The organism is Vibrio sp. R12-SW3-ISO1 (assembly GCF_059834005.1).
In genome coordinates, this window is the sequence record NZ_JCBDGK010000049.1 from 1 (window position 1) to 55,349 (window position 55,349).

The window sequence follows — 55,349 nt, forward strand, 5'->3', positions numbered from 1 at the left end:
ATACAGGGTGTCAAACCCGAAGAGAATTAAAACGCTCTTAAAATAGCTTCTTGAGATCCGAAGACATCAATCTGGTAATGGTTTGTTCAGGGGTTGAGTTTAAAATTAATTATTGTTAGTTTGATGGGATGAAACATACCACAACACCTTCATTATTTTTCTTTTGGTGGCGCTCTAACTAGAGCGGCACGGGATTGTCACATTCTTAAGCTGCTGGAAGGTAGCTAGGACTGTGTTCTCATTATCTCCAGTAGCGATCTATTTGCATACTAGGAGATACAATCATGAACACTAATCAACCCTCTGATAAATCAGAAATCATTTTAACAGGTGACAGAGCTACAGGCCCATTGCATCTTGGCCACTATATCGGATCTTTGAAGCAGCGTGTCTCTTTGCAACATGTTCACGACCAGACTATTCTTGTCGCTGACATGCAGGGTCTAACAGATAACGCTCACAATCCATCTAAGGTATCTTCCAATATACTTAATGTCGTCGCAGATTATCTTGCGGTAGGCATCGACCCGAGTAAAACAACAATTTGTCTCCAGTCGCAATTACCCGCATTAGCTGAGCTAACGATGTATTACAGTAATCTTGTGACAATCGCGCGGTTGGAACGAAATCCTACGGTGAAAAGTGAGATTAAAAATAAAGGCTTCGAACGTTCAATCCCTGCTGGCTTTTTGACATATCCAATTTCTCAGGCCGCTGACATCACTGCTTTCAACGCGACTCTCGTTCCTGTTGGGGATGATCAATTGCCAATGCTTGAACAAACGAATGAGATTGTAAGGAAAATAAATACCCTAGCAGGAAAAACAGTCCTCAATGAATGCCGCCCACTACTAAGTAATGCATCACGTCTACCTAGCACAGATGGAAAGAACAAAATGTCAAAATCAATGGGAAATGCTATCAACCTTGGTTTTTCCCAGAAGGAGATCAGTGCTGCCGTAAAATCAATGTATACCGATCCAAATCACTTGAAGATTGAGGATGCTGGTTGTGTTGAAGGAAATGTTGTTTTTACATATCTTGATGCATTTCACCCAGATTCAGACTACATCACTCAATTGAAGGAGCACTACCAACGTGGAGGTCTTGGTGATGGAACGACAAAAAAAATCCTTGAAGAATGTCTGCAAGAGCTACTTCGACCTATTCGAGCGAAAAGAGCAGAACTATTAGATGATAAGGCACAGTTAATCGGCATTTTGACTAAAGGAAGCCAAGTATCTAAAGAGAAAACTGAACGAGTACTTTTTGATATCAAAGATATCTTTGGACTGAATATCCTTTGAACTGAACATCCAGTGCTTCGGGAGACTCAACTCAAATTAACGCGTGATGTTCCCGAAGTGATGGAATTTTGGTGCTCATTGGATATTAAAAAGGAGCGACTAATCGCTCCCTTAATGATGAGAAAAGCTTACAAGAATGCGCGGTAAGGTAATTCTGGCTCGTTCTTGAAAATGTCTGCAAAACCACGAAAGTGCTGATAATGCATGCGGCCTTTATCTGTTGGGTATGTGTATTTACCACCCACTTGCCAGAAGAAAGGAGCAAAACCGTATTGAAGACGCTCTTTCTTCATATTCCATAGCATTTCGATTTCACGTGGATCGTTCTGGAAGTTAGCCCAAATGTCATGGTGGAATGGAACAACTACTTCGCAGTTCAGAGATTCAGCAGCACGAAGGATATCTGAAGAGGTCATTTTATCCGTTACGCCACGTGGGTTCTCACCGTAAGAAAGTAATGCAACGTCGATCTTATGGTCGTTGCCGTGTTTAGCGTAGTAGTTTGAGTAGTGTGAATCACCTGAGTGGTAAACAGAACCCCCTGTTGTTTCTACTAAATAGTTCACCGCGCGATCATCCATACCGTCTAGAATGTCTTTGTCTAGAGAAGACGTACCTTCAGGAAGTGTTACGAGTGCTGTTCGATCGAACGCATCTAGAACCTTGATGTTTACGTCTTTAATTCTTATCTCGTCACCAACTCTAGCGACAACACAACGCTCTTCTGGTACCCCCCATTTTATCCATAAATCTACACACGCTTTAGGACCAATGAATTTTACATGATCACCACAGTTTTGTAGAACCGCCGCTGCAACGTTGATATCGATATGGTCGCCATGGTCGTGAGATGCCATTACCGCATCGATTTCCTTAATCGCAAATGGGTCTAAAGGGAAGATAGCAGTACGTAGGTTTGGTTGAAGTGCTTCAACACCACCCATACGCATCATTTGGTGCTGGTTTTTCATTTTTTGAACAGCTTGTGTTTTCTTGCCAGTTCCGCACCAGAAGTCCATTGATAGATTTGCGCCTTCTTCTGATTTTAACCAGATACCTGTACAACCAAGCCACCACATAGAGAACGTGCCTGGTTCAACAATGGTTTTTTCAATCTCTTCATTTAGCCATGTGCCCCACTCAGGGAATGTATTTAGTATCCAAGACTCGCGAGTGATTTCGTTTACATTGCTCATAATAATACCTTTTATTTCGATAAATTGATTAATTTGGATGTAGAGAGCCGAGCACCTTAATTTTTACTAAGGCACTGAGCTGAAATTTATTATTATTTGAGGGTGGATTAACTCACTAGATTTACACTAAGATAACTTGTGTCCCTTGATCTTCAATCTTTTTAACCACGTCTGGGTTGGCATCTTTACCGGTGATTACTATGTCTATTTGTTTAGTGTCACAAAACAACATTCCGGTTCTTTGGCCAACCTTAGAGCTGTCTACCACAACGACTAACTTGTCGACTTGTTCTAACATCTGTTGCTCGGCAACCGCGGTTAGCATGTCGGCTTTATAGAGACCCGCATCAGTTAACCCTTTACCAGACGTAAACATCCAGTTCCCGGCATAGCCACCCAATGAGTTTGGTGCTGGGTTTAAAAAGATGTTTTGTGCCTTGTTGTATTGGCCACCAATGATGATCACGTCGTCATGATCTTCGTTGATCAGGTAACTGGCGAGTGGGAAGTAGTTGGTCACGATCTGAACATCATCCCCACACAGTTGCTGACCCAATAGGAAAGCGGTTGAACCACAGTTTATGACTACGGTGTCACCCGCCTGACAAAGCTCGGCTGCGGCATGCGCTATTTGGGCTTTCTCTTCATAAAACTCAGTACTGTTGATATTGAGCGGTGACCATTTTCTCTTTTGGTTTTCTATTCTTTCGGCGCCATTTCGTACCTTTCGAAGTCTGCCTAGCTCATCTAATTTTGCGATATCACGTCTAGCCGTAGCCGGTGAAACACTAAAATTATCAATAATATGAGAGACGTTAATCGTCTGCATTTCTTCTAGTAACGACAGGATACCGTTGTGTCTTTGCACTTCGTTCATGTTTATCACTCTATTTGTCGCTGTGACAACTTTATGATTAGTTTTGATTTATTTTGATTCTAATAATCACCTTTGTGATTGTCAAACATTCAGGTTAAGAAAATAAGGCCTTACTCACGTTGTTTTTTAAGTTGTTGTTTTAATTAATTTTTATTGTCTTTGCGTGATCCGACGCTCAATTGGGCACATTGTAAGGATAGATAATTGATATAAATCAAAGCAATCACAAGTGAGCATTGAATGATTACTTTTGATTGTTAAAGTCTATCTCGTGAGCAGTGAAAGACATCACTGAACCCTACAAATCATTAAAACTACAAATCATATTAGAGGTAAAGATATGGAGTTCTTATACGAAATCTTCTATATTTTTTACAGTCAGGTTATGACCAAAGCACCTTTGCTGCTTGGTATCGTAACTTGTCTCGGTTACATCCTTCTCAAACGTGACGCAACAACCGTTATCGCCGGTTCAATTAAAACCATTGTTGGTTTTATGATTGTTCAAGTGGGTGCGGGAACACTGGTAGCAGGTTTTAAACCGGTTATCGAAAAAATGAGTGAAATTCATGGACTAACAGGCTCGGTAATCGACCCTTACACCTCCATGATGGCCACTATGGAAACCATGGGTGACAATTACTCTTGGGTTGGGTATGCAGTCCTTATGGCGCTGGGTATTAATATTCTATTAGTTGCCTTCCGCAGGATCACAGGTATCCGCACCATTATGCTTACGGGACACATCATGTTCCAACAAGCTGGCTTGATTGCTGTTTTCTACTTCGTGCTTGGCGCGAGTATGTGGGAAACCATCATCTACTCTGCAATTTTGATGTCACTATACTGGGGCATCTCTTCCAACATCATGTTCAAGCCTACACAAGAAGTGACAGGCGGAGCTGGCTTCTCTATTGGTCACCAACAGCAATTTGCATCTTGGGTTGCAACTAAAGTAGCTCCTAAGCTAGGTGACAAAAACGACAGCGTTGACCACATCAACCTGCCAAAATGGCTACATATCTTCCACGACAGTATTGCTGCAACCACTCTTGTGATGACAGCTTTCTTCGGATTGATTCTTCTCTCATTTGGAATCGATAACCTTCAAGAAATGGCAGGCAAAACGCATTGGGTCATATACATCTTTGAGACTGGCCTGAAATTCGCAGTTGCAATTCAAGTTATCGTAACCGGTGTACGCATGTTCGTAGCCGAGCTATCTGAAGCGTTCAACGGTATTTCTCAACGCCTAATCCCGAATGCGGTTCTTGCGATTGACTGTGCGGCTATCTACGCATACTCACCAAACGCAATGGTGTTCGGTTTCCTTTGGGGTGCTGTGGGTCAATTTACCGCGGTATTGGCAATGCTGGCTTTCGATGCGCCAATCATGATTATCCCTGGCTTTATTCCAATGTTCTTCTCTAACGCAACGATTGGTGTGTTCGCTAACCACTTCGGTGGCTGGAAAGCGGTAATGAAGATCTGTTTCGTGATGGGCATTATCGAGGTGGTTGGTTCAGCTTGGGCGATTCACATCTTCGCACAATCAGGTACTGAGTTTAACGGCTGGATGGGTATGGCTGACTGGGCTCTTGTATTCCCACCAATCATGCAAGGTGTCTCAAGCTCTAGCATGTTCTTCTTTGTTGTTGTCGCTCTTTCTGGTGTGTACATGTACTTCGCATCGAAAGCACTACGTGCTGAAGAAGACGGCGAAGCGCAACAAGCACAAACCATGACAGCAGTAACACCAGAAGGTGTAGAAGTTGAGGTTGAAGCGCCTAGTTCTCAAGCGCCAGTAAAATCTCAAGCGTTGGCTGAAGCTGCACAAGCTAGCAGTGCCACTGGACAGAAACCAGTACGAGTTCTCGTGTGCTGTGGCTCTGGTCAAGGTTCTTCAATGATGTGTTCTAAGAAGATCAAAGAGTTCTTAGATAAGAAAGGGGTTCCAGCAACCACATTCAACAGTGCAATCACAGACTACAAATCACACTTAGGTTCATTCGACATCATCGTGACTTCAGTTGCGTTGGCAGAAAAGATTATCAACTTACCAGAAGGTAAACAGCAGCTAGCAGTGAAGAACATGATCATGGTGAAAACCTTTGGTGATGAATTAATGTCACTTATCGAAAACAACTTCCACAAATAATTGAAATAGCCCAGCGGCAAAGCGGCTGGGCTAATAAAAATACTAATAACAAATCACTAAGTGAGCAAAACATGAATTTGAAAGAATCTCTGATTACCAACAGCTCAATCCAACTTAATGCCAAAGCAACCGACTGGCAGTCGGCTATCAAAATCGGTACTGATGCACTAGTTAAAGCAGGTGTTGCTGAAGAGCGTTACTACGATGCGATCATCAAAGCAATTTCTGCTGAAGGCCCATATATCTGTATTCACGACGCATTTGCTCTACCACACTGCCGCCCTGAAGATGGTGTAATCAAAACAGGCTTTGCGCTAACGGTACTAGAAACCCCAATTCTTTTTGACGACGTTGATGAGCCTGTCGATGTGCTGATCACTTTGGCAGGTAAAGATTCAGAAGAACACATCGAAGGCACGATGCAGGTCGCGAACCTGATCGAATTTGATGAAGATTTCTCAAAACTGCGTGCATGTAAAACACCGCAAGATGTGGCGAACCTGATTGATATGGCTCTCGCACAAGCTGAAGCGGCTTAAGGAGTCGATATGTCCAAATATAGCCAATTGAAACAACGTGTTTTAGAAGCGAATTTACAGCTTCCTAAGTACGGCTTAGTGACATTTACTTGGGGCAATGTTTCTGAGTTTGACCGTGAAAATGGCGTGATAGCGATTAAACCATCGGGTGTCGAATACAGTGATATGACGGCTGAAGACATGGTGGTAGTGGACTTAGAAGGCAACGTTATTGAAGGCAAGCTGAATCCTTCAAGTGATACAGCTACCCACCTGGAGCTCTACAAAGCGTTCCCAGAAATCAGCGGCATTGTGCATACCCACTCTCGCAGTGCAACTATTTGGGCGCAGGCGGGCATTGATATTCCTGCTCTTGGCACAACGCACGCTGACTACTTCTATGGTGATATCCCGTGTACTCGCAAGCTCTCAAGCACCGAAATCGCCGATCAGTATGAGAAGAATACTGGCTTGGTGATCATCGAAGAGTTTATTCAGCGTCGTGTAGACCCGATGGCAGTTCCGAGTGTAATTGTGGCGGGACACGCTCCTTTCTCTTGGGGTAAAGATGCCAAAGATGCCGTACATAACGCGGTGGTGCTAGAGGAAGTGTCGGCCATGGCATTGGCTACACGTTCGCTGAACAGCGGCATCAAGATTCAGCCGGAGCTATCAGACAAACATTACCTACGTAAGCACGGTGAAAACGCTTACTACGGGCAGCAATAAGCGTGATGCGAGGATAGGCGATGTATCAAGTATTGGCGTTAGACCTTGATGGAACCGTGTTGACCGATAATCACACCATCCATCCTGAAGTGAAAAAAGCGATCCAAGAGACCAAGCAACATTGCCATGTAATGATCGTGACGGGCAGGCATCACACTGCAGCAAGACCTTATTACTATGAGTTAGGACTAGATACTCCAATTATCTGCTGCAACGGAACCTACGTGTATGACTACCAAACCGAGACCGTTTTAACTCATAACGCAATAGAGCACGAGAACGCTCAGACGTTCATCGACCTAGCGCAGGCACACAAACTGAAGATGGTGATGTACATCACCGATGCGATGACTTACTCCAACTACAACCCATTCGCCTACATGTTGGCGTTGGAAGAGTGGGCAGAGCAAGCGCCAGAGCACCACAAGCCAAATATCTATCGCGTGGATTCATTCTCCGAAACGGCGAAGAACACTGAGTATGTGTGGAAGTTTGTGGTGGAAGGGGAGCAAGAGTCGGTCGATCACTTAATGCAAACGCCTTGGGTCAAAGATCATTTTAACGGCGAACGTTCGTGGTCGAACCGAATCGACTTTGCTGCTAAGGGCAATAGCAAAGGCCTACGCCTTGCTGAATACGTGAAGGAACTGGGTTTTCTGCCCTCCCAAGTGATTGCCATTGGCGACAATCACAATGACATATCAATGCTTCAGTACGCAGGCTTAGGTGTAGCGATGTTTAATGCTGACGACACCGTCAAATCGAACGCTCAAGCCGTATGCAAAACAGACAACAATCAAGATGGCCTTGCCCATCTAATACGTGAACAAATTAAAGGATAAAACCATGACTAAACCAATGATTCAAATCGCCCTAGACCAAACGAACCTACCTGCTGCTATTGAAGTTGCGAACAACGTAGAGAGCTACGTAGATGTGATTGAAGTGGGGACTATCCTTGCGTTCGCTGAAGGAATGAAGGCGGTTTCGACACTGCGTAAAAACCATCCTGACCACATTTTAGTGTGTGATATGAAAACAACAGATGGCGGCGCGATTCTGGCTCGTATGGCATTTGAAGCCGGTGCTGACTGGATTACGGTTTCGGCAGCTGCGCACATTGCAACCATTGATGCGTGTAAGAAAGTCGCTGATGAGTTCAATGGCGAAATTCAAATCGAGATCTACGGTAACTGGACTATGGACGACGCCAAAGCTTGGGTTGACCTTGGTATTACACAAGCGATTTATCACCGATCTCGTGATGCTGAGTTGGCGGGTGTGGGCTGGACAGAATCAGACTTAGTGAAGATGCGTGATCTGTCTGAGCTGGGTATCGAGCTGTCTATCACAGGCGGCATCGTGCCAGAAGATTTGTACCTATTTGAAGGCATTAAAGCGAAAACCTTTATTGCTGGCCGCGCGTTGGCGGGTGAAAAAGGGCAAGAAACCGCTGAAGCACTAAAAGAACAAATCAACCGCTACTGGAACTAGGAGGCGTTATGTACCAAAACTTAATGCGCCATCGTGTTGGGCTATATGAAAAAGCCCTTCCGAATGACTTAAGTTGGGAAGAGAAACTAAAAACTACTAAAGAGTTAGGCTTTGATTTCCTTGAAATCTCGGTTGATGAATCCGATGAAAGACGCAGCCGTTTAGATTGGAGCGATGAAGAGATCTATGGGCTTCGCCGAATGTGTGAAGAGTATCAAGTGCCGTTGCAGTCGATGTGTTTGAGTGCACACCGTAAGTTTCCATTCGGCTCAGCCGATCCGAAAGTGCGAGAGCAAGCTGTTATCCATATGGAGAAGGCAATTACGTTGGCGTACAAGTTGGGAGTTCGTACTATTCAGCTCGCAGGCTATGACGTGTACTACGAACCTGCAGACAAAGCGACACACCTGCGTTTTATCGAAGGTATGAAGCTCTCGGCACAACTGGCGGAGCGCGCTGGGGTGATGTTAGCAGTTGAAATCATGGATACGGATTACCTGAACTCGTTAAGCAAATTTGAAGTGTTGAGCCGCGAGGTTGACTCGCCTTATTTCACCGCTTATCCAGATGTAGGCAATATATCGGGTTGGAATTATGACATAGTGACAGAGCTTAAGTTGAGTAAGCCACGTATTACCCAGATTCACCTTAAAGACACATATCGCGTCACTCCTGAATACAAAGGGCAGTTCCGTGATTTAGTGATTGGTGAGGGAGAAGTCGATTTCAATGCGGTTTTCAGAACATTGAAAGAAACGGAGTGCGTCGTGCCACTTGTGATCGAAATGTGGGCGCAAGACGAGAATTGGAAACAGAACATCTTGCAAGCTCAGGTTCGCTTAAACGAAGTTTGTCGTCAAACGGGTGCGATGCCCCTGTTTAGAAATGAATTGCTTGGAAGCTAATCGAGTAGATTGAAATTGCGCAAAACAACAGAACAGCAGCTCAGTTAGCTTAACCGATTAGCGAATTAAACATCGCTAATGTCAGAAAGTTTATGCTCCTTTCTGGCGATAAAAACGTGCAGCATATTGCCCCCAATATGTTGCACGCTCCACTTTATCTGCGGTTAAGAACTAGATGTCCGTTGTTTAAATAGCAACAGTGATGTGATCGCGTCCTACTTTTGCCAACTCCATCAGGACATCTGTATGGTATTTCTTCTTCACGGTAACGTGAGTACCAATCTCACTGGCAATCGTTACGATTTTTAGTGCGTCTGTGGGATGTAGAGAAGAGTCTTTTGCAATTTCGATGTTTATGCCTAGTTTAACGAGTTCAATAACGTCGGTTGAATGCATGATAGATTTCCAAATTTGACTTTTGGGGGACTATAACACTTTCGATTATTCCAACTCTACGATGTTCCTCCAAAAACTCGTATTTATGTTCTGGTTGGCTCCAACCGGACACTTTCTTTAGGTAGGCTGAGACATCTTTCTTCATATGCTCTCTGGTTGGCTGATGTACTTTAAATAACCAGTCGTGCTTTAAGCTTCCGAAGAACCGCTCGACCACGGCATTATCCCAACAAGCACCGACATCTCCCATGCTTGCCCGTATGCCATAACCCTGTAGCTGTTTGCGATACTGAGGCAGCAAAGTCAATTAAGACAGAATCTGATCTTGATGACTTCCGTAAAATGTTAACCAAGGTGACCGTTGAAACGGCATTAAACGCTGAACTCGATGAGCACCTTGGATATCAAAAACACCAATCCAGAACCAGTCCAACTCCCGCAATGGTTACTCGGGTAAGTCCATTATCACCGATGATGGAGAGGTCGATATCGACGTCCCTCGCGACCTCTCGACGAAATTTACCCTATCGTCTATCTCGATTGCATCGTGGTTAAGGTGCGTCAAGACAAGCAAGTCATCAACAAAGCGGTCTATCTTGCGTTAGGCGTCAACATGGAAGGCCAAAAAGAGCTGCTCGGCATGTGGCTCTCTGAAACGGAAGGTGCCAAATTCTGGCTTAATGCGCTGACAGAGCTTCAAAATCGTGGGGTAAAAGACATCCTTATCGCTTGCGTTGACGGACTAAAAGGTTTTCCTGACGCCATCAACACTGCGTTCCCAGAGACGCAAATACAGCTCTGTATCTTCCACATGGTGCGAAACTCGGTCAAATACGTCCCTTGGAAAGACTACAAAGCGGTGACGGCTGACCTGAAGAAAATCTACCAATCAGCCACAGAAGATGAGGCACTGCTCGCTTTAGAGCAGTTCTCTGAACGATGGGATAGTAAGTGTCCTCAAATCAGTCGCTCTTGGACGGCGCATTGGGACAACCTCAACACCCTGTTTAACTACCCAGAGGATATTCGCCGAGCCATTTACACGACTAACGCCATTGAATCCCTCAACAGCGTTATTAGAAAAGCGATCAAGAAGCGCAAGCTCTTCCCAACGGATGAATCAGCTAGAAAGGTGATCTACCTGGCTACCCGAGATGCTTCCAAGAAGTGGCCGATGCCGATTAGAAACTGGCGACAAGCTCTAAACCGCTTTATGATTATGTTCGAAGACCGACTCACTGAATACATGTAACCGCCGACAGTTACACAGAATTATTTACAGGGTCTAGCTCAATTCTGCCCCTAAATCTGTTTAGAACACAGTAAACCTTCATAAGAATAATTTAGTCAACAAGCTGTTGACTAACTTCCACTGCCCAATATCGTTTGAGACAATGTAGACTGAAACCTTTTTAAAGGTGTTAAATAGGAAGTTTGCTTCATGCGTAAATCAGATAAGAAGGTCGAGAATCTAATTAGAGACGTGTTGACCGAAGTTTGTGAAGATACGTTAAAAGGCTACGATGGTTTTCTTTGGGGGACTCATACGGTCAAATTCCCTTCTTTTCCACAAAGCTTAGAAATAGTCTGCGTATTCGAAACGAATCAAGATAGAGAAAAATTTTTAGTGGGAGAAGGTCGCCAGCATGTCTCAACAGCTATCCAAAAGGCGTTTAATAAGGTAGGGGTGCAACTAAAGAACGTAGGTAAGCAAATCAGTTACGATACACAGCAAAAGCGTTAGTGCAGCCATCAATGAGTGTGAATTAGGGTTGTAGTGTGAACATTCAGAACGAGCACGGTATTGAAGAGGGAAGACCAGGTAGCCTGTTGATCCTTCATGCTAAAAACGGTTTTGATGCGGTTCGTCGTCAAGTTCCAGTTCGCTATTCTATTCGAAACGGTAAAGTGATCGCAGAAACTCAACCCGCAACCACGCACATTTACCTTAACGAAAAAGAACAAGTGACTTTCAAACGCTAGTCAAAGGACATTAAATACAAGAAGGGTCTGAAAAATCAGACCCTTCTGCTCATAGTGATTCGCTTAAACTCCGCAGTGCTTTTCGCACATCGAAATGCATTTAATCAGCACACAAATAGCTGTCGCGAAAAATCAGGCTGAGCTGGAGTTGCATCTCAGGCTATATAGCTAGCATTAAGAATCATATCTGCTGCTTTTTCAGCAACCATCATGACCGGAGCATTCGTATTTCCAGACGTGATATTCGGGAAAATGGAAGCATCAACGACACGTAAACCATCAATTCCATGGACTTTTAGTTGATGAGATACGACCGAGTCTTCTTCCTTTGGCCCCATAATACACGTTCCACACAAGTGATAAATTGATCCACCGTTTTGCTCAAAGTACTCTAGCATCGTCTTCTCGTCATACACCGTCGCTGCAGGTTTGACTTCTTTCTCTGTCAACTCTGTGAGCGCTTTTGAAGCCATGATCTCACGAATTAATCTGCTACCCTGCACAACTTCCAGCCTATCGTGCTCGGTGTCCAAATAATTTGGCTTAATCAACGCATCATCCGAAACGTTCGCTGAGCGAAGTGCAATTTCACCTCGACTCGTAGGACGGCAGGCATTAAATGCCACAAGAAAGCCCGAATAAGGATCCGGCACTAATTTAGCGTTTGGATCTTTTGGAATCTCGTACGACAGCGGATTAAAGTAAAGCTGAATATTAGGCTCAGTATGTGTTATATCGCCTTTGAAAAAACCACCAGCTTGATTGACGCTAAGAGCCAGAGGACCACGGCGATTCACAAGGTATTGCAGTCCTGCCTTCGCTTGTCCCCACCAATTCGCTAAATCATCATTAAGGGTCTTTTGGTTGGCCCTATAGTAGTAACTCACACACAAATGATCTTGCAAATTTTTTCCAACCGCTGGAAGGTGTTTACGAACTGGAATATCGAGTTTCGTAAGCTGCTCCTGATCGCCAACCCCAGACAACATCAATAACTTTGGCGAATCCACAGCTCCTGCGGATAGAATTACTTCTTTGTTCGCAAGATATTGTTTTTTCGTTCCTTTAACATCAACAACTACGCCTGTAGCTCGTAGGTTTTCGTCAATCAGCACTTGCTCTGTCTTAGCAAAGTGTACAATCGTTAAGTTACTGCGCTTTTTAGCCGGTTCAAGATAAGCGAAGCTGCTTGAGGAACGCATCCCCTTAGCAATATTGGCTTCATAGACCCCTGCACCTTCAAACTGTGCTCCATTGAAATCCTCATTGAGAGGGTATCCAAGCTCTTCACACCCTTTGAGAAAATAGTTACAAATCTTGTGAGCATCGTGCTTCATTTGAGTGATACCGATGCGTCCTTTTGAACTATGAAACTCAGTATCACCCAGCGGGTGAGCTTCAAGCTTTTTGAAATAAGGCAGTACATCATCATAGCTCCAACCAGGATTGCCGCGGGCAGCCCAATCGTCGTAATCTTTACGTTGGCCACGAACATATATCATCGCATTAATCGAGCCAGACCCACCCTGTACTTTCCCCCTCGGAGCATAAATACTACGACCCGCCATATTTGGTTCTGCCTCGCTGTAGTACATATAATTGTACTCAGGGTGATAATAGGTTTTTGCAAAACCAACCGGCAACTTAAACCAAGGGCTGGAGTCTTTTCCTCCTGTTTCTAGCAGTAACACCGAAAACTGACCGGATTCAGAGAGGCGATCGGCTAATATACAACCCGCCGATCCCGCTCCTACAATAACGTAATCATACTGCATAGCTTTTACTCCGGTTTCTTTTTCCAAGACTGGCTCGACTCTGCCTTAACATCATAGGGTTTTGAATCCATAGATAAGTGCAGCGTTCTGCTAGTGTACGGAGAGGCCATCTTGACGACATCCATGTTAAGTTCCACACCCAATCCTGGCTTTTCAGAAGGAATGATGTAGCCATCCTCCCATTGGATTGGACTTTGTAGAACTTCAGCATGAAATCCCCCCCAAGTCATAATGCTCTCTTGAATAAGAAAGTTAGGTGTCGCTGTCGCTAACTGAATACTTGCAGCAGCACCAACTGGGCCATTGTAGAGATGTGGAGCAATCTGGGCGTAGTGCACTTCTGCCATTGCTGCAATTTTTTTCGCTTCTAAAATCCCACCAACTCTTCCTAAATTCATTTGCAAAATTGACGCTGAGTTATTGCGTAGAACTTCGTGGAACTCATATTTGGTCGTCAGACGTTCACCAGTGGCAACCGGAATGGTTGTTTTCTGTGCTACACGCGCCATCGCTTCATGCTGGCCAGGTGGAACCGGCTCTTCAAACCAAAGGGGGTCAAACGGCTCTAGCCTTTTAGCCAGTCGAACTGCCGATGACACACACATTTGTCCATGTGTTCCGAATAATAGATCACATTGGTTACCAACAGCTTCACGAATTCGCTGACAAAATGTTGCCGACTTATCTAATGCTTCTAGTGTCAGTTGATGTCCAGAATAGGCTGAGTATGGTCCAGCCGGGTCGAACTTTAGCGCGGTAAAACCCAATTCCATATTTTCAATCGCGCACTCAACTGCGAGTTCAACGTTATCGTAATCGTAATCACCTTGGCGATTTTTAGGATAGAGATACGTGTATGAACGCAATTTATCATTCACTTTCCCGCCAATAAGTTCATAAACAGGCTTACCTGCGGCTTTACCAACGATATCCCAGCAAGCCATCTCCAGGCCACTCACGACGCCCATCATGGTAAGGTCAGGTCGTTGCGTAAAACCACTCGAATAAGCCTCTCTGAAGAATCGTTCTACATGATGAGGATCATGCCCTTTTAAATAACGGTCAAACACGTCCTGTATTGCAACTTTCATAACCTCTGGATGAAACGATGCCGCGTAAACCTCTCCTATACCTTGAATTCCGCACTCTGTTTGCAGTTCAACAAAAATCCAATACATGCCACCGACATGAGGAGGTGGGGTCGCAACAATATGAGTCGTTAAGTGTGAAACTTTCATGGCTTATGCTCCTTGCTTAGCGTCAAGCATTTTTTTCAATTTCAAACAGCCGAACGTACCGAATAATCCAGTAACGGCTATATAACCAAAGTAAAAGTGATAAACAGTTAACCCTTCGTATCGCTCTGAAAGGTATCCGTTTAACATAGGTAAGAAAATATCGGGGGTGTAGGCAATCAGTGAAATGACACCAACAGCCAGACCGGTAACCTGCAACGGAATATCGCAACCATCAAGCAGTGCCCAGTACAATCCTCTAATTGCATAAGTCAACACGCCAATGAGGAGTACCAATGCTAAGATGAAATAAATCGAATTAAATTGTGGTAAGGCAATCATCATTAGTAGGCCAATAGATGCGCACAACAGAGAGATCGCTAGAATATTTTCATTGCGGAAGCGATCGCCAAGAAAACCAGCACCAATACCACCGATTGGTCGCATCCATAACTTTGCAACGGTAATGAATCCTGCCGTTACGGCCGAAACTTCATAGCTTTGTTGCATGTAAGCCGAAAATGAATACGTTGCCCAGAAAAGTTGGTAACCACAAAAGATAACGCCAGCTACCAGCCACATTTCAGGAATAGAGACCAGAAGCTTCAGGTTAGAAAACAGACTTCCCTGTACTTTTTCCTTTTTCTCATCAGCATCACCGCTTTTTCTAAAGAATAGAAAAATCACAACGGCTAACGCCAGACAAGTATAGGAATACATGTAAATAACTTTCTTCAACGCAACTGACGTAGATTCGCCCGCGGATTCAACAGAGTACGCGAAGATACTGATTGCTATTGTCGCCAGTACCGCCTCAACTAAACCCCGTCCGCCATCTAGTATGCCAAAGAAGCGGCCTTGCTCATTTTTGCTCGCAAGTATTTTGACACCTTTGATTAATGACGCCCAAAAGGTCAATCCAGCAGCTAACCCCCAACCTAAAAAGATATACGGCAACAGTTCTTTAGACGGAATGGAGGCAAACCATAGCCCCAGTCCACCAGTAGCTGCCATAGAAAAAGTAATCAATAATCGGGGGGTAAAGCGGTCAGCCAACCAACCACTTGGCAGATAACACACCATATACATGACGCCAAGCATCGAATAATAACTACCCAATTCGCTGATAGTAATATTAAATGTTTCTAGAATTGAGACTTCAAAGTTCTGCCTCAGATACAAAAGAGGATAAATAGCACCGCCAGCCAGTAACAGTAAAATAAACTGAAAATAACGACTTAGATTCTGTTTAACAGGGGTAGGTGTACGTACAACCTGTTCCATAGTTGCGTTTGGCATGATTCCGTCCTTTTGTCAGACGGGCGTGCTTGGGTAAATATTATTAGTAGTGCACGCCCTTCGTAGGGTAACAGTGGATTATTTAGTATTTAGCAACAACTAAACGTGTTTGGGTGTAGTCCAGCATTCCGTGTTTACCATCGTCACCGCCTAGGCCTGATCGTTTCCAGCCTTGGTGATAGCCCTGATAGGGATCCGAAGGTATCCGGTTGATGTAGAACTCTCCTGCTTCAATATTGTTTGCAACTTTCATTGCATCACGGTAGTTCTCTGTGTACATCAAAGAGGCTAATCCGAATTGATGATCATTCGCCAGTTCAATGACCTCATCGATATTTTGATAAGTCAAAATTGGCAAAACTGGACCAAAGACTTCCTCTTGCACAATTTCCATATCTTGTCGGCAGTTGACTAACATCGTAGGTGGATAAAAGTAACCGGCTCGCTCAGGAATATACCCGCCCAACAATAGTTCGGCGCCATCATCAATCGCCCGTTCCACCATCTGGTGAATATTGAGACGTGCATTGTCGTTGACAAGAGGTCCCATGTTGCTGGATTTCTCCGCTCTCGAACCGTATTGCACCTTTTCCATTTCTTGCTTTAGTAGCTGCGTAAACACCGCTTCGATTGACTCATGTACATAAACACGTTCTACTGAAGTACATAGTTGCCCGCAATTTGCTGTTTTAGAAGCGACGATTTCGCGAGCTGCTTTTTCTAAATCAGCATCAGGTGCGATGATGGCAGGTGTCTTCCCACCCAGTTCTAAAGAAGACTTGGCAATATTGACTTGCGAGTATTCAAGCACTTTTCGTCCTGCTCCGACGCTTCCCGTCAATGTAATCATGCCGACTTTCGGATGGGTACACATGGTTTCTGCAGTAGCATGATCCATAGTCATGATATTCACTACACCAGGGGGCAGTTCTGCTTCAACCATGGCTCGTGCAATCGCGAATGCAGAACACGGAGTATTATTGCTAGGACGGACAACAACGGTGTTACCTGTAATTAATGCAGGCGCGATCTTCCTGAGTAAGGTATAAACCGGATAATTAAAGGGAATTAGGCAAGCTACGACACCGATAGGTTCACGGTGTAAAAATAGGTTTTCTTCCGGCGTATCACTAGGAATGATTTCTCCCTCGATACGTCGAGCCCACTCTGAGTGATAACGTGTAATGTCGGCAGCATAAAGTGTTTCGTTTATCGAATCTTCTAAGCTTTTACCAGATTCAAGCGCCAGTATTTCGCCTATTTTCGGGGCATGCTCTACCAGTTTGTCTGCCAGTTTTTTTAAATGTACCCCACGCTCGATACTAGTAAGTTTACGCCACTCTTTTTGGGCAGAATTAGCAATAGCTACCGCTTCGAGTACTTCGTCTGATGTTGCAGCAGCAACCTGGGCGATTTGCTGCTCATTATCAGGATTATATACAGCGATTGGTTCGCTGGATTTAACATCTACAAACTCATTGTTAACAAAATTATGCTCAACACGCATGACACATCTCCTCGTTGTTTACAGAGACTTTATAGAGTTACTGACAATTCGGTCAAATGAGAATACGATAAAAAAGTTAGTTTTCCATATATGGAAAAGTAAGTGTGATTACAATTAAATTAACAAGTGAGTAACAATTATGATCGTGACCAAATCCAAAGCCCCAGCTGTTGACGGTGCAATGCAAATACTTCAGCTCTTAGCTCAATCTACTTCGTCACTGTCCTTATCTGAGATATCTGAAGAGAGCAATTTACCTTACTCGACAACACACCGCCTGATAGACGCCTTGCTTGCTCACAATATGATTAGTATCGATCCAAGTGAAAAGAAAAAATACTGTATGGGGGCTAAGATATTTCAGTTAGCCTCGACCGTTTTCAGCCGCCAAGATTCAATTTCAATTTTTCACCCTATCGCCGAAATATTAAAAAATGAAACTTATAACTCCGTTTACTTGAACATCGAAGTGGGTAACAGAACGGTCGTTATTGCTAAAACAGAATCTTCAATGGCCAAAGCGTCCAACGTGTTCATCGGCAGCACTTTTCCAACCTATCAGTCCGCCGCTGGCAAGGCCATTTTGTCAACACGTAGTAAAACAGTGCAGGAAACTTATCTTGAACACATCATTCCCAAGGGATTGGATAAAACCGTCCGGTTAGAATCCGTTTTAGCAGAAATTCAACAAGCAAAAAGACTGGGATATGCGATAGAGCACGCGCAAGGAGAGAATCAGATGAGTTCAATTGCCGCGCCGGTGTTGAATATGTATAACCACGCGTTAGCAGCAATAAGTGTTGGTGTTAATCGCGTCGAATTTACGCCGCAAAAAGTGCGCGAAGTAGCAGCACATCTCATTCAAGCGACGCGACAGCTATCTTCACGACTATCGTGATTTGCTTAAACTGACTGCGCAGAATCCTACATCTTTATGCCTCAAAAAGGTGAACGACACGTTCAAGTGCTTTCTCTTCAGCGCCCTAAAAACTATGTTTTGGCAGCTTCTGAGTTGTATGCGCAAGCCGAATATCGAGATGCTTTAATGTCATCTCGTCGAGCTTTGGAACACCTTTGTGAAAAGGCATGGTTACACTATGCGAAGCATTGTGACAATACAGATAAACCAATCAGTGTCCATGCTCCTTGGGACTTAAGAGCTTTAGCTGATAACTTGCGCTCTAAATTAAACAAGTCCAAAGCAGCTATACCAAATAAAGCAGATATTGTTGTTGCATTAGATTCTTTACTTGGAGTTGGCGGTCAAGATCCGCACTGAGTATACTTGAACAAGGGTACGCATGAGGAAACAGATCGAGTCGAGTTTGAGCATGGAACAGCCGGAACAATTGTTTCATCACTTGATGCTCTTGATAAAGCACTAGAAGTATAGAAATGTGAAAATGGGATCAGGTTTTGTTTTTGCCCGATCTGGTCTTATCCGAGTGTTCGTTATCTCTGAAAAATCCAAACTGAGAATTGTCCAAGGACGTGCTGACGCATATCTCGAAAAACACGTCTTTGCCCCATTATCAGTTTCGACGACCAAACTCACATTTTCTGTTAATCGTGACTTCCCCAAATTTTTCTCATGCGGCACTTTGATCTACTTGGCTAGCCAGAAGTTTGCTATAGGTCACAAAATATCAGTCGTATTTCATGCTTACTTAAATTCAGAATTCGCTACCCTAGCAGCATGAATACAAAGACCTTGCTTCTAGCCAAAATCCATCGAGCAAAATTGGATTGTGACAAATGTTTAACCAATCTTCTTGATATGATGAGTCAAGCAGTCATGCGAACCGATCCCGACGAAATAGGTTGGCATTTAATGAACGACCTCACGGATGATGACATACTTTTAATCATTGTACTGAGCGATGTTGATTTATCGACCAATTTCAGTGAACTTATATTGAGTGAGGCTGTGAATTACATTATGGCAATTAGTCAAAGGGTGACTCACTAACGGCTAAGGGCCTCTTGACACTTTTTATTGAGCAAGGAGATAAGTTTGACAATTCATGCAATAAGAATACTTACTACCTTACTATTTGTATCTCCTGCCGTGTTGAGTTCTGAAGTCGTAAAACTAAGCAGTAGCGGTATATGTCACGATGAAAATTCTTCGAGTTATGATCGTACTCGGAACTACACACCATTCAATTCTATAGAAGCCTGTCTTGAAAGTGGTGGCCGTCTGCCTAAAGGTTATTCCATCAAAACTGAACCAGATTCCTCATCAGACAATAGTGAATATTCACGTAGCCAATTTGGTCACGGGTGGGCTGATCTAAATGGCGATTGTCAAGATGCCCGAGCAGAAGCATTGATTGCTCAGTCTGTATCTCCTGTTCACTTCAACACTGAAAAGAAGTGTCGAGTAGTATCAGGGCGTTGGAACTCACTATTTACTGGCAATACCATTTACTCTGCCTCTGAGATTGATATTGACCATGTAGTGCCGTTGAAGTGGGCTTGGGATAATGGAGCAGATGGCTGGACTGCGGATAAACGTAAATCCTTGGCAAATGACCAAGCTAATCTGATCGCCGTTGAAGCAAGCTTGAATCGCCAAAAAGGTGCAAAAGGGTTAGATGAATGGTTACCACCGAAGAACCAGTGTCAATATATCTTGAGGTTTATACGTGTTGTTCAGAAGTATGACATTGAACTCAGTCCTTCAGTTAGCGAACAATATAAAATCATTCGCAAAAAGCATTGCGGAGAGTATTAGGTAATTTCTCAGTCACCATTCTTAGGCTTTGATGGATTGACGCACCTACCTTCTAACATTGCTGCTCCACACGAGTCATTGCCGGGCGTGTTGATCACGGCAAGGCAAACAAATCTTTGCCCCATGACGAGTTTTGGCTTGCTTGAAAATAATTGTGATCACCAAGGGATTCCGTATCAGAAAACTGCCACTGGCGTAAAGTCTTTCACCTAGACAGCATTTCAAAAACTTATTTCCTGTTATTCTGTGATAATTAAACTCAAAGAAGGCACGTTATGAAATACTGGTGGGTTAGCCAAAATAGTACGTTTAAGCAAGAAAGCTCTGGAGGCTACTTGTGGTCTCCAAAGGTCAACAAGAATGGATCAGCAAGTCAATTCTACGACAATATGACACGTGTAAGTGTTGGTGATATCGTCTTGTCATTCGAATCTAGTCTAATTAGTGCTATCAGTGTAGTAACACGTACAGCCTATTCAGCTCATAAACCTGATGAGTTCGGCGCGGCTGGCGATGCCTGGTCTGATGAAGGCTGGAAAGTTGATTTAGATTATCACTTCCTAACTAATAGAGTTCGTCCTGCTGATTACATGGATTGCATTGGGCCACTTCTCCCGAGCAAATATTCACCACTGCAACCAAATGGGCGAGGTAATCAGGCTTACTTGTTTGAACTATCTGAAGAATTGTTCACTGAGTTATCTAGACTGATCAATGATGGAATCATAGAAGAAATCATTTCCACTAATGCTCTTCAGGCATTGATAGATTCAAAAGAGAGTGACATAGAAGCTGATTTGCTCAATGACTCTACTCTTGGTGAAACAACTATTCAGCAACTAGTCAAATCCAGAAGAGGTCAAGGAATCTTCAGGTCTCGTGTAGAACAGATCGAGACTTGTTGTCGTATCACTGGCGTAAGTAATCGTCGACACTTAATTGCTAGCCATATCAAGCCTTGGAGAGCATCTAGCAATGATGAGAGACTTGATGGTAATAATGGCCTGATGTTAGCGCCTCACATTGACCATTTGTTTGATAAAGGGTTCATCTCTTTCAGTGATAAGGGGGATGTGTTGATTTCTACGGCTGTAGAAAGTGAGTTGATAAAGTCTTGGGCTTTGGATTGTGACAATGTAGGTGCTTTCAATCGACAGCAAAAAATCTATCTTGGATACCACCGAGAGCACATTTTTATATCTTAAAATTTTGAGGACCTATGTAAGTGCTTTGAGGTAGTTCTGAAGCACTTTTGCCCCTTTGTGTGTTAACGTAATTACTCAGTGGTGGATCGTGCCACTGAAATCACCGTACTTTTGTTCATGGTTCACAGCACTGAGGCCGTGACAGAAAACTCCCAAAAACTGGCACATATTAGCATCTCAATCTCTATATCACTTTTGCACAATAATTCACTTGGATGCATTGACTGGCAGAGGTGTCCCGTTTGAATGGAGCAGCTTAATTTCTTGTAGTGGCAATAATCAGGCAAAACATTACCAACGAGTGTCGGAAAAATAGTCTGATAAATAATCAATCAGTGTCCGAACAGTTGGTGACATGTACTTTCTGGAAGAATATAGAGCATAAATGGTAAGGTCATCTGGTTTCCAACTCGGCAAAACCTGCTTAAGCTGACCACTTTTAACGTATTGGTTTGCGAGATAAGTTGGCTGAATAGCTATGCCTGCGCCACGCAATGCTGCGTGCAGTAAGGTTGTCGTTTCATTTGCTGTCAGATTACACCTAACTTCTACCGATTGTTGCGCGTTATCTTTTGTCAAATGCCAGATATGCTGTTGGAAATTTTTGTACCCAAGACAAGTATGATTGGTTAAATCACTCGGTTCAGAAATGGCTCTATTTTTAGTCAAATACTGTGGCGAAGCTACCACAACTGACTCACATACCGATATAGGCTTACCTATCAGAGACGGATCAGGTGCCGAGGCGATTCGGATAGCAAGATCTATCTGCCTTTCAGTCAGGTCTGTTACTGAGTCTTGCAAGTCGATATCGATATTTACTTTGGGGTTCTCTACCATAAACTCTTGAATAGCTGGCACCAACTGAGAATAACCAAATGACATGCTGGTTGCTAACCGAACTGTACCCGACAATTCACCACTGGCGTCTGCCAGTCCGCTTAGGCTTTCTGCTTGCCCAAGCCATTGTTTAACTTCTTCCAGACATGTTTCGCCCGCTGTGGTCAAAGAAACTTTTCGTGTGGTTCGATGTAACAGGCGGGTATTCAGCCAAGCTTCCATCGTTTCAATGTATCTCGTCACCATGGGACGAGACATATTCAGCCTGTCTGCTGTGGCGGTAAAACTGCCAGTCGTTGCCACATCAACAAATACTTTTGCGGCTGTTAGCCTATCCATACATTCGCTCGAATAAAGAAACAATAATGCTCAGTTTGGTGTGTTTTTCTGAGCACGTCAATTTCTTATTATCCTCTCCGTACCCAAACACATTAAAGGAGAACGGTATGAAAAAATTAACTCTAATCACCGCATCTGTCTTACTGGCCACAAATGCAACCGCAGCGGAAAATACACCACTAACTCTTGATGTTTATAACGCTGACAAGAACAGCTTCCACGTAAACTCAACATTAGTAATCGGTGAAAGTGAAGTCATGGTAGTCGATACGGGCTTTACCAAAGCAGATGCTCTGCGCATTGCCGCAAAAGTTCTTGATAGTGGCAAAGAGCTGAAAACTATTTTTATTAGTCAGGCCGACCCAGATTATTACTTTGGAGCAGAAGTACTACATGCACTATTCCCGAAAGCGCAAGTTCTGAGTACCCCGGCAGTGATTGAGGTCATAGAGAAAAAGCTCGCAGGAAAACTAGCATTTTGGGGGCCTAAAATGGGGAGCAATGCTCCGGTTGAACCGTATCTACCACAAGCTATCGAAGACAATGCGTTGACAGTTGATGGACACAAAATCGAGATTCGTGGCACTCAAGGAGAGTTGGCTCATCGTCCTTACTTGTGGATTCCTTCTAGCAAAACGGTTCTGGGCAATGTCGCCGTATACGGCAATTTGCACCTTTGGATGGCTGACGCGCAGTCTGAGGGTAGCCAGAAAGCATGGGTTAAACAGTTGCAAGAACTACAGGAGCTAAATCCGGAGATAGTCATTCCGGGGCACATGAAAGCCGGAACTAAGCTTGATGCAAGCACTATAAGTTATTCGCAGCAGTATCTGGCAGACTTCCAGCAGGCGAAAAGTAGTAGCCAGAATAGCGCTGAAGTGATAGACAAAATGTCTGCAAGCTATCCCGATGCACAACTGCCTATGGCTCTAAGTATTGGTGCTAAAGTACATATGGGTGAAATGAAATGGTAAAAGTACACTACTTTTTCGACCCGATGTGTGGTTGGTGTTACGGTGCTACTTCTCTGTTAGCTGCAATTGCAGCTAACACCGAGATTGAGTTGGTGCTTCACCCCGGCGGTATGATTGACAACAAGGCTATCGAGCCCGATTTTCGGAGTCATATCCTCGCCAATGACGAGCGCATTGCCAAAATGACGGGAGCACAGTTTGGAGAAGAATATATCCAGCGAGTGAAAGGCAACGATGAAATGATTTTGGACTCTTTCATCACAGCACGCGCAATTCTAACAGCAAAGCAATTGGGTATCACCCCATTAGATATGTTGAAAGCCATTCAGCATGCCCATTATGTTGATGGTAAGCAGGTCAATCATCCCGAAGTACTCGAGGAGCTATCAGTAAAATTAGGATTAGAAGGCGCACAGTGGCATAAAACTATGAATGCAAATCTAGGTATTGAGCAGGAAGAAATACAGAGAAGCCGACTGTTGATGCAGAGGTTACAGGTTTATGGGTATCCGACGCTGATCCTTGAAGTTAATAATAAGCTTATAGTACTTCCTCACACTGAGTTTTATGGCAAGCCTGATGAGTGGCGGCAGCTTGTTGATAGCTATATCCGCAGCGATTCCAGTACTTCCCAAACCAATATGTAAAAATATTGAAACGTGAATTAAGGTAAGAGTATTTGCAGAGAGTACAGTATATTGCATATTTCGAGGAAAGCTTTGCATAAAGTAAATCTGACACCGCAGATCAGGAATGCACGTTAATGTCCATTTCCTGTCACGTCGACCACCGCCAACAACGGTGGTCTTTAACGTTTTAGGATGCCAGAAGTTATCCGAAGGGTAGAAATCAGCCCATTGTCGTAACTCAGAAATGTCCAACAATGAGTTACGATACCCGTAGACTGTATGTGATTTGTCTTTATTTCGAAGATAAGTGCGAACGGTATTCCTTGATATACCCATATCCTTTGCGATGCGGCGGATGCTTCGCCCTTGCTGATGTAAAACGTGTATTTCCACTAGTTGCTCCTGATTGATCATAATCCGCCGCTTTGTCCATGTGTACGAATGGATAGTTTGACTCAGGTGGGTCAATTTTACTTCGGCGATGACACCATTTCTTGTACCGAGAACCAGCCTAGGTTGACCATGTAGCTACTTTCGTTCAAATCACCGATACCAACTAACGCGAAGCTGCGTAAGTCTCGATACTATCGAGCAACGGCTAACGAAATAAGAAGCATCGGCCGATTAGGGCGGTGAGTAGTCACTAAATACTCGCATGTAAGTACAGTAACGGCTCCATCTGCTGATGAAGAATACGAATGATGTAAATATCATGAGAGTGTGCTCGATAATAAATAGCATGTTTATTATGATCGTGACGACGAAGCCCTTCAGCAATTTCCGTACACTCAAAGCCCATCAATGGTTGCTCGGAAAGGGTTAGCAAAACGTTATGCATACTGTCTGTATAAACATCGGCTTGTTCTATGCCAAAGTTCAGTAGCGTGTATTCAAAAATTTGCTCAAAGTCCTCTGCGGCAAGGTTGGACAGTTTATACATTGTGTTTCTGCTTTACTTTGGCCGCGATATCATGGAGGGATAATGAGCACTCGCCGCTTTTTTCACCAGCTTCAATTGCCATTTTTAGAGCAGTAGTTTGTTTCTCCTGCCTTTCGAGTAACCGCAATGCAGAACGAACTACTTCACTTGTTGAGCCATAGCGACCACTCGCTATGAGTTGACCGACAAATTCATCTAACTGAGAGCCAATTGTAACACTAGTTGTGCGTGACATAACTTCACCTTGTTGTGTTAATATTTAACACAACAAGAATAGGTGAACTAAGAATCAAAATCAAATCACGTGTTGTCTTTGACATCCTCCCCTAGCGAATTCGCTAGGGGAGGGTGTCAAACCTGAAAAGAATTAAAATGCTCTTAAAATAGCCTCTTGAGATCCGGAGACATCAATTTGGTAATGGTTTGTTCAGGAACTGAACATCCAGCAGCAAAGTCAATTAAGACAGAATCTGAATCTTGATGACTTCCAAACAATGCTAACCAAGGTGACCGTTGAAACGGCATTAAACGCTGAACTCGATGAGCACCTTGGATATCAAAAACACCAATCCAGAACCAGTCCAACTCCCGTAATGGCTACTCGGGTAAATCAATTATCACCGATGATGGAGAGGTCGATATCGACGTCCCTCGCGACCAAACCAAAATCGCCAAAGGTTAGCTGTCTGCTTGAGCAATTTGCTATGTGTCGCTATAATCTGTACCTAATTATGTACATGAACAGTTTGGAGTGAGAAATGGACGCCATTAGTTACACCGCAGCCAGAGCAAACCTTGCATCTACAATGCAAAAAGTCTGCAATGACCATGCCCCTGTCATCATCACACGCAAGAGCGAAGCACCTGTAGTGATGATTTCATTAGAAGACTACGAAGCAATGCAAGAAACGACATACCTCTTGCGTGCCCCTACCAACGCTCGACGATTACTCGAATCCGTCGCAGAACTAGAGTCTGGTAAAGGACAAGAAAGAGAGTTGCTCGAATGAAGTTAACTTTCTCAACCAATGCTTGGGAGGATTATTTGTATTGGCAAAAGACCGACAAAAAAATTCTCAAGCGAATCAATATCCTCATCAAAGATATACAGCGTGAACCATATGACGGTATCGGTAAACCTGAGCCACTAAAGCATGGCTTATCCGGTTATTGGTCTCGCCGCATCAACGATGAACATCGAATTATTTATCGGTATCAAGATGAAACAATTCTGATAGCACAACTGAGATTTCATTACGGCACATAACGAACGATATGGACTCCCTATCCCTGACACTCGGCGTCCGATACTGACTCAGTTCACGCTGAAAAACTGTCAGTTACCATGTCTAACGGTAATTAGTTTCACAACTGACCTAATGTGACCAAGAATTGCATAGATAGTGAAGGGTGACTACTTACTGCCTATCGGGCAAAGGTTTACGGCGAAATTGCTAACCCTGCAATAGTAGATTCGGGCTATCGTCATTACTTAAGCCACGTAGGTATCTCAGAACCATTTCATTGCTTTTCCAATCTCCAAGCTGAATGAGTTGGGTAAGTGACAAACCGGCAGCGTAGCCATCTTGGAGAGCCCCCACTCGGCTAGAGTGTCCACTCCAAACCGAGCGATGACCATCATGATTTTTCGTTACACCGTAACCCCACTTCTCAAGAGAACGGTCAGCACGCTGATATATTCTGTCAATTGTCATACCACTCATAGGGGTCTGCCTGTAACCAGCCGGTCGATGTCCCTTTTTTGTGAGCCAACAGAAAACAAAGTCATCCTCATCCAGTGATGTGCAATACAGTTCAATGTAACGCCTCAATATCTTTGAGAACTGTCCGGTTAGCCTTTTGGGTTCGGGAGATATGCTTGTTTTAGATGTTACACGATAGATGTTTATGTCGCCATTTTCGAGGAATTTAACATGCTTTTTGCGTATTTTCCCTATTTCCCCTTCTCGAAGTAGAGTACCATAGGCGACGATTAGGACAGTTAAGTCTCGGTATGAAAGTGGTATTTTTTCATTACCCCAAATGTCCATCAGTTGTTTTAAGTGATGCTTACGAAATGGCTTGGCCTGTAACTCAATAACTTGAGTTCCGCTTAGTTCCATTTCGTCTTTCATGAGTGATCTAAAAAAACTGGTTAACGAAGGCGACTTCGTCACATCTTCAACCCCCATTATCTTATGGAACAAACTGAGTTGTGCTCGATACTGCTTAAGGCTGTTTATCTTTACGTTAAACTCGAGCCTTTGCCATTTGAACCAGTTCAACAATATTTCGCTATTGATAGGAAAGCTATAAATTTGGTGAGACTTGCAGTACTCATCCCACTTTCTAACAACGAATGCCAGCATCTTTAGTGTATTGACGCTATGACCACCACGATTTTCTTCAAAGGCAACCAAGTTTTTTCGTACCGCCGGTAACAATGCCCAGTCAGGAGCAAAACTATCAGATAAGTCAGGGAAATTAACGCGGAAGCGCCGTAGTTTTTTTTGAGTTTTACGCCACTCTATTTCTACTTTATCTTGAGAATGTAACTGTGACAGCGTCACTTGGTTTTTTCTATTTGCTGGAAAGTTTCCCATGACGATCCTATCTCATTCAACTCAATAGTGTGATATAAATGTAATTATATCACACTATGAGATTGTGATATAATTAGAATAACAATCATCAGTCCTGTAGCCCTCTGAAATGCTAACATATGACAAAATCGTTTGGTGATCACACACAACAAATAGCCCTCGTAACTCGGTTGGGGACAAAAAGCAATTCTGCTACATATTTAGTTGTTAGTAGCAAAAGTTAGTTCTTCATTCAGAAAATCTGCCACGGTTTCCAAAGCCGTGATATCGACGCATGTGTGGTTATCTAGCTTTGCTTCTTCGGTCTGTTTAGGATACAGAAATCCTCTACTAGGTTGCGGTATTGAATGATCTGCTTGGTAAGGATATCGCTGATGCGTAAATACGTTCGCGATTCTCGCTAGGTCATCACGTAAATCTCTTTTATAGCAAATCTGGTACTGGTTGATTAAATAGCGAGCATCATCGGGGTGTTTACTGCTCAAATTCGAAAATAGTAGTAATAAGTCATGCCCTTTTTCATGCATAACACCTACACCTCTACCGCCGTTCCAGTATGTTATCGTTCGTATACTCTTTAGGTAGCACTCTATTGATAGTGATAACAGCATATAATACGGAGTGCCATTTACGTTGCTCCTTTGCAAGACCATTGCAGCATCATAGTAATCTTTACCCTGAGAGCTAAACCCGAAGTCAACGATCTCATTCGAAGTAGTAATGGAGCCGTTATCAAGCGCATCATTCCATCTTTTTTGAATTTTTGTTTGAGTTTTATTTTTCATAGCGTCTTATGGATTTGTTGATGCTGTGAGGATAAAAGGGACAAAAGCGAGTTAGTTGAGATAACTCGCTAAGAGAGTGACTTGATGATCTAGGTTTCTTCTAATTGTCGTTCAGGTCGCGGTATGTTTACTTGTACCTCTTTAGCTTTGCTCTCTATCCAATGGGATATCTCAGCACAGTAATTTCTCCATTCTTCAGTATCTTCTAGTGACTCTAAGACTTTTGATCTTGCTTGCCTGTGACCGGAAGCAGAAGCCAATCGCTCAAAGTAACTATGCCAGTCATCAAGTCCGACAACACCTCTTGAGAATGCAACAAGATCATTAAGGCGTTGATCGTCAAACTCTTGCTCTTCGAATAAAGTTTTAATGTTGTATTCTGGGCTACCTACTTGACCCTGAGGGGCAAATTGTTTGATTTTAAACTCTTTAATTTGCTGCAATATAACTTTGCGATCATTCTCTCGGTCATTACCGTTCAGGTGTCTTTGTACTTCACTATCTCGTTCCTTTTCTGTTCGACAAACATCGCCGTCTAATACACATAGTGTGCTCGATATGTCATGTCTCATTAGAGACTTGCCAGCAAGGAGAGCGAAAGCGTTGCTCCATGCACCGAATTTGGAAACTTCGATATAATCCTGCATGTGGTATCGATATACTAGATTCAGGCAGATCTCCTCAGCTAAATCATCTTCAACAGCGATATGGAACGGTTTAGTTATACTCCCAGTTAACTGACTCATAATTTGAGGGTTTGTATTTTTCATCGGAACCACATTTTTGCCAGTATTTAAAACGCCAACAATATTTATTTGGTCACTGAAGTCGGTGATAGTTTCTCTATGTGTAGAGAAAATGACTTCGATTTTGTTTTCATTAGCACGCTGGACTATTTTCTCAATTAGTCGTTTAAATGCGGCACCATGAAGAAGGACATCAACCTCATCAATTAACAGTAAACCACCTTTTGCAATGACTGGATTGTGTAGGGTATACAAAATGCTAAGGATACGCTTTTCACCTGCCCCCATTGAGTGTTCGCTGTAGGCTACATCGTTGTGCTCTAATCCAAACATAGTGTGCACTTTCCCACCTTTTTTGGAGGTATGACTGTTAAGTGCTGCATAATTTCGACCTAAAATATAGATCATGTCTTGCTTTATCTTATCTGCCGCCTCATGCGCAAGTTCAACTGTGTCGAACTCTTTGTATCGAGTTGCATTTTTGTTTTCGTTTAATGTAGATAGATCTTGTAGGCCAATATATGCGCTTTCTCGTTCATGACGACGACCATAGATTGGTAGCCAACGACTTTGTTTAGCCCCTTGCTTCTTATAGAACCGCTCTTTGTGACTTTTGTTCGTTACTTGTGGTTCTTTGTTTGGGTTTCTTTCATCAAAAGTAAAGTCTAAAGTGAAGCTAGCATCATCCCAGTCAGTGTGTTTATTCGGTGTGAAAAAATCAGATAAACGATTGTAATCTTTTGAGGTTTGCTTACCCTTAGGTTTGAAAGAGCATGCGAGGGCATGAATGATTGTGGACTTGCCTGAACCATTCATACCAATTATCGCTGTTACTCTTTTCTCTTGGTTGAACTCTAAAGAAAAGTCGGTAATTCCTTTCAGGTTATGGATATGCAACTCTTTTAATCGATAATTAAACCTAGTACGCACATTTTGCTTTTGTTTAGCAGGCATTAAAGTGAACTCCTCAAGTCTCACAACTCTCTGAAATCCTTAGCGCATCTTCAATTTCGACACCAAGGTATTCAATCGTGCTTTCGAGCTTAGCATGACCCAGAAGTAACTGAATAGCCCTAAGATTTTTGGTTTTAGCGTAGATCAAAGAAGCCTTGGTTCTACGTAGCGAATGTGTGCCATACTGAGATTCATCTAAACCGATTTCCGTTACCCATCTGTTAACCATAGTCGTGTAGTAATGATAGGAGATTGGTTGCCCTTCACGGCGTGGACTTGGGAATACGTAGTCGGTTGGTGTCAGACCATTCAGGATAATCCATTGAGATAAGGTTTGTTGGGTCTTAGGCGTGATCTCGAAATGCACTTCTTGATGGGTTTTCTGTTGCTTCACAATAGCTCGTGACATAACGCAGCCACTGCGGCTAACGTCTTGTACCTTTAGGTTACGTAAGTCGCATGCTCTGAGCTTGCTATCGATGGCAAGGTTAAACAGCGCCAATTCAAATAACCGTTCCTCAAGCTCCAACCGAATACGGATTCGCCAAATGTCTTCCAATTTGAACGCTTTCTTCTGCCCAACTCTTTTTCCTTTATTCCAAGCAACCATAATGTGCTCCTTACTTCATAAAAATCACTGTTAAGTAAGGCAGAACTCAAGGAAATTTGCGTAGTGACTGGTATCATAAGGCCAATTTTCCAAACTCTAGAAACCCGTAATGAACGAACAAGAACAACTATTCCTCAAAGAGCTAGAAGGTAAGCTCTGGACTGCCGCAGACAAACTCCGTGCGTCACTCGATGCCTCTCAATACAAACATGCGGTGCTTGGCTTAATTTTCGTTAAATACGTGTCTGATGCCTTCACGCTTCGCCAAGAAGAGCTAAAACAAGATTTCGCTAACCCTGATCACGAGTACTTCCTTGACCCTGAAGGCTACACGGCTGAAGAGCTTGAACAAGAAATCGCGATTGAGCTAGAACAGCGTGATTACTACAAAGAGAAAAACGTATTCTGGCTACCAACTGAATCTCGTTGGAAATTCCTGCAAGACAATGGCCCGATGGTCATTGGCGGTGCCGATTTGGTTATTGATGGTAAGACGAAGAAAATCACGTCTGTTGGGCATCTGATTGATAACGCCTTGGAAGGTATTGAGCGCGACAACCAGAAGCTAAAAGGCGTACTCAACAAGCACTACGCCGCTCTAAAAATTGATCAGGCAAAACTTAATGAGCTGATCAACCTAATCGCGACCATTCCGTTTAATCATAAATCCCTGAACAGTAAAGATATACTTGGTCATATTTACGAATACTTCTTAGGCCAATTTGCGCTTGCTGAAGGTAAGAAAGGCGGCCAGTTCTATACGCCTGCATCAATCGTTTCGCTGATTGTTGAGATGATTGAGCCGTTTGAAGGCCGTGTCTATGACCCTGCAATGGGTTCCGGTGGCTTTTTTGTGCAATCAGAGAAGTTTATTGAACGTAGAGCCAACCAAAAAGAAATCGACCCGCTGACGCAAAAACAAAGAATCTCGATTTACGGTCAGGAATATAACTACACCACATGGCAACTGGCGGCGATGAACATGGCAATCCGTGGCTTGGATTACGATTTTGGTAAGGAACCTGCAAGTACCTATACCAACGACCAACACCCTGATTTACGTGCTGACTTCATCATGGCTAACCCTCCATTCAACATGAAAGAGTGGAATACTGGTGTTGATGATAACGATCCACGTTGGGTTTACGGCACACCACCATCAGGTAACGCAAACTTTGCTTGGATGCAGCACATGCTTTACCACCTTGCACCAGATGGTTCTCAAGCCTTGTTACTTGCCAATGGTTCGATGAGTTCAACCACCAACAACGAAGGTGAAATTCGTGCGGCCTTGGTCGAGAACGATTTGGTGGAGTGTATGGTCGCGCTTCCGGGACAACTGTTTACCAACACGCAGATTCCGGCTTGTATCTGGTTCTTAACCAAAAACAAGAAAGCTCGTACCGACAAATCAGGTCGTAAGCTGCGTGATCGCAAAGGTGAAGTGTTGTTTATTGATGCGCGTAACCTTGGCTATATGAAAGACCGTGTACTACGTGATTTCACTCGCGATGATATTCAGAAAGTCGCTGATCTCTACCATGCTTGGAAGACGGGATACGAAGTTAACGGCGTGACATACGAAGACCAAGCGGGTTTCTGCAAATCTGCAAGGTTAGAAGATATTAAGAAACACGATTTTGTTCTGACTCCGGGTCGTTACGTTGGCACTGCTGATGAAGAAGATGATGGCGTTCCGTATGCTGAAAAGATGGCGACCTTAACTGAAAAACTGAGTTCGCAGTTTTCTGAATCTGCCAAGTTAGAAGCGGAAATTAAAAAGAACTTGGCGGGGTTAGGTTATGTCATCTAACTATTTCCAAACAACTATTGGAAATCAAATTACCTTACAGCGTGGTTTCGATATCACGAAGAAGCAGCAAATTCCGGGAGATATACCAGTGGTATCATCTGGAGGTATAGCGAGTTATCACAATGAAGCCAAGGTTGATGGCCCCGGAGTCGTTTTGGGACGAAAAGGAAGTCTAGGTACCGTATTCTATTTGGATAGTTCTTTCTGGCCGCATGATACTAGTCTTTGGGTCAAGGACTTTAAAGGTAATAATCCTCGCTTTGTATACTACTTCTTTACGAGTATTGCTGAAAAACTGAAAGGGATGGATGTTGGGGCTGCAAACCCCGCACTTAATCGTAATCATGTTCACCCAATGGAAGTGATATGGCCCAAGAGAGAGGTGCAAGACGATATTGTTGCCTTGTTGGGTATATTAGATGACAAGGTGATGCTGAATAACCAAACCAACCAAACCCTAGAACAAATGGCGCAAGCCATCTTCAAGTCATGGTTTGTCGACTTCGACCCAGTCAAAGCTAAGATGAACGGCGAGCAACCAGAGGGTATGGATGCGGCGACTGCCTCGCTATTCCCAGAAAAGCTCGTTGAGTCTGAGTTGGGTTTGATTCCCGAGGGTTGGAAAGTTAAGAAAATTGGCGATGTAGTTGAGCGATACTCTGTTGGTAAAAAATACAGTCAAAAAACGGCTGTAGAGTCAGGCTTAGTCCCAATTTTGGATCAAGGGAAGTCTGGAATTATTGGTTACCACAATGATAATCCGGGGGTTAAAGCTAGTTTAGATAACCCAATCATTGTTTTTGCGAATCACACTTGCTACATGAAACTAGTCACTTATGACTTCTCGGCTATACAAAACGTATTACCTTTCAAACTGAATGGATGTGACATCTATTGGTCTTATTTGGCAACTCAAGGAAAGCAAAAATTCGTTGAGTATAAGGGGCACTGGCCAGATTTTATGATTCACGAAATAGTCATTCCTAGTGAAGAGTTAATGCAACACTTTGGGGAATTAGTAAAGCCTTTCTATTCTCAAATGGCTTCAAATGAAAACCAAAATAAAAGTCTGGCTAAACTTCGTGATACCTTGCTCCCTAAATTGCTTTCCGGCGAAATCGAGTTGGAAGTATCCAGTAGTCTTGCTACAGACAAGATAGTAGATACTCTTCTAGATAACTTAGATTTTGGTATTAAATTTAAGCCAAGCCAGCAAAGCCTTCCTAAAGGATATATTGGCTTAATTACTGTTAGTGGGACATTTGGTTCTAACGGTGGCACTCATGTTCACGTGCCGACAGCGATTAAAGCTTTATCAGAATTAACTGGAGCTGATGGAGCTTATAGTGAAATAGCTGGAAATATAGCTACTGAAACCCTTATGTCCGGAACAGTAGAGATAGTTACTAATAACGTTATTCCGCTAGGAGTATTAACTAAAGTGTGTACGGCTGTTTTTGGAAAAAAAACGCCTATAAAACCGAGAGATGCAGTTTTGCTTACTACCATTCATGAAGCAAAAGACAAATCGATTGACTGCATACTCAATGATCAAGCTAAGCGTTTTGCTTTCTTAGAGTTACCTCCTATGGACGAAAGGGAGCTTGAGCAAAGCTTGCAATATTTAGAGTCTATTGGCGTTGTTAAAGGTAACGGTAAAACAATAGTTTTACTTGATTCCGTCGTTCAACATTAATCAGGAATAAAGATGGCAACCCGAGTAGAAATGATTATCGAAACGCTCAAGGCGAACCCCGACAAGAAGTTTACTGCTCGGGATTTAGCCAAAGAATTTGTGCTTCGGTATCCAGAAGAAATCGCTGAGAAGCAAGAAAACCCGCGATACAACACCGAAGAAAAGCTTATCGCCCAGCTCGCGGCAGAAATTGGTGGGGAACGAACTGAAAGAGCGAAAATAGTTTGTCCTAATGTCGCCACTCGTGACAAACCAAGACCTCGGATTTACTACTGGGAGCAGGAGTCTGCACCTGCTCATCATGACGATGATCTTAGTGACACAGATGAATCAGACATCAATACGCCTCTCGTTCCGCAAAGCTTAAGCGAGCAGGATCTCTACCCAATGTTGATTGAGTACCTCAGTAAGGATCTGGGTCTTTACTGTCAGCGCATTGACGAGCGTAAATCTAAAAACTCTCATGGCAACGGTGGCAATCACTGGTTACATCCTGATGTTGTGGCGCTAGAGCCGCTCGACCAAGGCTGGGATGAAATTGTGAGAAGCTGTGTGCGCAGTGGTAATCACAGCTCAGTTCGGCTTTGGTCTTTTGAGGTGAAGAAACATCTTACCAAAGGCAATGTACGAAAATACTTTTTCCAATCAGTATCGAATTCGAGTTGGGCCAATTTCGGCTACCTTGTTGCCACAGGCTTAAATAGCGACGTTGAAGGTGAGCTGCAAATGTTGTCGAGCTTGCACGGGATTGGCGTGCTGATTCTGGATACTGAATCTTTGTTTGATAGCCAAATACTCATTCCAGCTCAAGAGAGAGTCAACGTGGATTGGCAATCTGCAAACCGAATCGTCTCTGAAAATAGGGATTTCCACCATTACATTGAGCAGGTTGGCATCTATAACCAAACCGGACGGTTGATTAAGAGCGCATGGAATAAATAATAAGGACAAAGGCTTAATGATTACTGAAGACCAACTAGAACAACAATGCCTCGATTGGTTTAAAGAGCTAGGTTACCAATACCAAAATGGCTATGACATCGCACCGGATGGCAACACACCCGAGCGTGAAAACTATCAACAAGTCACGCTACAGGCGCGTTTGGTCTCTGCCTTGGAAACCTTAAACCCAAATGTGCCCAGTGACACCTTACTCGAAGTAGCAAAAATCGTTGCCACACCGCAAACGCCTGTACTGATTAAAAACAACAAACTCTTTCACCAATATTTAATCGAAGGTGTGCCTGTTGAATACTCGGTAATGGAGAACGGACAATGGGTGACTAAGCATACTCATGTTCGATTAATTGACTTTGACGACCGCGAGAATAACGAATTCTTAGTGGTCAATCAGTTCACCATCACGGGCACCAAAGTCAATCGAAGACCAGATGTAATCGTCTTTATCAATGGGTTACCAATGGCAGTCATCGAACTAAAAAATCCCGCCGATGATCACGCCGATATTTGGAATGCTTACAATCAAATTCAAACTTATAAAGAAGAAATCGCTGATCTCTTTGTGTTCAACGAAGCGCTAGTCATTTCAGATGGTTGGACGGCGCGAGTCGGTTCTCTTACCGCGAACAAAGAGCGCTTCTTGCCATGGAAGACAATAGAAAGTGAAGACGACAAGCCGTTACTCGAATTCCAATTAGAGACCATGGTGCGTGGCTTCTTTAAACCAGAATTGCTGCTCGATTACATTCGCTACTTCGTATTGTTCGAAAATGATGGCGACAAGATCATCAAAAAAATCGCAGGTTATCACCAATTCCATGCCGTCCGAGCGGCTGTTAAGGCAACCGTCACAGCTGCCACAACCTCTGACCAAATTACTGAGTCACGAGCAAATTACGCCAATACCGTGGTGCCCGGAAGTAAAAAAGCGGGCGTGGTTTGGCATACCCAAGGCAGCGGGAAAAGTATTTCGATGGTCTGCTACGCGAGTAAGTTACTTCAACAGCCGGAGATGAACAACCCAACCTTAGTGGTGGTGACTGACCGTAATGACTTAGACGGTCAGCTATTTAATACCTTCACGATGGCGCAGGAAACGCTAAAACAGATCCCTCAACAGGCTGAAGATCGTGATTCATTACGCGATTTACTTCTTAATCGTCAGTCCGGTGGCATCATCTTCACTACTGTACAGAAGTTTGCCTTACTCGACGAGGAAATGGCACATCCCATCCTCTCTGAACGCTCAAATATCGTGGTAGTTTCCGATGAGGCTCACCGCAGCCAGTACGGCAATAAAGCTCGCCTTGTTGATGTCAAAGACGAGAATGGCAATGTGATTGATCAGCGTTATGTCTATGGCTACTCCAAATACATGCGTGACGCGCTGCCAAATGCCGCTTTTATTGGTTTTACAGGTACACCAATATCAATGGATGATAAAGACACTCGCGGTGTCTTTGGCGATTATGTTTCTATCTACGATATTCAAGACGCGGTCGATGATGGCGCAACAGTGCCGATTTACTACGAATCCCGCCTCGCCAAGCTCGATATCAACCAAGATGAAATCGAAGCGCTTAACGATCAGGTTGAAGAGGAGATTGGTGAAGACGAAGAAACTGCCAGCCGTGAGAAGATTAAATCACACTGGTCGGCGCTAGAAAAACTGGTTGGTGCAGAGCCGCGAATCAAACAAGTTGCCAAAGATTTGGTAGAGCATTTTACGACTCGCTGTGAAACTTTTCCGGGCAAAGCGATGATTGTTGCCATGAGTCGAGAGATTTGTGTGGATTTATACGATGCCATCGTGGCCATCAAACCCGAATGGCACAGCGATGATCCAAACAAAGGCGTGATTAAAATTGTTATGACAGGCAGCGCCGCTGATAAAGCAAAAATGCAGCCTCATATCCATGATAAGAAGACCAAGAAGCTGTTCGAGAAACGCTACAAAGACACCAGTGATGAACTGCAATTAGTCATTGTCCGTGACATGTGGCTAACAGGTTTTGATGCGCCTTGTTGTCATACCATGTATATCGACAAGCCAATGAAAGGTCATAACCTGATGCAGGCGATAGCGCGTGTGAATCGTGTGTTTAAAGATAAGCCCGGAGGTTTGGTTGTTGACTATATTGGTATTGCCAATGAGCTTAAAAACGCACTTAATACCTATACCAACAGTCAAGGTAAAGGCCAGCCTACCGTCGATACCGCCGAAGCTTTCGCTGTATTTATGGAAAAAATAGACGTGATTCGCGGGATGTTTGCCTCGCCCGTCGAAGGTGCAGTCTTCAATTATCGCCCGGATTTTGAAACCAAACCACTGAAACTGCTTCCGGGAGCCGTAAACCATATATCAGGTCTTTCACACCGCAACAGAAAAGGTGAAGAAGTTCGTGATGGCAAACGCCGTTTTCTTGATGTCATGGCTGCACTGATGAAAGCCTTCTCACTGTGTAATACCTTGGATGAGGTCGATGGTTTTAAGAGTGAAATCGCCTTTTACGGAGCAGTCAAGACCGCATTCTTAAAGCATTCGACAGTCGATAAAAAACGTAATGACGAGCTACGAAACTCTGCTTTGAGGCAGATCCTCAACAACGCAATTGTGGCGGATGGCGTCGATGACATCTTCAAAACCGTTGGCTTAGATAAGCCCAATATTGGCTTGCTCTCTGAAGAGTTCTTGGAAGACGTGAAGAACATGAAAGAGAAAAACCTCGCCGTTGAGCTGCTTGAGAAGCTGCTGCGTGATGAAGTCAAAGCACGGATGAAAAACGATGTGGTACAGGAGAAAAAGTATTCTGACCGTATCATGTCAACACTGCAAAAATACCATAACCGCAATATCGAAACCGCACAGGTAATTGAAGAGCTGATCCAGTGGGCCAAAGAGATGCAGGCTGACGCTGAGATGATGGACAAGCTCAATCTATCTACTGATGAAATAGCGTTTTACCGTGCATTGGTCACCAACGAAGCTTCTGTCCGCACCCTAGGTGACGATAATCTACGTCAACTAGCTATTGAACTCACCCACCAACTGCGTAAGTCAGCTACTGTAGATTGGCAGAAGCGTGAAAGTGTCCGCGCACGGATGCGTAATCTTGTGCGTCGTCTACTCCGTCGTTGGAAATATCCACCTGATGCGGCTGAAGAGGCGATTAAGCTGGTTCTCGATCAAGCTGAGGTGCTAGCTGATGGGTGGTATGCGGCATAATTTCAATAGAGGCAAGGGGAAACCTTGCCTTTTGCATATTTATCATTGACTTCCACTTTAGTGGGGAGGGAGGAGGTACGCTCACGAACTCTGGGCGGTTCCATACCTCAATAATCGCATTACACTCTTGCTGCGAGAGCTTGTTAGCAGACTCTGGCCTGATACAGGTCGGCCTTCTATCCGCCTGAACTTCACCTTGTCGATACCATCAACTATAGGTGCCCAGGTTAATTTGCACCTAATGACAAGCGCACTCTAACCGGCAACCACTTTGCTTGGCGTCGTGGATAAGAGCAACTAGATGCTACCTTTCATCGGTTGAGGTTAGTCGTCCTCTGGTTTTTCTTTTGTCCAATTCCTTGCTGGCTAGAGGAGATGCATGTGCGTGAGGATTCGAACCGAGTTCTAGTTCTGAACGGTCTACTTCAGTAGCCGTTTGTGTAAACCAAGTACTATTATTCGTTATATAATTACAAACCGTCTGTGTTCTCTACTTTTCTTTTCGTGAACGAAAATGATGAATGCCACTCAAATAACATGTAACAACATATTTAATTGCTATTTATTGTGATTAAGCAATGATTTTCATCAATTGATCTCTCTTTAATAATCTTGCCTGCTCACCTCGATCTGCATTCATTTTCCAAACCCAACGCAAATGTTACAAGTATGTTTAATTTGTTAAACTAAATGACATACAATAAAGAAATAACTGAAAGTTAAATTACCCCACGCCTCGCTTGATACATTTTAATAACATAGTTTTATATCAAAACTTACATTAACGTGTGTAAGTCACAATTCAATATCTGGTGCTCGATATTCTATTGAAATACATCTTAAGATTGTTTCATCGGTTCAACTCACCCTACACATAACAAATAAAGGATTGATGAAGATGAAAAAGGTCTTACTGAAAGCGGCAGCTTTAACGCTAGCCCTTGCTGCGGCAGGAGCTCAAGCTAAAGATTATGAAATCGTGAACGTAGTTAAAGTGTCTGGCATTCCTTGGTTTAACCAAATGAACAAAGGGATCGAACAAGCAGCTACGGATTTCGGCGTGACAGCCCGCCAGCTTGGTCCTTCCACTCCAGATCCAGCGCAACAAGTTAAAATTATTGAAGACTTAATTGCCAAAGGCGTTGATGCAATTACTGTGGTACCGAATGATGTAACTGTATTGGAGCCAGTATTTAAAAAAGCTCGTGAGAAAGGGATTATCGTATTAACCCATGAATCACCAGATGGACATGGCGCGGATTGGGATATCGAAACGATTGATAACCAAGCCTACGCGAAAGCAACCATGGATGAGCTTGCAAATAATATGGACAAGCAAGGTGGTTACGCGGTTTATGTTGGCTCATTAACGGTGCCACTGCATAACAACTGGGCAAATCTAGCGATCGATTACCAAAAGAAAACCTACCCAGACATGTATGAAGTCACTAGCCGTATGCCAGTTGCTGAAAGCATCGATCAATCTTATGCCGCAACGAATGACCTGATGAAAGCACACCCAGATATGGCAGGTATCGTTTCTTACGGTTCATTAGGTGGCATCGGCGCAGGTGAAGCCATTAAGAAAAAACGCGCAAAAGACAAAATCAGCGTCGTGGGTATTATGATGCCAAGCCAAGCTGCTCCGTACTTAGCTCGTGGCGAGATTGATAAAGGCTTCTTGTGGAACCCAGCAGATGCAGGCTACGCCATGGTTGCCGTTGCTAAGCAAATGCTCGAAGGCAAAGACGTATCACAAGGGGTCAATGTCCAAGGGCTGGGTGATGCAGAAATCGATACGCAAAACCGCGTGATCAAGTTTAACAAGATTCTAGAAGTGGATAAAACCAACGCACGTCAGCTTGGTTTCTAAGCTAAACAAACTCTGTTCTAAATTGGGCGGTGCAACGCCGCCCTACCATATTGGAAATGATCATGTCTGGAACTCCTTTTATTACCCTCAAGCAAGTATCCAAGCACTTTGGTTCCGTGAAGGCATTGGATGGGATAAACCTAACATTCAATCAGGGTGAGGTGCACTGCTTAGCTGGCAAAAATGGCTGTGGGAAAAGCACATTATTTAAAGTGATATCTGGCGTTCACGCACCAGAGAAAGGCGCTGAAATCACATTAGCGGGCAAACGCTACTCTCGACTCACTCCACAGCAATCAATAGAGCACGGCATTCAAGTTATCTATCAAGACTTATCCCTATTCCCAAACTTGACTGTCGCAGAGAATATTGCCATTCAGGATCATGTTGAATGGGCAAAAGGGCTGGTGCAACAAAAGCGTATCCAGAGCATTGCAACTCAAGCAATGGCAAAAGTCGGTGTCAAATTACCACTGAATAAACGTGTTGAGCAGCTTTCAATTGCCGAATGTCAGCTCGTCGCCATTTGCCGAGCCATGGCATCTGATGCCAAATTAATGATCATGGATGAGCCAACCGCCTCACTCACGCGCACCGAAGTGAATCACCTCATCGAAGTGGTCGCAGACCTTAAATCCAAAGGCGTCACAGTGGTATTTGTGAGCCACAAGCTTGATGAAGTAATGGAGATCTCCGACCGAATCACGGTCATTCGTGATGGCCGAACCATCGGTACCTATCAAGCTAATGAAGTTGACAGTGACGAATTGGCTTTTCTAATGACCGGACAACGATTCGAATTCACACCTCTTGCCGATTACCACCAGCAAGGTGCCGTCAAACTTGAAGTCGAAAAGCTGTCAAAACGTGGCCAGTTTGACGATATTTCATTTCGAGTTCGTGCGGGAGAGATCGTCTCCATCACCGGCTTACTTGGCGCAGGCCGAACCGAATTGTGCATGGCACTGTTCGGCATGACTCAACCAGACAGCGGCGTTATCCGCATAAACGGCCAACCAACTACATTCAAATCTAACCGTGCCGCGATTTCTCAAGGCATCGGTTATGTCTCTGAAGACCGCATGTCGACAGGGTTGGTGATGGAACAGGCAATTCAAGACAACATCACTGCCTCAGTCATGCACAGACTGAAGAAACCCTCAGGTTTTCTTGACCATCTAAAGGCAAACAAGCTCGTCGATAGATTGATTTCTTCATTGTCCATCAAAGTCGCGGACCCAAAACTCCCGGTAACCAGTTTATCCGGTGGTAATGCGCAGCGTATCTCTATCGCAAAATGGATTGCCGCAGAACCAGAAGTGCTCATCCTTGACTCTCCGACCGTGGGTGTCGACGTTGCCAACAAAGAAGCAATCTACACCATCGCAAAAGACCTTGCCGCAAAAGGAATGGCAATCATCATGGTCAGCGATGAAATCCCAGAAGTGTTCTACAACAGTCACCGCGTGATTGTGATGAAAGAAGGACGTTTTACTCATGACTTCCAACCCGCTCACTCTACCGAGCAACAAATCATGGAGGCAGTCAATGCTTAACCAGTTTCGTTGTTCCTTATCTTCATTCACCAAGCGTCATGAGTTCTACCTCTCATTGATGATTGTGTTGATTGTCGCAGTGCTGACTTTTACCTCTGAAGATTTCCTCACTCTTGGAAACATCTTTGATATGTCAGTCAGCTCTGCATTGCTAGGCATCATGGCTTGTGGTTTGTTTGTCGTGCTTATCGCTGGCGGCATCGACATCTCATTCCCAGCGACCGCTGCGATTGCGCAGTACATCACCGCGACGTACATTTTGACGATTGGTGGTAACTTCATGATTGCGTTTGCTATTGCAACCGTTGTGGGTGTGTTACTTGGCATGATCAACGCCACACTAGTATACAAACTCAAGGTGCCAGCGATCATCATTACCATTTCAACATTGAACGTGTTCTTTGGCTTACTGATTTACTTTAGTAACGGCGAATGGTTGTACGGTTTTCCTGACTGGTTTATGGATGGTATTGAGCTGTTCACGTTTACCGGTAGCGACGGCTATGACTACGGTTTATCACTGCCAATCTTAACCTTAGTTACAATGATTGCCCTCACCTCATTCCTGATGTCTAAGACCCGCTTAGGTCGTCAGATTTACGCGGTAGGCGGCAATGCAGACGCGGCCAGTCGTATTGGTATTAACCTCTTTGGTATTAATCTGTTCGTTTATGGCTACATGGGAGCACTAGCAGGCATTGCTTCAGTGGTTCAAACCCAAATTACCCAATCAGTCGCTCCAAACTCTCTTATGGGGTTTGAGCTTACGGTACTGGCTGCTGTTGTACTTGGTGGCACGAGTATGACAGGAGGCAAAGGTACGCTGTTTGGCGTGGTCCTTGGGGTGATCTTGCTCGCTGTTGCTAAGAACGGTCTGACGTTGCTCGGTGTACCTTCATATTGGCACACGGTCGTAACTGGCTTAATCATTGTTTGCAGCATCAGCATGACGGCAATCAATGAGAAAAAACAAGCGCTACAAGAGGCATAAACCATGGAACAAGTGCTAAATAGTTTAAAGCTACCGACAGACAAGAACATTCGTTACTTACTGGTGATTTTAGTTGGCATTCTCGCCGTTATGGCGTTCTCAAGTGGGCAAGCATTCTTCTCCATTGATAACTTACAATCGATGTCATCGCAAATGCCACTGCTCGGTCTACTGGCACTGGCAATGGCCGTGTGCATGCTGACTGGTGGTATCAACCTGTCGATCATTGCAACAACCAACGCGTGTGGTTTGGTAATGGCGAGCATCATTACTCAAGCTCCTGATAGCTCAACAATGCTTATCTTGGCGCTTTTCGGAGGCCTCATTACCGCTACGGTTATCGGCTTGCTCAATGGTGCATTGATCGCGTACGTTGGCGTTTCACCAATACTCGCAACCTTAGGGACAATGACCCTGATTAACGGTCTGAACGTGTTGATCTCTGGCGGTAGTGTTATCTCTGGTTTCCCAGAAACCCTTTTGGTACTCGGCAACGGCTCTATCTTTGGTGTACCTATGCCGCTGATCTTGTTCGTTGGTTTTGCAATCGCCTTATGGGCACTATTGGAACACACCAGTTTAGGTCGAACCATCTACCTGATGGGGTCCAATGAAAAAGCCACTCGCTTCTCTGGTATCAACACACAAAAAGCAACCTTGTACGTTTATGTCATCTCTTCTGTGCTTTGTTGGGTCGCAGCCATTGTGATGATGGCAAAATTCAACTCCGCGAAGGCTGGCTACGGAGAATCCTATCTTTTGACGGCCATTCTCGCTTCAGTACTGGGGGGAATTAACCCAGACGGTGGTTTTGGACGCATTATCGGAATTGGTCTTGCACTTATCGTATTACAAACATTAGAAAGTGGCTTTAATTTGCTGGGAGTGAGCAGCTATCTCACTATGGCGCTATGGGGCGGCATCTTGATCTTATTTATCTTCTTACAAAAAAATAAGGCTTAACGGAGCAGTATATGAGTATTTATTTTATCGGCGTTGATGTAGGCAGTGGCAGCGCGCGTGCGGGTGTCTTTAACGCAGAAGGTCGTAAAGTGGGCGAAGCCAAACGCGACACCATGATGTTCAAACCTCAAGCTAACTTCGTTGAGCAATCTTCCGATGACATCTGGCAATGTGTATGTCTTGCGGTTAAAGATGCGGTTTCTCAAGCCAACATCGACCCTATCCAAGTCAAAGGTATCGGTTTCGATGCAACTTGTTCATTAGTCGTGTTGGATAAAAGTGGCCAGCCGCTAACGGTGAGTCCTACTGGGCGCAGCGAACAAAACGTCGTAATGTGGATGGACCATCGTGCTATTGCTCAAGCCGATCGGATCAACAAAACTCAGCATCCTGTATTGGCTTATGTGGGCAACCGTATCTCACCAGAAATGCAAACACCTAAGCTGCTTTGGCTCAAACAAAACATGCCGAATACATGGGCAAAAGCAGGTTACTTCTTCGACCTGCCCGACTTTTTAACTTGGAAAGCAACATTTGATGCCAGTCGTTCCCTTTGCTCAACCGTATGTAAATGGACATACCTTGGCCATGAAAACAAATGGGATCGAGGCTTTTTCGAACTGATTGGTTTGGAAGACCTACTGGAAGATAATGCAAAAACCATTGGTGACAGAATTCTACCTATGGGCCAGCCTGTTGGTGACGGTCTAACTGTGCACGCAGCCGATGACTTAGGTTTAACCCCAGGTACTGCCGTGGGCACATCCATCATCGACGCCCATGCCGGTGGTATTGGTGTTCTTGGTGCCTCAGGGATGACGGGTGAGAAAGCCGACTTTAACAAACGTCTCGCTTTGATCGGCGGAACCTCGTCTTGCCATATGGCAGCATCAAAGACTGCTCGATTCATTGATGGTGTTTGGGGAGCGTACTACAGTGCAATGATCCCGGGTTACTGGCTCAATGAAGGTGGGCAATCAGCTACCGGTGCTTTGATCGACCACATCATCACCTCTCACCCACTGTATGAAAACGCGAAGGAGCTAGCCGATAAACAAGGCAAAACCGTTTATCAACTATTAAACGATCGCTTGTTGGAACTGGCTGGCAACAAAGAAGACATCGCATTTTTGACAAAAGACATTCATGTTCTGCCTTACTTCCATGGCAACCGCTCGCCGAGAGCGAATGCTCATTTAACTGGCACAATCACCGGACTAAAAATGTCAAAAACGTTGGATGATATGGCATTGCAGTACCTTGCGACCATTCAAGGCATCGCACTCGGCACACGCCATATTATCGAAGTGATGAACGACTCAGGCTATGACATCGATACCATTATGGCCTGTGGCGGTGGTACGAAAAACAGTGTCTTTCTACAAGAACATACCAACGCGACTGGCTGTATGATCCTACTGCCAGAAGAGAGTGAAGCCGTACTTCTTGGCTCTGCAATGTTGGGCTCCGTGGCTGCAGGTTTCTACAGCGATATTCCAGATGCGATGAATGCGATGAGTCGGATAAGCAAAAGCGTGATGCCTCAGACAGAGAGAATAAAACACTTCTATGATGCGAAGTACAAAATTTTCCACAAAATGTATGAGGACGATGCTCAATACAAACGTCTAATGGAGGCGTTTTAAAACATCTTTCTAACACAAGCCAAGAAAAGCCGCCTAATTAGGCGGCTTTTCATTACAAGCAAAAATGTCTTTCATCTTGAATCTATCGTCCATCACGAGCGTTAAACTGTTCGTTAGCCGATACTTAACGAACGTCATATCATCTTCCGTAAACTATCCGTACAAATTGAATGCAATCTATATTCACGCGACAATCAACAACGTTACGGAATAGTTCCGTACATAGGAGGGTGTATGGCAACAGCACGTTTAGATATTCGCCTTGATGAAAAGATCAAAGCAAAGGCTGAAAAAGCATCTGCTTTACTTGGTTTAAAAAGTCTCACTGAGTATGTAGTTAGACTTATGGACGAAGATGCAACTCATGTCATTGAAAAGCATAAAAATATTGTGGTTAAAGATAGTATTTTTGACGAATTTATGACTGCTTGTGACAAAGCAAAAGCACCGAATCAAGCCTTGCTTGAAGCTGCCAAATTTTCAGAAAAAAGTGGTATTAAGTGAGTTGGGGTCAAGAGTTCGTAGAACTGAGCAAATCAAAGCACGACCGCAATTCATTCGATTGTGGTGAACCTGAACTGAATACATTTATCAAAACTCAAGCGGCAAAGCACATGCAAGCAGGAATTAGCCGCACGATGGTTTTGCCGAGTACTCAACCACTACTTAATAAAAAGTAGGCAATTTGCGCATTTTATAGTGTTGCACCGAGTTCTATCAGCCGAGAAACATTACCTGCCCTGTTAGCGAAGAAACTGCCTAGGTACCCAGTCCCAGTTTTTCTATTGGCTCAATTAGCTGTACATAAAGAATTTAATGGCTCAGGGCTTGGGAAGGTTAGTTTAATTCGTGCACTTAAGTACTTGTGGGAAGTTAATCACCACATGAAGGCATATGCTATTGTTGTGGAGTGCCTTACGGATGCAGCCCAGACATTCTATACAAAGTTCGGCTTTGAAGTTCTGTGCGAACACAATGAACGTATTCGTATGTTCTTGCCAATGAAAACGGTAGAACAGCTTTTTAGCCAATAGGTCACGAATACAACAACTTACTCAAGCGGACGCCGAACGCTCGGTGGATTTAGTTTGAGTTACTGTGGGCTTTGTGGGGGCATCGAAGGCGCCACTTCGCAAGGTGTTATATTTAAATCAATTGTCGAGTCAAAATCATGGATGAAAGAAGTAGAGTTTTCCTGGAACAATACCTGAACTCTTTACCCAACGAAGTGGCTTCCAAATACACTTCGTTCAGCTCAGACTATTTCTGTGCAGATGAACACAATGCTAATCTCTGTGCAGAGTTAATCCTTCGCGGTGAAAAGCGTGCATCATGCAGCTTGGATTATTGGTACAGTGAAAAAGGTGAGCCGATGCCAGTCGTTGGACACCTTCAAGTAGTGACAAATTGGGATGGTATACCGGTTTGCATTATAGAAGTGACGTCCGTAACCAAGCAAAAATACAACGAAGTAACACCGGAGTTCGCTGCCTTAGAAGGTGAGGGGGACAAGACTTTAGATTGGTGGCGGAAGGCGCATTGGAACTTCTTCTCAAAAGAGTGCATAGAGCTAGGAATATCGCCGTCGGAAGATATGCTACTGGTCCTAGAACAGTTCAATATGGTTCGCAAGTAAAAATATACCCCTTCAAGCATAGTGACTACTCACAACCACTACAGAACGATGCTCCTTATCTCACCCCAAATGGCAATGGGCACTTAAGGGTAAGATGCCGTTGATGGAAGTTGCTGGACAATAGGCTCTGACCTCCCCCTCCTACTTTGGTTCATAAGTAGGAGGGGGTATTACCATTTTCGAGTGTTAGTTTTTTCGGCTATAGATAAGTGAAAAAGCCAGAATGCCGATAAATATTCAACCCTTTCATGCACATTTCCTTAGACTGGGATATCGCTACTACTTTTCTCCGATAGCCCTACTGATTATTTCATACTCCTCAGGGCTACGGTGCAAATCAAAATTGAAGATATGCTCTTTGATTTCCCGGGTACGCTCAAAGTCACAATCAGCAACAATCAGCTCATCATCCACCGTTGATGCCAGGGCAACGATTTCTCCTGTTGGAGCGATAATACAGCTCTGGCCTAACAGTTCACAGCCCTCTTCATTGCCCGCTTTGGCACAGGCAATGACCCAACAACCGTTCTGGTACGCCGCTGACTGCATAACGACATGATTGTGGAAACCCTGCAGATGGTCATGTTGCGGAACGGGAGGGTAATGCATAGGGGTGTTGTAACCTAGGACAATCATCTCAGCACCTTTGAGAGCCATAACCCGGTAGGTTTCCGGCCAACGGCGATCATTACACAGCGCCATACCTACCTTACCACCCATAAAGTCCCAAGTACCAAAGCCAAGGTCGCCGCGCTCAAAATAACGTTTCTCCAGATGCTGAAAAGGACGCCATGATTCATTCTCATGATGGCCCGGCAGGTGGATCTTACGGTACTTGCCGACAATCATTCCTTTGTCATCCACCAAGATAGAAGTATTAAAGCGTTGGCTGGGACCTTCCCCATCCTGAACCATTTCTGCATAGCCCAAATAAAAGCCGATACCTAATTCAGCCGCTTTATCAAACAACGGCTTGGTATCGTCATTCGGCATCTCCCTTTCGTAAAACCAGTCAAGATCACGTTCGTCTTCAAAGAACCAGCGCGGGAAAAAAGTGGTTAAAGCAAGCTCAGGAAAAGCAACAAATGCACATCCTTTCCGGTGGGCTTGTGTGAGCAAACGGATAAGGCGAGTAACAACTTCACTTTTGGTTTCATTGCGGGCGATAGGCCCCAATTGGGCTACGCCAACCGTGAGTATTCTAGACATGTAAACAACTCCTTTTTCACATGCAAAGTTCTAATATGGTCTTGAGCAATACATTTGCTCCATTAGCCACCTGATCTGGGTGGGTGTATTCATGGATGTTATGGCTGATACCATCCTGGCTTGGAACAAATATCATCGCCGTTGGACAAAGGGGCGCAAACATCTGCGCATCGTGCCCAGCACCGGAAAACATGCGCTTGGTCGACATGCCACAATTTTTCGCCTGGCGTTCAATATGTCCGATCATCTCAGTGTCAAAGACAACAGGAGCAAAACGGGCAAGTACCTTTTTCTCAACACGAATGCCATGCTTATCCACCAGGGAAGCGATGAAGGCTTCAAGTTTTGCTTCAGCACATTGCAGCGCTGACTCATCACTATTTCTCAGATCAACCGTTAATCTGGCGTAATTTGGGATAACATTGACCAGGTTGGGCCTGAACTCTACAGAGCCTACTGTCGCCAGTTGATTAGGAGACATGGAACCGGACAACTGATGGACATAGGAGATGACGCTTGCAGCCGCTAACCCCGCATCATGGCGGTATGACATCGGCGTCGTACCCGCATGGTTGGAGGTGCCATGAAAAGTATATTCAGACCAGGATATTCCCTGCACACCCTCTACAACACCAATATCTAACGCTTCCTCATCCAGGACAGGGCCTTGTTCAACATGCAGTTCAATGTAAGCAGCGACAGCTTCCTTTACACGCGGAAATATATCTACCCCTTGGTAGCCGATACGTGACAGCTCCTCACCGACACTCACCCCGTCAATACCTATAGTCGCAAGGGCGGTTTCAAGTGGCAGGCTTTTGGTAAATACCGCACTGCCCATCATATCTGGCGCAAATCGTGAGCCTTCTTCATTGGTAAAAAAAGCCACACTCAGCGGGCTAACCGGTTTAATACCGGAGTCAATAATAGTTTCTATTACCTCTAGTCCAGCCAGTACACCAAGGTTGCCGTCAAATAGGCCGGCAGTCGTTACCGTATCGATATGCGAGCCCATCATCACGGCGGGCTTTTCGGCCTGGCCTTTAAGGGTAGCGACAACATTGCCTATAGGATCGATTGCAATGTCGAGACCAAGCTCTTTCATCCAGCTTACCACTAGATCACGCCCCATCTTGTCCGAATCTGTAAGAGCCAACCGTGATACCCCACCGCCATCCAGAGCACCAATTTCGCCAAGCATTTCCAGGCGGCCCAGTAAGCGCTCGGCGTTGACAGATAGAGGCGCTGTGCTTTCCTCGGCCATCAAACCACCTCTCCACTTTCCATAAAATCTGTGACTAACTCTTTGTATAGCTGTGGATCCGTTGCGCCTTCGCTTCCGATGAGTAGAACGTTACTGTTCTCATCCAGCCTTAATGCCGCCCTGGCCACGTTATCGCCAGCCGCCAGTAGCAATCCACTGAGCCCCGCCACTGCCGATTCACCCGCGATAATCGTATGAGTGGAGCATAAATCGCTGCCGGCCAACAAGCGCATACAGTCAATAGCAGACTCATCAGTTACCGTCATAAAGTGGCCTGCACCTGCGGAAAGGATATCCCAAGCCAGCAGCGACACTTCACCACACGCCAGGCCAGCCATTAATGTATCCAGCTCTCCATCCACCGTTACCGGACGCCCAGCTTTGGCACTTTTGAACAGACAGTCGGCTTTTTCTGGCTCGACCACAACACAAATAGGGCGCTGCGCGCCATAACGTTGCCATGCCTGGGCAACGACTGCTGCAGCGAGGCCGCCTACCCCACCCTGGACAAAAATATGACTTGGAACGGTACCTTCCGGCATCTGCGAGAAAGCCTCATCAGCCATCACGGTGTAACCCTGCATCACGTCCCTAGGCACATCCATATAGCCTTCATAGGAAGTATCAGAAACCACATATCTGCCCAGTTCTTTAGCATCTAGGTCGGCCTGACGCACGGCATCATCATAATTACCTGGGACGCGGATAACACTGGCACCATAAGCTTCAATCGCCTTCTTCCTTCCTACACTCACAGTTTCGTGGATATAGATAACGCATTGGCAACCATACTGCTGACATCCCCAGGCGACAGAACGTCCATGGTTACCATCAGTGGCACAGGTAATGGTGACATTTTCAATAACCTTGCGATATTTCCCAGAACGTAAATCCTGATCACTAACGTCATCCCCTCCCCCCGACGACTGTACAATTCGTTTGAGCAGATTTGCTACAGCATAAGCACCGCCAAGTGCCTTAAAGCTACCTAATCCAAACCGGGTGGATTCATTTTTATAGAAAATACCAGCGACATTGATCGCTTTGGCTGCATTGTCTAACGTCTCCAGCACTGTTGGTGTATAGCCTGGCCACTGCGAGATATCATTAAACGCAGCCTTGAAACCAGCTGGGTTGAGTATTTTTTGGTGCTGGTCACCCAGAGCTTTCGGAGCATTGCAGGAAGGGTTACCGACCAACTGAAATCCAGGAGTGATAGTATAATTCATATATTGTTATCTCCGATGGGGCGGTAAATACCACCCCATAAAAATGATTAAGATTCTTCAATTGCAGCAAGGAATGCGTTCATCATTTCCTCACCTTCACTGCCGTATTTCTCTGTAATCACCTTCTTCACCACCGGCTGGGACATCTCTTTAAATGCCTGGCGCTCTGCTGCTGTAGGTGTATACACCTTCATCGTTTTCTTAAGCAGCTCTAGGCCTCTGTCGGAGGCTTCAATAGCTCGGGCTATACCTCGACCAGCAACAATAGCTGAACGGGCTGCATAGTTAACAACGATCTTCTCTTCTTCACTTAGCGAGGCGTAGAAGTCCGGGTTGATAGTCCACACATAAGGGGTAAATAGATGGCCTGTCAGGGTCAGGTATTCCTGTACTTCAGCAAATTTCGCAAATGAGATAATCGGCACTGGGTTCATCTGTCCATCCGCTACACCGGTCTGCAATGCCGTGTAGACTTCAGACCATGCAATAGCTGCAGGCTGGCCACCCAGGGACTGGATAACTGCTTTGTGGGACTCCAGTCCCATGGTGCGGATTTTCAGCCCTTTCATATCCTCAGGAGAGTGAATCTCTTTCTTAGAGTTCGTTAACGCAAAGAAGCCGCCAGAATCACCAAAACCAAGTACCTGCAGGCCCGCTTTATCCTGGATATCAGCCCCAAGTTTTTTACCGAACTCGCCATCGAATACCTTATATGTGGTACTGATGTTTGGATATGCAAATGGAACATCAAGCACACCGATCAGCGGATAGGCAGCTGCCAGACCACCAACAGAATGAATACCAGACTGAATTACGCCAGCTTTTACCTGGAAGATAACTTCACTGTCTTTACCAAGCTGTGAGTTTGGAAATAGTTGCACCTGCACCTCACCATTGGTACCGGATTCAACGAGGCTCTTGAATACTGTAGCCATCGCACCTGTTGGGTTGTCGAATGGGTCATTATTGTTCAGGTGGTGCAGTTTCAACGTTTTTGCAGCCATAGCGGGGCTGATAATACAGCTAGTTGCAATCAGGCTAAGTGCCGCAGTTTTTAATGTCCGTTTAATTAATTTCATGGATGTCTCCCTTAGAATCCGAACTGACGAGGTATAAACAATGTAAGGTCACTCCAAAACGCAATAAGTACTAAAACAGCGAACTGGATTAGCAGGAATGGCCACAGTGAATAGGTGATTTTTTCTACTTTCTCTCCTGTCACAGAAGAAAGCACGAATAAACAAGCGCCCACTGGCGGGGTCATCAGAGAAATGTTAAGAGCCAGAATAATCATGATGCCGGCATGAATAGGGTCCATACCGATTGCATTGGTAAGCGGAACAAGAACCGGAGCCAGGATAATCAACACCGCGTTAATATCCATAAACATCCCAATACCAATCAGTAGCAGCAGTATCATCAAGGTGATAACCGCTGGGTCCTGAGAAAAACCTAGAAAGCTTTCTGCAATCATTTGTGGGATCTGGTTGAATGTCATCCACCATCCAACAATGGACGCCGATGCAATAATCAGGAACACAACACCAGTGATCTTTGCGGTGCGGATAAGCATCTCTAAGATGTCATTAAGGCTAATACAGCGATAAATAACTGTACCAATAAACAGTGCGTAGAACACAGCTGCAGCGGCAGCTTCCGTTGGGGTTACTATGCCGATAAGGATACTGCCCAAGATGAATACAGGCATAAATATAGCGAGCAGGCTTGAACGGAATGTTTTCAGTATAAACAGTAAACTGGGCTTGTTTTCACCGGCCGGCAGCATCCACCTGCGACCAAATGCTGCTATTAACGCCATACAGGTTACGGCAATCAGGATCCCGGGAATGATCCCTGCGGCAAACAAACCCGAGATCGAAACACCCATTAACGAACCATATATCACCATAAGGTTTGAAGGTGGTATCGTTGGTCCGATGATTGAGCCAGCCGCCGTTACAGCACAAGCAAATGGACGGGTGTAGCCCTTTTTCACCATAGCTGGAACAAGTGTATTACCAAAGGCAGCGGCATCAGACACAGCAGCTCCGGTCATACCGGCAAACATCACCGATGCAAGCATGTTCGACTGGGCTAACCCTCCGCGGAAATAGCCCACCAAAGCCTCAGCAAACTGGATTAAACGCACCGTAATACCCGAGCGGTTCATAATCTCCCCGGCCAGAATAAAGAACGGCATCGCCATGAAAGTGAACAGATCCAAACCCTCGAAGAAACGTTTGGCGCCCATCACCATCATATAGTCGCCACCAATATTGTATAAGCCGACAACGCCGGCGATACCTAACACATATCCAATGGGCATGCCTAAAAGCATCAGTAGAAAAAAGCAAACAGCAACGGTCAGGATCATTGGTTGTTCCCCACAGGCAGGTATTTAGGAAACAGGGATAACAGAGGAGAAGTAAATAGAATCTGAATCACTGTTAGGAAAGCGGACACCGGCACCGCAGCAAAAGGAATCATCATGGTTATGCCAAATATATTGGCGTACTGGTGGGCGCCATCGATCGTCATTCTCAATCCATAAACCACCAGATAAACAAAAAAGAGGATTGAGATAATGTCAATAACAATGGCAAGCTGCTGTCTTAACCTTTCTGGTAACTTATCAACCAGCAAGTTAAAACCGATATGCTCCCTCTTTCTTGCACCACATGACACAGCAAGGAGCGCCGACCAAATCATCACATATCTGGCAAACTCTTCTGTCCAGGTGATATTGGCACCGACAAAGTACCTGTCGACAATCCCCAGCCATACAACCAAAACCATCAGTCCAACTAAAAGCGCACAGGTAACTTCTACAATACGGTTCAGCCGGCCAGACACATTCTGCGCAAACACGCCGAATCTACCTACTTCTACCGATGTGGGAACGACATCTGTTCGGGTCATTTCCTTTCCTTTTAAGTTAGTCATTGAAAATCTCATATCAGATTTCAAAATATTAAAATTTGATTTTCAGTCGGTCAAGGGTTTTTTGAAAATTAATTTTCATATAACATACATCCTGAAAATTTATTTTCTATATGACAGGGGATATCATGAACAAGATAAACGAGCAGAACCTACTTGATGCCAGAATTCGCGAGCATTATGAAAGTATGCCGCCTTCAGAAAAGCTACTTGCCGATTTTCTCCTAACTTTCCCTGGACACATTACCGACTATTCTGCAACAGAGCTGTGTGAACTGGCTGAAACATCAAGAGCGGCTGCATCTCGTTTCTTCAGCCGACTAGGCTATAAAGACTTTAATGATGCAAAACGGCAGGCCAGGGAAGCCAAAAAGTGGGGCACTCCTCTTTACCAGACCAATACCCCACCGGCCAAAAGCAACTCCAGTACTAGCCAGGTTATCTCTGATCATATAAACCGGGAACAGACCAACATACAGCGTTCTTTAGAAGGTATTGAAGGGGCAACCCTGCGCTCGATAGTAAACGCGATTGTTAACCATAAACGTATAATGTTGGTGGGGTATAGAAACAACCACTTTTTCGCTGAGTATTTTCAACGGCAACTATCTCTTCTTAGAGATGGCGTTACGATTCACCCTAGCTCCCATCAAACCATTGCTGAAGAGCTATTTGATCTCAGTAGTGAAGATTTATTGATCGTATTTGGCTTTCGAAGAAGAACCCGTATTCTTAGTGATATCATCGATCTAGCGAATAAATGTGGAGCCTCAACGCTGTTAATCGCTGACCCTACTGCTGCCGCACTCGAAAAGCGGGTAAAGTGGAAAATTGAGTGTAACGTGTACAGCACATCAAGCTTTGATTCCTACAGTAGTGTAATGAGCACCCTAAACCTCATGATCAACCAGGTACTATCAGCAAATGAATCTATCATTGAAAGGCTGAGGGCTATTGAGTCAGTCCATGAGCAACTTGGCGAGCTTAGCGAAAATTAACTTCACTTGAGTAAGGTTGCGCAACCCTGTGAATTTGCAATCGACGTCAACCTCATTGTATTAAATCGACCCGTTTCAACCGATGAGTTCAAACATCACATCATCGAACGTTTTAATAATCAATGTGACCCAAAGCTTTTCACAGTGGATGGAAATGCGACACAAAATTATATGGTTGCTATACCTGAGAGTGTCGCGAGCATTGTACTGTCGAGCATTGAAGACGATAACTTGTGTCTCCTCATGCAACCCTCTAAGTCTTCAAGCAACACAGCACGTAGAAAGCGCAAAGCAACCAAAGGCGGTGTTCGTAGCGCTCGATCCAACGCACGTATTGGGAAAGGAGCATTTAGAGATGAAGTGCTCGAGATATGGGACAATACTTGTCCCGTTACGAAAGTCGCACTGCCTGAGCTACTGATAGCTTCTCATATTGTTTCTTGGGTATTAAGTGATGATGATGAAAAGATCGATGGCTACAACGGCTTCCCTTTCACCCCCAACGTCGACAAGTTGTTTGATAAAGGGCTCATTTCCTTTTCAGATGACGGTTTACTTCTAATAAGCCCACACCTATCAGTTGCAACTCTCAATGCCCTAGGCATTCG

At 44.4% G+C, this 55,349-nt stretch carries 48 protein-coding genes and 7 pseudogenes; 33 read left to right on the forward strand and 22 right to left on the reverse strand.

Annotated elements, in window-relative coordinates; genetic code table 11:
* Positions 1 to 284 precede the first annotated feature (284 nt).
* On the forward strand, positions 285 to 1,307 hold the full coding sequence (gene trpS / locus AC6R0R_RS15565; protein ID WP_500627365.1) for a tryptophan--tRNA ligase: 1,023 nt from the start codon (positions 285 to 287) through the stop codon (positions 1,305 to 1,307).
* A gap of 128 nt (positions 1,308 to 1,435) precedes the next feature.
* On the opposite strand, the gene ulaG is transcribed toward trpS, so the two are convergent.
* Complete coding sequence (ulaG, locus tag AC6R0R_RS15570; RefSeq protein WP_500627366.1) at positions 1,436 to 2,503, reverse strand: L-ascorbate 6-phosphate lactonase; 1,068 nt, start codon at positions 2,501 to 2,503, stop codon at positions 1,436 to 1,438.
* 121 nt (positions 2,504 to 2,624) lie between these two features.
* Positions 2,625 to 3,380, reverse strand: coding sequence for an HTH-type transcriptional regulator UlaR (ulaR, locus tag AC6R0R_RS15575; protein WP_500627367.1), 756 nt, complete (start codon positions 3,378 to 3,380; stop codon positions 2,625 to 2,627).
* Between the two features lie 340 nt (positions 3,381 to 3,720).
* On the opposite strand from ulaR, the gene AC6R0R_RS15580 reads away from it, so the two are divergent.
* The 6 genes from AC6R0R_RS15580 to AC6R0R_RS15605 all read left to right on the forward strand — a co-directional run bounded on the left by AC6R0R_RS15580 (position 3,721) and on the right by AC6R0R_RS15605 (position 9,184).
* A complete protein-coding gene (locus AC6R0R_RS15580) occupies positions 3,721 to 5,538 on the forward strand; it encodes a PTS ascorbate-specific subunit IIBC (protein WP_500627368.1) in 1,818 nt (605 codons plus the stop codon).
* 71 nt (positions 5,539 to 5,609) lie between these two features.
* Positions 5,610 to 6,077, forward strand: coding sequence for a PTS sugar transporter subunit IIA (locus AC6R0R_RS15585; protein ID WP_500627369.1), 468 nt, complete (start codon positions 5,610 to 5,612; stop codon positions 6,075 to 6,077).
* A gap of 9 nt (positions 6,078 to 6,086) precedes the next feature.
* A complete protein-coding gene (locus AC6R0R_RS15590) occupies positions 6,087 to 6,785 on the forward strand; it encodes an L-ribulose-5-phosphate 4-epimerase (protein ID WP_500627370.1) in 699 nt (232 codons plus the stop codon).
* 20 nt (positions 6,786 to 6,805) lie between these two features.
* Positions 6,806 to 7,627, forward strand: coding sequence for a Cof-type HAD-IIB family hydrolase (locus AC6R0R_RS15595; RefSeq protein ID WP_500627371.1), 822 nt, complete (start codon positions 6,806 to 6,808; stop codon positions 7,625 to 7,627).
* A gap of 4 nt (positions 7,628 to 7,631) precedes the next feature.
* The gene (locus tag AC6R0R_RS15600) at positions 7,632 to 8,279 is read left to right on the forward strand and encodes a 3-keto-L-gulonate-6-phosphate decarboxylase UlaD (RefSeq protein WP_500627372.1); all 648 of its coding nucleotides are present in this window, start codon (positions 7,632 to 7,634) and stop codon (positions 8,277 to 8,279) included.
* 8 nt (positions 8,280 to 8,287) lie between these two features.
* Positions 8,288 to 9,184: an L-ribulose-5-phosphate 3-epimerase gene (locus tag AC6R0R_RS15605; RefSeq protein WP_500627373.1), complete on the forward strand. Its 897-nt coding sequence runs from the start codon at positions 8,288 to 8,290 to the stop codon at positions 9,182 to 9,184.
* A gap of 186 nt (positions 9,185 to 9,370) precedes the next feature.
* Here AC6R0R_RS15605 and AC6R0R_RS15610 read toward each other — a convergent pair whose 3' ends face one another.
* Both AC6R0R_RS15610 and AC6R0R_RS15615 read right to left on the reverse strand, forming a co-directional pair.
* Entirely contained in the window at positions 9,371 to 9,580 is a 210-nt protein-coding gene (locus tag AC6R0R_RS15610) for a hypothetical protein (RefSeq protein ID WP_500627374.1), read from the reverse strand.
* A gap of 115 nt (positions 9,581 to 9,695) precedes the next feature.
* Positions 9,696 to 9,857 (reverse strand): annotated as a pseudogene (locus tag AC6R0R_RS15615) (integrase core domain-containing protein); the annotation flags it as partial.
* Here AC6R0R_RS15615 and AC6R0R_RS15620 point away from each other — a divergent pair.
* The 3 genes and pseudogenes from AC6R0R_RS15620 to AC6R0R_RS15630 all read left to right on the forward strand — a co-directional run.
* Positions 9,833 to 10,832, forward strand: a pseudogene (locus tag AC6R0R_RS15620) (IS256 family transposase). The pseudogenes AC6R0R_RS15615 and AC6R0R_RS15620 overlap by 25 nt on opposite strands.
* A 189-nt stretch (positions 10,833 to 11,021) precedes the next feature.
* Positions 11,022 to 11,324 (forward strand): Fis family transcriptional regulator, encoded by a 303-nt coding sequence (locus tag AC6R0R_RS15625; RefSeq protein ID WP_500627375.1) that lies wholly within the window; start codon positions 11,022 to 11,024, stop codon positions 11,322 to 11,324.
* 32 nt (positions 11,325 to 11,356) lie between these two features.
* Positions 11,357 to 11,563, forward strand: a pseudogene (locus AC6R0R_RS15630) (cytosine deaminase); the annotation flags it as partial.
* 155 nt (positions 11,564 to 11,718) lie between these two features.
* Here the strand turns inward: AC6R0R_RS15630 and AC6R0R_RS15635 are convergent.
* The 4 genes from AC6R0R_RS15635 to aldA form a co-directional block, all read right to left on the reverse strand.
* Positions 11,719 to 13,365: a GMC family oxidoreductase gene (locus tag AC6R0R_RS15635; RefSeq protein WP_500627376.1), complete on the reverse strand. Its 1,647-nt coding sequence runs from the start codon at positions 13,363 to 13,365 to the stop codon at positions 11,719 to 11,721.
* Positions 13,344 to 14,576: a mandelate racemase/muconate lactonizing enzyme family protein gene (locus tag AC6R0R_RS15640; RefSeq protein ID WP_500627377.1), complete on the reverse strand. Its 1,233-nt coding sequence runs from the start codon at positions 14,574 to 14,576 to the stop codon at positions 13,344 to 13,346. Before AC6R0R_RS15640 ends, AC6R0R_RS15635 begins: the two co-directional genes overlap by 22 nt.
* Before the next feature lie 3 nt (positions 14,577 to 14,579).
* The gene (locus AC6R0R_RS15645; protein WP_500627378.1) at positions 14,580 to 15,872 is read right to left on the reverse strand and encodes an MFS transporter; all 1,293 of its coding nucleotides are present in this window, start codon (positions 15,870 to 15,872) and stop codon (positions 14,580 to 14,582) included.
* Between the two features lie 82 nt (positions 15,873 to 15,954).
* Entirely contained in the window at positions 15,955 to 17,379 is a 1,425-nt protein-coding gene (gene aldA, locus AC6R0R_RS15650) for an aldehyde dehydrogenase (protein ID WP_500627379.1), read from the reverse strand.
* Between the two features lie 139 nt (positions 17,380 to 17,518).
* On the opposite strand from aldA, the gene AC6R0R_RS15655 reads away from it, so the two are divergent.
* The 4 genes from AC6R0R_RS15655 (at position 17,519) to AC6R0R_RS15670 (ending at position 21,321) form a co-directional block, all read left to right on the forward strand.
* Entirely contained in the window at positions 17,519 to 18,277 is a 759-nt protein-coding gene (locus AC6R0R_RS15655) for an IclR family transcriptional regulator (protein ID WP_500627380.1), read from the forward strand.
* Positions 18,278 to 18,313: 36 nt separating this feature from the next.
* Positions 18,314 to 18,658 carry a hypothetical protein gene (locus tag AC6R0R_RS15660; protein WP_500627381.1) on the forward strand — a complete coding sequence of 115 codons (345 nt, stop codon included), beginning with the start codon at positions 18,314 to 18,316 and terminating at the stop codon, positions 18,656 to 18,658.
* Positions 18,659 to 19,393: 735 nt separating this feature from the next.
* Complete coding sequence (locus AC6R0R_RS15665) at positions 19,394 to 20,116, forward strand: HNH endonuclease family protein (RefSeq protein ID WP_500627382.1); 723 nt, start codon at positions 19,394 to 19,396, stop codon at positions 20,114 to 20,116.
* A gap of 275 nt (positions 20,117 to 20,391) precedes the next feature.
* Positions 20,392 to 21,321: an HNH endonuclease gene (locus AC6R0R_RS15670; protein ID WP_446609195.1), complete on the forward strand. Its 930-nt coding sequence runs from the start codon at positions 20,392 to 20,394 to the stop codon at positions 21,319 to 21,321.
* A 291-nt stretch (positions 21,322 to 21,612) separates the two neighbouring features.
* Here the strand turns inward: AC6R0R_RS15670 and AC6R0R_RS15675 are convergent, their stop codons facing one another.
* The gene (locus AC6R0R_RS15675; protein WP_500627383.1) at positions 21,613 to 22,500 is read right to left on the reverse strand and encodes a LysR family transcriptional regulator; all 888 of its coding nucleotides are present in this window, start codon (positions 22,498 to 22,500) and stop codon (positions 21,613 to 21,615) included.
* A gap of 107 nt (positions 22,501 to 22,607) precedes the next feature.
* Between AC6R0R_RS15675 and AC6R0R_RS15680 the strand changes: the two genes are divergently transcribed.
* Together AC6R0R_RS15680 and AC6R0R_RS15685 are read left to right on the forward strand one after the other, a co-directional pair.
* Positions 22,608 to 23,474 carry an MBL fold metallo-hydrolase gene (locus AC6R0R_RS15680; protein WP_500627384.1) on the forward strand — a complete coding sequence of 289 codons (867 nt, stop codon included), beginning with the start codon at positions 22,608 to 22,610 and terminating at the stop codon, positions 23,472 to 23,474.
* Positions 23,468 to 24,121 carry a DsbA family protein gene (locus AC6R0R_RS15685; protein WP_500627385.1) on the forward strand — a complete coding sequence of 218 codons (654 nt, stop codon included), beginning with the start codon at positions 23,468 to 23,470 and terminating at the stop codon, positions 24,119 to 24,121. Before AC6R0R_RS15680 ends, AC6R0R_RS15685 begins: the two co-directional genes overlap by 7 nt.
* 276 nt (positions 24,122 to 24,397) lie before the next feature.
* Here the strand turns inward: AC6R0R_RS15685 and AC6R0R_RS15690 are convergent.
* The 3 genes and pseudogenes from AC6R0R_RS15690 to AC6R0R_RS15700 all read right to left on the reverse strand — a co-directional run.
* Positions 24,398 to 24,517: pseudogene (locus tag AC6R0R_RS15690) on the reverse strand (helix-turn-helix domain-containing protein); the annotation flags it as partial.
* 229 nt (positions 24,518 to 24,746) lie between these two features.
* Positions 24,747 to 25,043, reverse strand: a complete 297-nt coding sequence (locus AC6R0R_RS15695; RefSeq protein WP_500627386.1) for a type II toxin-antitoxin system RelE/ParE family toxin — start codon at positions 25,041 to 25,043, stop codon at positions 24,747 to 24,749.
* Positions 25,036 to 25,278, reverse strand: coding sequence for a type II toxin-antitoxin system ParD family antitoxin (locus AC6R0R_RS15700; protein WP_500627387.1), 243 nt, complete (start codon positions 25,276 to 25,278; stop codon positions 25,036 to 25,038). Before AC6R0R_RS15700 ends, AC6R0R_RS15695 begins: the two co-directional genes overlap by 8 nt.
* A gap of 183 nt (positions 25,279 to 25,461) precedes the next feature.
* Here AC6R0R_RS15700 and AC6R0R_RS15705 point away from each other — a divergent pair.
* The 3 genes and pseudogenes from AC6R0R_RS15705 to AC6R0R_RS15715 form a co-directional block, all read left to right on the forward strand.
* A pseudogene (locus AC6R0R_RS15705) lies at positions 25,462 to 25,704 on the forward strand (transposase); the annotation flags it as partial.
* 97 nt (positions 25,705 to 25,801) lie between these two features.
* Positions 25,802 to 26,053, forward strand: coding sequence for a type II toxin-antitoxin system Phd/YefM family antitoxin (locus tag AC6R0R_RS15710; protein ID WP_486018677.1), 252 nt, complete (start codon positions 25,802 to 25,804; stop codon positions 26,051 to 26,053).
* Positions 26,050 to 26,310, forward strand: a complete 261-nt coding sequence (locus AC6R0R_RS15715; protein ID WP_500627388.1) for a Txe/YoeB family addiction module toxin — start codon at positions 26,050 to 26,052, stop codon at positions 26,308 to 26,310. The genes AC6R0R_RS15710 and AC6R0R_RS15715 overlap by 4 nt, the downstream gene beginning before the upstream one ends.
* A 187-nt stretch (positions 26,311 to 26,497) precedes the next feature.
* Here AC6R0R_RS15715 and AC6R0R_RS15720 read toward each other — a convergent pair whose 3' ends face one another.
* From AC6R0R_RS15720 to AC6R0R_RS15735, 4 genes are all read right to left on the reverse strand, one after another.
* The gene (locus AC6R0R_RS15720; RefSeq protein ID WP_500627389.1) at positions 26,498 to 27,646 is read right to left on the reverse strand and encodes a tyrosine-type recombinase/integrase; all 1,149 of its coding nucleotides are present in this window, start codon (positions 27,644 to 27,646) and stop codon (positions 26,498 to 26,500) included.
* A 200-nt stretch (positions 27,647 to 27,846) separates the two neighbouring features.
* Positions 27,847 to 28,431 (reverse strand): hypothetical protein, encoded by a 585-nt coding sequence (locus tag AC6R0R_RS15725; RefSeq protein ID WP_500627390.1) that lies wholly within the window; start codon positions 28,429 to 28,431, stop codon positions 27,847 to 27,849.
* An 89-nt stretch (positions 28,432 to 28,520) separates the two neighbouring features.
* Complete coding sequence (locus tag AC6R0R_RS15730; RefSeq protein ID WP_500627391.1) at positions 28,521 to 30,131, reverse strand: AAA family ATPase; 1,611 nt, start codon at positions 30,129 to 30,131, stop codon at positions 28,521 to 28,523.
* Between the two features lie 13 nt (positions 30,132 to 30,144).
* On the reverse strand, positions 30,145 to 30,741 hold the full coding sequence (locus tag AC6R0R_RS15735; protein WP_069497426.1) for a tyrosine-type recombinase/integrase: 597 nt from the start codon (positions 30,739 to 30,741) through the stop codon (positions 30,145 to 30,147).
* A 109-nt stretch (positions 30,742 to 30,850) separates the two neighbouring features.
* On the opposite strand from AC6R0R_RS15735, the gene AC6R0R_RS15740 reads away from it, so the two are divergent.
* From AC6R0R_RS15740 to AC6R0R_RS15795, 12 genes and pseudogenes are all read left to right on the forward strand, one after another.
* The gene (locus AC6R0R_RS15740; protein WP_500627392.1) at positions 30,851 to 32,554 is read left to right on the forward strand and encodes a class I SAM-dependent DNA methyltransferase; all 1,704 of its coding nucleotides are present in this window, start codon (positions 30,851 to 30,853) and stop codon (positions 32,552 to 32,554) included.
* Positions 32,544 to 33,182: pseudogene (locus AC6R0R_RS15745) on the forward strand (restriction endonuclease subunit S); the annotation flags it as partial. The gene AC6R0R_RS15740 and the pseudogene AC6R0R_RS15745, both read left to right, overlap by 11 nt.
* A gap of 1,080 nt (positions 33,183 to 34,262) precedes the next feature.
* The gene (locus tag AC6R0R_RS15750; protein ID WP_500627393.1) at positions 34,263 to 35,192 is read left to right on the forward strand and encodes a COG2958 family protein; all 930 of its coding nucleotides are present in this window, start codon (positions 34,263 to 34,265) and stop codon (positions 35,190 to 35,192) included.
* Positions 35,193 to 35,208: 16 nt separating this feature from the next.
* Entirely contained in the window at positions 35,209 to 38,436 is a 3,228-nt protein-coding gene (locus tag AC6R0R_RS15755) for a type I restriction endonuclease subunit R (protein WP_500627394.1), read from the forward strand.
* Positions 38,437 to 39,334: 898 nt separating this feature from the next.
* Entirely contained in the window at positions 39,335 to 40,309 is a 975-nt protein-coding gene (locus AC6R0R_RS15760; RefSeq protein WP_500627395.1) for a substrate-binding domain-containing protein, read from the forward strand.
* A gap of 62 nt (positions 40,310 to 40,371) precedes the next feature.
* Positions 40,372 to 41,865, forward strand: a complete 1,494-nt coding sequence (locus AC6R0R_RS15765) for a sugar ABC transporter ATP-binding protein (RefSeq protein ID WP_500627396.1) — start codon at positions 40,372 to 40,374, stop codon at positions 41,863 to 41,865.
* The gene (locus tag AC6R0R_RS15770; RefSeq protein WP_500627397.1) at positions 41,858 to 42,856 is read left to right on the forward strand and encodes an ABC transporter permease; all 999 of its coding nucleotides are present in this window, start codon (positions 41,858 to 41,860) and stop codon (positions 42,854 to 42,856) included. Before AC6R0R_RS15765 ends, AC6R0R_RS15770 begins: the two co-directional genes overlap by 8 nt.
* A 3-nt stretch (positions 42,857 to 42,859) precedes the next feature.
* A complete protein-coding gene (locus AC6R0R_RS15775) occupies positions 42,860 to 43,819 on the forward strand; it encodes an ABC transporter permease (protein ID WP_500627398.1) in 960 nt (319 codons plus the stop codon).
* Positions 43,820 to 43,830: 11 nt separating this feature from the next.
* Positions 43,831 to 45,465 (forward strand): FGGY-family carbohydrate kinase, encoded by a 1,635-nt coding sequence (locus tag AC6R0R_RS15780; protein WP_500627399.1) that lies wholly within the window; start codon positions 43,831 to 43,833, stop codon positions 45,463 to 45,465.
* 234 nt (positions 45,466 to 45,699) lie between these two features.
* Complete coding sequence (locus AC6R0R_RS15785) at positions 45,700 to 45,969, forward strand: type II toxin-antitoxin system TacA family antitoxin (protein WP_500627400.1); 270 nt, start codon at positions 45,700 to 45,702, stop codon at positions 45,967 to 45,969.
* A pseudogene (locus tag AC6R0R_RS15790) lies at positions 45,966 to 46,499 on the forward strand (GNAT family N-acetyltransferase). The gene AC6R0R_RS15785 and the pseudogene AC6R0R_RS15790 overlap by 4 nt, the downstream one beginning before the upstream one ends.
* A 137-nt stretch (positions 46,500 to 46,636) precedes the next feature.
* A complete protein-coding gene (locus AC6R0R_RS15795) occupies positions 46,637 to 47,101 on the forward strand; it encodes an ASCH domain-containing protein (protein ID WP_500627401.1) in 465 nt (154 codons plus the stop codon).
* Positions 47,102 to 47,380: 279 nt separating this feature from the next.
* Here the strand turns inward: AC6R0R_RS15795 and AC6R0R_RS15800 are convergent, their stop codons facing one another.
* The 6 genes from AC6R0R_RS15800 to AC6R0R_RS15825 are packed head-to-tail and all read right to left on the reverse strand — an operon-like array spanning position 47,381 to position 53,746.
* On the reverse strand, positions 47,381 to 48,310 hold the full coding sequence (locus AC6R0R_RS15800) for an N-carbamoyl-D-amino-acid hydrolase (protein ID WP_500627402.1): 930 nt from the start codon (positions 48,308 to 48,310) through the stop codon (positions 47,381 to 47,383).
* Between the two features lie 16 nt (positions 48,311 to 48,326).
* The gene (locus AC6R0R_RS15805) at positions 48,327 to 49,574 is read right to left on the reverse strand and encodes a Zn-dependent hydrolase (protein WP_500627403.1); all 1,248 of its coding nucleotides are present in this window, start codon (positions 49,572 to 49,574) and stop codon (positions 48,327 to 48,329) included.
* Positions 49,574 to 50,803, reverse strand: a complete 1,230-nt coding sequence (locus AC6R0R_RS15810) for a diaminopropionate ammonia-lyase (RefSeq protein WP_500627404.1) — start codon at positions 50,801 to 50,803, stop codon at positions 49,574 to 49,576. The genes AC6R0R_RS15805 and AC6R0R_RS15810 overlap by 1 nt, the downstream gene beginning before the upstream one ends.
* A 47-nt stretch (positions 50,804 to 50,850) precedes the next feature.
* The gene (locus tag AC6R0R_RS15815; protein WP_500627405.1) at positions 50,851 to 51,882 is read right to left on the reverse strand and encodes a TRAP transporter substrate-binding protein; all 1,032 of its coding nucleotides are present in this window, start codon (positions 51,880 to 51,882) and stop codon (positions 50,851 to 50,853) included.
* Positions 51,883 to 51,893: 11 nt separating this feature from the next.
* The gene (locus tag AC6R0R_RS15820) at positions 51,894 to 53,177 is read right to left on the reverse strand and encodes a TRAP transporter large permease (protein ID WP_500627406.1); all 1,284 of its coding nucleotides are present in this window, start codon (positions 53,175 to 53,177) and stop codon (positions 51,894 to 51,896) included.
* Positions 53,174 to 53,746, reverse strand: coding sequence for a TRAP transporter small permease (locus AC6R0R_RS15825; protein WP_500627407.1), 573 nt, complete (start codon positions 53,744 to 53,746; stop codon positions 53,174 to 53,176). The genes AC6R0R_RS15820 and AC6R0R_RS15825 overlap by 4 nt, the downstream gene beginning before the upstream one ends.
* Positions 53,747 to 53,871: 125 nt before the next feature.
* Here AC6R0R_RS15825 and AC6R0R_RS15830 point away from each other — a divergent pair, with 125 nt between their 5' ends.
* Together AC6R0R_RS15830 and AC6R0R_RS15835 are read left to right on the forward strand one after the other, a co-directional pair.
* The gene (locus tag AC6R0R_RS15830; RefSeq protein WP_500627408.1) at positions 53,872 to 54,741 is read left to right on the forward strand and encodes a MurR/RpiR family transcriptional regulator; all 870 of its coding nucleotides are present in this window, start codon (positions 53,872 to 53,874) and stop codon (positions 54,739 to 54,741) included.
* Positions 54,742 to 54,747: 6 nt separating this feature from the next.
* The coding region (locus tag AC6R0R_RS15835) for an HNH endonuclease (RefSeq protein ID WP_500627409.1) at positions 54,748 to 55,349 on the forward strand (602 nt) is incomplete at its 3' end.

What these genes read in the sequence shown, in the direction of transcription:
- ulaG (WP_500627366.1), bottom strand. Translation starts at nt 2,503, where the DNA reads ATGAGCAATGTAAACGAAATCACTCGCGAGTCTTGGATACTAAATACA.
- AC6R0R_RS15740 (WP_500627392.1), top strand. Translation starts at nt 30,851, where the DNA reads ATGAACGAACAAGAACAACTATTCCTCAAAGAGCTAGAAGGTAAGCTC.
- AC6R0R_RS15795 (WP_500627401.1), top strand. Translation starts at nt 46,637, where the DNA reads ATGGATGAAAGAAGTAGAGTTTTCCTGGAACAATACCTGAACTCTTTA.
- AC6R0R_RS15780 (WP_500627399.1), top strand. Translation starts at nt 43,831, where the DNA reads ATGAGTATTTATTTTATCGGCGTTGATGTAGGCAGTGGCAGCGCGCGT.
- AC6R0R_RS15580 (WP_500627368.1), top strand. Translation starts at nt 3,721, where the DNA reads ATGGAGTTCTTATACGAAATCTTCTATATTTTTTACAGTCAGGTTATG.
- AC6R0R_RS15735 (WP_069497426.1), bottom strand. Translation starts at nt 30,741, where the DNA reads ATGGTTGCTTGGAATAAAGGAAAAAGAGTTGGGCAGAAGAAAGCGTTC.
- AC6R0R_RS15810 (WP_500627404.1), bottom strand. Translation starts at nt 50,803, where the DNA reads ATGAATTATACTATCACTCCTGGATTTCAGTTGGTCGGTAACCCTTCC.
- AC6R0R_RS15720 (WP_500627389.1), bottom strand. Translation starts at nt 27,646, where the DNA reads ATGGGAAACTTTCCAGCAAATAGAAAAAACCAAGTGACGCTGTCACAG.
- AC6R0R_RS15700 (WP_500627387.1), bottom strand. Translation starts at nt 25,278, where the DNA reads ATGTCACGCACAACTAGTGTTACAATTGGCTCTCAGTTAGATGAATTT.
- trpS (WP_500627365.1), top strand. Translation starts at nt 285, where the DNA reads ATGAACACTAATCAACCCTCTGATAAATCAGAAATCATTTTAACAGGT.
- AC6R0R_RS15725 (WP_500627390.1), bottom strand. Translation starts at nt 28,431, where the DNA reads ATGAAAAATAAAACTCAAACAAAAATTCAAAAAAGATGGAATGATGCG.
- AC6R0R_RS15595 (WP_500627371.1), top strand. Translation starts at nt 6,806, where the DNA reads ATGTATCAAGTATTGGCGTTAGACCTTGATGGAACCGTGTTGACCGAT.
- aldA (WP_500627379.1), bottom strand. Translation starts at nt 17,379, where the DNA reads ATGCGTGTTGAGCATAATTTTGTTAACAATGAGTTTGTAGATGTTAAA.
- AC6R0R_RS15590 (WP_500627370.1), top strand. Translation starts at nt 6,087, where the DNA reads ATGTCCAAATATAGCCAATTGAAACAACGTGTTTTAGAAGCGAATTTA.
- ulaR (WP_500627367.1), bottom strand. Translation starts at nt 3,380, where the DNA reads ATGAACGAAGTGCAAAGACACAACGGTATCCTGTCGTTACTAGAAGAA.
- AC6R0R_RS15685 (WP_500627385.1), top strand. Translation starts at nt 23,468, where the DNA reads ATGGTAAAAGTACACTACTTTTTCGACCCGATGTGTGGTTGGTGTTAC.
- AC6R0R_RS15600 (WP_500627372.1), top strand. Translation starts at nt 7,632, where the DNA reads ATGACTAAACCAATGATTCAAATCGCCCTAGACCAAACGAACCTACCT.
- AC6R0R_RS15585 (WP_500627369.1), top strand. Translation starts at nt 5,610, where the DNA reads ATGAATTTGAAAGAATCTCTGATTACCAACAGCTCAATCCAACTTAAT.
- AC6R0R_RS15825 (WP_500627407.1), bottom strand. Translation starts at nt 53,746, where the DNA reads ATGACTAACTTAAAAGGAAAGGAAATGACCCGAACAGATGTCGTTCCC.
- AC6R0R_RS15760 (WP_500627395.1), top strand. Translation starts at nt 39,335, where the DNA reads ATGAAAAAGGTCTTACTGAAAGCGGCAGCTTTAACGCTAGCCCTTGCT.
- AC6R0R_RS15710 (WP_486018677.1), top strand. Translation starts at nt 25,802, where the DNA reads ATGGACGCCATTAGTTACACCGCAGCCAGAGCAAACCTTGCATCTACA.
- AC6R0R_RS15695 (WP_500627386.1), bottom strand. Translation starts at nt 25,043, where the DNA reads ATGTATAAACTGTCCAACCTTGCCGCAGAGGACTTTGAGCAAATTTTT.
- AC6R0R_RS15830 (WP_500627408.1), top strand. Translation starts at nt 53,872, where the DNA reads ATGAACAAGATAAACGAGCAGAACCTACTTGATGCCAGAATTCGCGAG.
- AC6R0R_RS15605 (WP_500627373.1), top strand. Translation starts at nt 8,288, where the DNA reads ATGTACCAAAACTTAATGCGCCATCGTGTTGGGCTATATGAAAAAGCC.
- AC6R0R_RS15765 (WP_500627396.1), top strand. Translation starts at nt 40,372, where the DNA reads ATGTCTGGAACTCCTTTTATTACCCTCAAGCAAGTATCCAAGCACTTT.
- AC6R0R_RS15675 (WP_500627383.1), bottom strand. Translation starts at nt 22,500, where the DNA reads ATGGATAGGCTAACAGCCGCAAAAGTATTTGTTGATGTGGCAACGACT.
- AC6R0R_RS15805 (WP_500627403.1), bottom strand. Translation starts at nt 49,574, where the DNA reads ATGGCCGAGGAAAGCACAGCGCCTCTATCTGTCAACGCCGAGCGCTTA.
- AC6R0R_RS15775 (WP_500627398.1), top strand. Translation starts at nt 42,860, where the DNA reads ATGGAACAAGTGCTAAATAGTTTAAAGCTACCGACAGACAAGAACATT.
- AC6R0R_RS15815 (WP_500627405.1), bottom strand. Translation starts at nt 51,882, where the DNA reads ATGAAATTAATTAAACGGACATTAAAAACTGCGGCACTTAGCCTGATT.
- AC6R0R_RS15730 (WP_500627391.1), bottom strand. Translation starts at nt 30,131, where the DNA reads ATGCCTGCTAAACAAAAGCAAAATGTGCGTACTAGGTTTAATTATCGA.
- AC6R0R_RS15755 (WP_500627394.1), top strand. Translation starts at nt 35,209, where the DNA reads ATGATTACTGAAGACCAACTAGAACAACAATGCCTCGATTGGTTTAAA.
- AC6R0R_RS15680 (WP_500627384.1), top strand. Translation starts at nt 22,608, where the DNA reads ATGAAAAAATTAACTCTAATCACCGCATCTGTCTTACTGGCCACAAAT.
- AC6R0R_RS15610 (WP_500627374.1), bottom strand. Translation starts at nt 9,580, where the DNA reads ATGCATTCAACCGACGTTATTGAACTCGTTAAACTAGGCATAAACATC.
- AC6R0R_RS15820 (WP_500627406.1), bottom strand. Translation starts at nt 53,177, where the DNA reads ATGATCCTGACCGTTGCTGTTTGCTTTTTTCTACTGATGCTTTTAGGC.
- AC6R0R_RS15800 (WP_500627402.1), bottom strand. Translation starts at nt 48,310, where the DNA reads ATGTCTAGAATACTCACGGTTGGCGTAGCCCAATTGGGGCCTATCGCC.
- AC6R0R_RS15670 (WP_446609195.1), top strand. Translation starts at nt 20,392, where the DNA reads ATGAAATACTGGTGGGTTAGCCAAAATAGTACGTTTAAGCAAGAAAGC.
- AC6R0R_RS15770 (WP_500627397.1), top strand. Translation starts at nt 41,858, where the DNA reads ATGCTTAACCAGTTTCGTTGTTCCTTATCTTCATTCACCAAGCGTCAT.
- AC6R0R_RS15645 (WP_500627378.1), bottom strand. Translation starts at nt 15,872, where the DNA reads ATGCCAAACGCAACTATGGAACAGGTTGTACGTACACCTACCCCTGTT.
- AC6R0R_RS15750 (WP_500627393.1), top strand. Translation starts at nt 34,263, where the DNA reads ATGGCAACCCGAGTAGAAATGATTATCGAAACGCTCAAGGCGAACCCC.
- AC6R0R_RS15715 (WP_500627388.1), top strand. Translation starts at nt 26,050, where the DNA reads ATGAAGTTAACTTTCTCAACCAATGCTTGGGAGGATTATTTGTATTGG.
- AC6R0R_RS15655 (WP_500627380.1), top strand. Translation starts at nt 17,519, where the DNA reads ATGATCGTGACCAAATCCAAAGCCCCAGCTGTTGACGGTGCAATGCAA.
- AC6R0R_RS15785 (WP_500627400.1), top strand. Translation starts at nt 45,700, where the DNA reads ATGGCAACAGCACGTTTAGATATTCGCCTTGATGAAAAGATCAAAGCA.
- AC6R0R_RS15660 (WP_500627381.1), top strand. Translation starts at nt 18,314, where the DNA reads ATGCCTCAAAAAGGTGAACGACACGTTCAAGTGCTTTCTCTTCAGCGC.
- AC6R0R_RS15625 (WP_500627375.1), top strand. Translation starts at nt 11,022, where the DNA reads ATGCGTAAATCAGATAAGAAGGTCGAGAATCTAATTAGAGACGTGTTG.
- AC6R0R_RS15640 (WP_500627377.1), bottom strand. Translation starts at nt 14,576, where the DNA reads ATGAAAGTTTCACACTTAACGACTCATATTGTTGCGACCCCACCTCCT.